Below are 57,671 nucleotides of genomic sequence, written 5' to 3'. Positions count from 1 at the left end.
TGTTGATTAAGGTTGGCCTGGCTATTCATTATATAGATAACAGGGATAAATATAGTCTATAATAATTAAGGTTAAAGCGCCAATTTTATGCATAATAGCTTTTCAATTAAATGATCATGGCCGATAGTTGCATCGTTGATAAAAACGAGCCTCAGCAGCATGAACCTGTTTCTCTCAAACAGCCAACTTGTATAAATGTTTAAATCTGTTTTTAGAGAATTTGGTTGTAGTAGTTTTAATGATTTATAGTAATTGGGATTTATTTATTCGTATTATTAGCGAGGTAAGTTCGTGATGATTTTTCGACTTTTTACTGTCACAAAATCAAATATCCCAAAACAATTTTACAAGTATTTTTATTACCATACCAATAAAACAAAATCCTGGATGCTTGATGGTTATAGTAAACAGGTAGCTTAACACAGATTGGAGTTATATGACCAAACTACATAAAAAACAACAGCTTACAACATTTGATCAATTGCCTAAAACACCTACAGGCATCGCCGGTTTAGATGAAATAACAGGTGGCGGTTTACCTAAAGGCAGGCCCACGTTAATATGTGGTGAAGCCGGTTGCGGCAAAACGCTGATGTCGCTTGAATTTATAGTGAGGGGCGCTACCGAGTTTAATGAGCCCGGTGTATTTATGGCTTTTGAAGAAAAAGCAGATGAACTGGCCGCGAACGTGGCATCGCTTGGCTTTGATCTGCGTAAACTTCAGGATGATAAAAAATTAAGGCTTGACCATGTGCATATCGACCGGAGCGAGATCGAGGAAACAGGCGAGTATGACCTGGAAGGCTTATTTATTCGCTTAGGTTATGCGATTGATAGTATTGGCGCTAAAAGGGTAGTTTTAGATACGCTGGAGAACCTTTTTTCAGGCCTGTCAAACCAGGTTATACTGCGTGCCGAGTTAAGAAGGCTTTTTAATTTTTTGAAAGATAAAGGCGTTACCGCTGTTATAACCGGCGAGAAGGGAGAAGGAGCATCACTGACTCGACAGGGACTTGAAGAGTATGTTTCAGATTGCGTGATCCTGCTTGACCACAGGGTTATCAACCAGATCTCCACCCGCCGTTTGCGCGTGGTAAAATACCGCGGCTCGCAGCATGGTACCAATGAATATCCTTTTCTGATTGATGAAGAGGGCATTTCGGTCCTTCCTGTAACTTCGTTACGGCTTGAAAAGGAAGTGTCATCAAAACGGATTTCGTCGGGTATCCCGTCGCTTGATAGCATGTTTGGTGGCAAGGGCTTTTTTGAGGGCAGCAGCATTTTGGTTTCGGGCACCGCAGGTACCGGTAAAACAAGTATCGCGGCCAGCTTTGCCAATGAGGTTTGTCGCAATAAAAAGAAATGCCTCTATTTCGCCTTTGAGGAATCGCCAAAACAGATCCTTCGTAATATGAAATCAATCAACATCGATTTGCAAAAACATGTTGATAATGGTTTACTTGAGTTTCATGCCTCGCGCCCTACACTGTATGGGCTTGAGATGCACCTTGTGGCTATTTATAAGATCATTAAAAGATTTAAACCCGCGGCCGTAATTCTTGACCCTATTACAAACCTGATTACTGTGGGCTCGGTGAGTGAGGTGAAATCCATGCTTATCAGGCTGATAGATTTTTTACAGGACGAGCAGATCACGGTTATGTTCACTGCGCTTAGTTTAAATACAGTGGTTAGCGAGCAAACTGATGAGGGCGTGTCATCATTAGTTGATGCATGGCTGCTTGTACGGGATATTGAATCAAACGGTGAACGCAACAGGGGACTGTATATCATGAAATCGCGCGGTATGAGCCATTCAAACCAGGTACGGGAGTTTACCATAACTGATCAGGGGTTAAACCTGGTTGATGTATATCTTGGCCCTGAAGGGGTACTTACCGGTTCGGCCCGTGAAGCGCAAAAATTAAAGGAAAGGACCGGTGTGGCACTCAGGGATTTTGCCGTTTCCCGTAAGGATAAAGAGATCCTGCGCAAGCGTATGATGCTTGAATCGAAAATAGCAAGCCTGCAGGCCGAGTTTGAATCGGCGGAAGAAGAGCTTAACAAAATGTACCTCGAGGATGAATTAAAACAGGACATCATTGAAAAGAACCGGCAGGAGATAACCAATATCCGCCGTGGGAATGTGAATGTTCCTAAAAGTAAATCAAAAAATAAAAAGTAATGGAACTGGAAGAAGCTATAAAATATGAATTAAGGTTGTACGTGGCAGGCAGAACTGCTAAATCCGTTACCGCACTAACCAATCTTAAAAAATATTGTGAAGAACATTTGAAAGGCCAGTATGTTATTGAAGTGATTGACTTACTGCAGCAGCCGCAACTGGCTGAGGGCGACCAGATTTTTGCTGTACCCACGCTGGTAAGGAAAGTGCCTGAACCGATTCGCAAAATAATAGGCGATTTAAGTAATGAAGAAAAGGTGTTGGTGGGATTGAACATCAGGCCTGTAAATAATAAATAAATGACGGAGCAAAACCAATCGCCTTTAAATGCCGATGATAATTTAAGTGATAGCGAAAGCCAACTTTTTCGATTGCGTTTATTTGTGATTGGAGCATCCCCCAATTCCATCCGGGCTATTACTAATCTTAAAAATATTTGTGAACAATATATAAAAGCTAATTACGAGCTGGAAATAATTGATGTTTACCAGCAACCACTTATAGCCGAAGCCGAACAGATTGTAGCATTACCCTTACTTGTCAAAAAATCACCGGGTGCTGAACGGAAATTGATAGGGGATATGTCAAACACCACTAAGGTTTTGAAGGGGCTTGGTATATATTCAGAAAGTTGATCATGGAATCATTCAAATATACATATGAGCAGTTAATGGCCGAAAACAATGAACTTCGTTTTCAGTTAGAAGAAGCTAATGATACTATTGACGCTATTCGCAGCGGCCAGGTTGATGCACTTGTAGTCAAGGGCAACGAGGGGCACCAGCTTTATACCCTGAAAACGGCCGATCAAACCTATCGTGTATTTATTGAAAAAATGAACGAGGGGGCCGTTACCCTAAACAGGGAAGGCATTATTTTATATAGCAATTCGCGCTTTGCGACAATGGTTAGTGAACCGCTTGAAAAAGTGATCGGTATTTATTTTGACACTTTTATTGCAGAAGTTTCGTCAGGAAAATATAGGGAAGTAATAAAGGATGGATGGAATAACGACTGTAAGGGTGAGGTATTGTTGTCAAGCCAGGATGGTAAGCTGACGCCCTGCTTATTGTCCTGCACCACGCTCGACCTTGACGAGGGGACGGCTTTAAGCCTGATCTTAACAGATTTAACCGATCAAAAGGAAACAGAATGGGAACTGAAAATTAAAAATGATCAGCTGGAAGAAGCCCAGAATATTGCCGAGCGGTTAAACAATGAGCTCGAGGATACCGTGAAGGAGCGTACCGCCGATTTGCTGATCAGTAGGGAACACTTTAAGCTGCTGGCAAACAACATTCCCCAAATGACCTGGACAAACCTGCCGGGTGGCGAAGTTAACTTTTACAACCAGCGCTGGTTTGATTATACAGGCAGGAGGTATGGCGAAACGGCTGGATGGGGCTGGCAACAGATCGTGCACCCCGATGACCTGCAAAAAACGATGGATGTTTACCTGGCATCGTTGAATAGCGGGAAAGTTTTTGAACTGGAAAACAGGTATCTGCGCTGGGACAATACTTACCGCTGGCACCTTAACCGGGCCGAACCATTAAGAGATGATAAAGGGGAGATCCTTTTTTGGGTAGGTACCGCTACCGATATTGAAGAGCAAAAAAAACAACTGGATTTAAAAGATGAGTTTATTGGGATTGCCAGTCATGAACTAAGAACGCCTTTAACCAGTTTGAAAGGTTATTTGCAGCTTATCGCCATTTATAAAAAAGAGGAAGTACCAATGATGGTAAAGCAATATGTTGAAAAGGCAAATGTTGCTTTAAATAAGCTTCAGCGTTTGGTAAACGATTTGCTTGATGTAAGTAAGATCCATGCCGGGCGGCTTGAATATGCCATGAATGAAGTAAACCTCCGCGACCTTGTAGCTTCGACTATCGAAAACGCTGTTCACCTTTACCCCGAATTTGATTTTATTAACAGATCAGAGAAAGATCTTTTTGTAGCCGGTAATGCCGGACGACTTGAACAGGTGCTGGTAAATTTCATCAACAACTCTGTGAAATATTCAGCAGATAATAAAAAGATCATTGTTGAGACCAGGAGCGTAGATGGAAAAGTACGTGTATCCGTGACAGATTTTGGCATCGGTTTATCGGCCGGGCAAATCGAGCATATCTTCGAACGGTTTTATCGTGTTGAGGATAAAAAGTTTATGGCCAGCGGACTCGGCATGGGCCTTTACATCTCGGCCGACATCATTAACAATCATAATGGCGATATCGGTGTTCAAAGTGAGCTTGGTCAAGGTGCAACTTTTTATTTTGAGCTGCCTTTGCTTCAAAAGTAAGTGCCTGATTATTTCGGCTCAAAATTGCAGTTGACATAAATACTTCTGATATTGGCCTAAAACCTGATATAAAGCATAAAATATGTCTGCCGAAAACGGAAATATATCAATTGCAAATGACGCTAATGGTGTAACAACTATTAGTTTTTATCACCCGGCACAAAATTCCCTGCCATCAGAACTGTTAAAACAACTTGCTGACGCGATATCCAACGCCGGCAATGATCCGGAAACAAAGGTCATTGTTTTAAAAAGCGGGGGAGACCGTACTTTTTGCGCAGGTGCAAGTTTTGACGAGCTGTTGCAGATTAAAGATAAGGAGGCCGGTGCGCAGTTTTTTGAAGGCTTTTCTAACGTCATCAGCGCCTGCCGTAAATGTCCTAAAATAATTATTGGAAGGGTACAGGGAAAAGCAGTTGGAGGAGGCGTGGGCCTCGCCGCCGCTGCCGACTACTGCCTGGCCAGCGAGGCTGCATCAATAAAGCTAAGTGAGCTTACTATTGGTATCGGCCCCTTTGTAATAGCCCCGGCGGTGATTCGTAAAATAGGCTTATCCGCATTTTCTCAACTCAGTATTAAGGCAACTGATTTTCAAACTGCTCAATGGGCAAAACAAAATGGTTTGTATAATGAGGTTTACGAAGATCTTCCGGCGCTTGATGCCGCTGTATATGAGCTTGCTGAAAAGCTGGCCTCCTATAATCCGGCAGCGCTTACCTCTTTAAAGCAGGTGCTTTGGGAAGGTACTGCCGATTGGGACGATTTGCTTAAACAACGTGCCGCAATAAGCGGTGAGCTGGTGCTGTCGGAATTTACACAGCAGGCATTGCATTCCTTTTTTAATAATAAGTCAAAGTAATGGAGATAGGTTATGGGGGGCGATTGTTTTATATAGTTTCACGGATGCTTCTCATTTTTAATAGATTAGTTGTAATTTAACATTTGTACGCCTAAATCAGTTTTTTAACCAATCAGATAGTCGTTTTACACGGGCATCGTTGCTCATCACTTTATTTGAATGAACTATCCGCAGAAAAACAAGTTCGTTATTATAATAAGCATGCTTATCATGCTTGTTTCTTGTTTGCTGATAACAAGCTGGCTGCTCAATACAATAGCTTGTATAATTATAACCATCACCGCCCTCATACTGCTTAATTACGTTGAAAATAATAGGCTTAAAAGCGAAAATAGGATCATTAAGCTTAATAATGCCCTTACCGAACAGATGCAGCACCACGCTGCTGAACTTGTTGAAACCGTTGTTAAACTGGAGGTTAGTGAAGAAAAATATCGCTCACTTATTGAACACGCTTCTGACGCTATTTATGTAATTGACTTTGAAGGGCGTTTTACCGAAGTAAATGCCAGTCTGTGTAAAATGACCGGTTATCATCGGGAAGAATTGCTGCAGCTTAAAGTTGAGCAGATCATCGACCCCGAAAATCTGAAATCCGAACCGGTGCTGCTGGGCCCGGATGATCTGCATACCGCGGTAATGAAGGAGCGGCGTTTTGTGAAAAAAAGCGGGCAGGTGTTTGATGTAGAGATCAATGTAAAAAGATTTACCAAAGATAGTGTACTGGTGATAGCCCGTGATATTACCAATCGTAAAGTAATGCAGGCGGGCCTTGAGGAAGCTGAACTTAAATTCCGCACGCTTGCCGAAAAATCAATGGTAGGTGTTTATATTGTTCAAAAGGGCACATTTATATATGTTAATCCCCGGTTTGCCCACGTTTTTGGTTATGAGCCTGATGAACTGATCGGCGTTTCGTCGGTTGATGTTATCATTAGTGAACAGCATAAAGCGCTTACACTGGAACATGTCCGGGCGAGGCTTTCGGGAGAGGTGGAAAGTGTAAATTACGAGGTTATGGGCCGCTGTAAAGACGGCTCAACTAACTGGGTTGAGTTTTATGGTACGGCGACACAGATTGATGATGAGCCCGCTATCATCGGCTCAATGATAGACGTAACCGAACGGAAAAAGATTGAAGAAGAGCTACGGTTATCCGAACAAAAATACAAACTCCTTTTTGACAGCAATCCCATGCCCATGTGGATGATAGCAAAAAGCGACCTCTCGATCATTGCCGTAAATCATGCTGCTACAAAACACTATGGTTATACCGCCGAGGAGTTTTTAAGCATGACCATAAAGGATGTAAGACCTCCTGAAGAATGGGATGCAATGTACAAGGGTTACGCTGAGGAAGCGCCCGTGTGGGGCAATACCATAACCACCCGTCACCGCAAAAAGGATGGATCGATGATCAATGTGCAGATCTTCGGGCAGGATATCATGTACGAGGGGCGTTTGGTGCGGCTTTCAGTTGCCAATGATATTACTGAAAAACTCCTTTCGGAAGAGTTGCTTCAAAAATCGGAAGCCAACCTGCAAACTATTCTCAACACAACCGATACTGCTTATGCGGTGTTTGATAAAAGCCTGAAGGTTTTGGCATTCAATCATAAAGCTATTGAGTTTGTAAGAATCCAGTTTAATCATGATCCTCAAAATGATGACAGGCTTGCCGATTTCTTTCCGCCTGAAAGGTTTCCGCAATTTGTTGAATTTACGGAACAGGTTTTAAACGGCCATAATGTAAGCTACGAGGTGGATTATCTCCAGGCTGATGGTTCAAAATGCTGGTTTTATGTACGCCTGTTCCCAATAAAGGATAGCCAGGAAAATATATTAGGCCTGATGATGGCCCTTTATGATATTACCGAAAGAAAGAATATCGAAAATAACCTGAAGGTAGCTTACGAAAGGATCCATAACCATATAAACCGTATAAAAAATATGGCCTGGAAACAATCGCACTATATGCGCAGCCCGGTAGCCAATTTAAAAGGCCTTGCAGGATTATTGAAAGACAACCCTGCCGATACCAAAACACTTGACTATATGATAACTGAACTTGAGCGCCTTGACGCTGTAATTGTTGAAATGGCCAGTGATGCTGCCAGCCATGATTAAATAAAAAGCCACCGGTAATGCGGTGGCTTCCTGTTGTTTTACCAGTGCCTGCAGTAGTGATGAACACGGTAATACCTGTTATAATATACAGGTGCATCGTAGTATCTTGTTGAATAATACCGGGGACGACCGTAATAAACAGGACGGTTATAATAAACATCACGTCCATAGTAGGCAGGCCTTCCGTAATAGCCCCTTGTATATACCACCCTATGATAAGGACGGCCAAAATGTGCATTGATACTTATACTTTGAGCTTTTGCAAATTGAAATGAAAACATCATTACAAAAGCTATTATTGAAAAACGGATAAATTTCATGGCGTTAAATTTTAGTTAATACCTAAGTTGTAATACATAATTATGACTATGGATTGATGGCTGGGTTTAATTAAAATTTTATATTTTTAGACATGTATTACTTTGTCTTTTCTGCAATAGTTATCCTTATCATAATTGGAGTGCTTTATATTAAGGCGTATTATGATAAGTTAAGTTGGGCAAAAAAGAGGTTGGTGAAAATTCAGGGCAAGTGGGGCAAGCCTATTGGTAGCCGCCGAAACCTTGATCTGATCAGGACTTATTTAGATTCATCAGGAGATAAAAATAAGCTTTCGGCCCAAACAGCGCATGACCTTGACCTGGTAAGCGTATTCAATTACATCGACAGAACAAACAGCAAGCCCGGTAAGCAATACCTGTTTAATTTACTGCATAACCCCTCAACTGATATCGATGCGCTGCATGATCTTGACAACGATGTTGAGGACCTTAATATGGATATCCCCGGCCGTGAACGGCTCGAAGTGGAATTGTCAAAGCTTAATAGCCCGGATGCTTACTTCATAGCCGATCTTTTTCTTAAAGAGCATAAACCGGTGTTTTCATCGGTTGTAAACTTTTACGCAAAGGTTTCTCCATTCCTGATTATTGCGGCTTTAGTATCGCTCATCGTTATTCCCAATATCTACATCTTTATCTTTTTGATGTTGTTGTTTGCTTACAACATTGCTATACTTCTTACCAACCGGAAGACTATCTCGGGATATGCCAGATCCTTACCGCAATTACTGATCATGTATAAGGTAGCAGTGGCGTTAGTAAAAAGCGGGAAATTTGGTACGGCAACAGCGGTAAAACAAAGTCTTACCAATTTAACAGGTTTAAAACGTGCGCTTAAGTTTGTGAATTTAGAAAGCCGCTTCGTGAGCAGTACGAGCGATATCGGTTATGCGGCTTTTAAGTTGTTTAAATTGCTTTTTGTAATTGAACCCAATACCTACACATCATCGTTAAAACAGGTTAGTAAATACAGCACCGATATAAAAGAAGTATACAAATTTATTGGCCGGGCAGATACGCTGATAGCTATACAATCTATTCGTGATGGCTTGCCGCTTTATTCAAAGCCTGAATTTACGGGTGTTGATGGCAACAAAATAGAGGTCACTGAACTATTTCACCCGTTGGTAGCTAACTGTGTAACCAATTCGCTGTTTACCACAGAGGCCGACAGGGGAGCGTTGATCACCGGATCGAACATGGCGGGTAAAACTACATTCATTAAAGCGCTGGCATTAAATACGCTACTATCGCAAACCATATTTACAAGCTGTACAAAAGCCTATAAAGCTCCTTTACTGAAGATCCAAACCAGTATCAAAACCAGCGACAATATTGATGAACAGAAGAGTTACTTCCAGGCGCAGGCTTCTGCCATTTTAAATATCATAGATAACAGTTCTCAAAAAGAAGAAATAAAAAGCCTGGTGATCATCGATGAGATTTTCAGGGGTACCAATACCATTGAGCGTATAGCTGCGGCAAAATCAGTGCTTTCGTACATCACCGCTAACCAGAATTTTGTGTTTGTTTCAACCCATGACCTTGAACTGGCCGAACTGCTGGATGAGGACTTTGTTGTTTATTCTTTCTCAGAATCAAAAGACGGGCGGGTACTGGTATTTGACTATATCCTGAAACAAGGCCTGCTTAAAAATACCAACGGCATCGCCATCCTCAAATCAATGGGATACCCCGAACCGGTTATTGATGAAGCTAATATCATAAGCGAACGGATGATGAATAAGTATTTGGTGTAGTGGCGGCGGCGATTCTGCAATTAATTAAGATAGCGTCATTGCGAGGTACGAAGCAATCCCCGACAGGCAGAGCAACCTTGTAAGTCGCCCTGTAGAGTTCGCGATTGCTTCGTGCCTCGCAATGACGCGTTATATATTCTTTCTTTTAAAGACGGTAAAAGCTAATCCTCATACAACCTCAGCTTGTTTTTCAAGTACCTCATATCTTCCTGTAGTTTTTCAACCCGCTCAAGCAGGTGGGAGATAGCTTCGATACCTGCTATATTGATATCCAGCTCGTGCAGGCTGATCAGTTTTTCCAGTTTTTGAAGTTCGGTTTGGGGGATGAAGGTGGTTTCATTGATAATGGTAATTTCAACCAACCCCGCTTCATGTAATGAAGTAATAAAAGTGTACTCAACATTATGATATACACAAAAATCGTTTGCGGCTATTAATTCTGCTGTTTTCATAATGTGTTTAATTTAGGTTGATGATTTTGCCAGTTCTTCAAACAGTTGTTTTTGTTTTTCGGTAAGGTTGGTTGGGGTTTGGATATCGTATGTCAGGTACAGATCGCCAAATTCATTTTCTTTTTTGTAAACAGGCATACCCTTGCCCTTCAGCTTTACTTTGGCACCGTTTTGTGTTTCGGGGCTTACTTTCACTTTAACTTTGCCGTTTAATGTATCCGCCGTTACTTCACCGCCCAAAACTGCCGTGTACAGGTCAAGTTTTAATGTAGTATATAAGTTATTGCCATCGCGTTTAAAACTTGGATCAGGGGCAACGTTAAACTGAATATAGAGGTCACCGGCAGGGCCGCCGTTTACACCCGGAGCGCCATGTCCGGCTATTTTAATGGTTTGTCCGTTCTCGATACCTGCTGGTATACTGATGCGGATATTTTTGCCATTAACGGTGAGCGTTTGCTTATGTGTTTCAAGTACGTCGCGAAGATTTAAGCTCAACGAGGCATTATAGTCCTGCCCGCGGAATTTTGCCTGCCTGCCTCCGCGTGCGCTTCCTGCACCGCCAAACATCGACTGGAAAAAATCTGAAAAATCTTCACTTCCAAAACCTTCAGCGCCGCCAAATCCCTCTGCACCGCCGAAACCGCCATAACCACCACCTTGCCCTCCGGCTTGTTGCCGTGCCTGTTGTTCGTATGCTTCGCCATGCTGCCAGTTCTCACCGTATTTATCGTATTTCTTTCGCTTTTCCGGGTCGCTTAATACCTCATTTGCCTCGTTTAACTGCTGAAACTTTTTGTTGGCCTCTTCGTCGTTAGGGTTAAGGTCGGGGTGATATTTGCGGGCCAGTTTGCGGTATGCATTTTTGATATCCTTTTCGGATGCATTTTTATCAAGCTCTAATACTTTGTAATAATCTATAAAAGCCATGGCGGGGTTTAATATAAACAGATGTGTTATTAACTACTAAATATACAGCTTGGTTTTAAAACGAATTGCTTTTTTAATGTCATTTGATATAACTACACTGGCTTTAAAATTATGACTTGTTCTTTTATTTAAAGTTTGCAAATACTACATTTGGCGTCCTTAAATTAAAGCATATGCCTGTAATAACCCAAGCCACCCTTGTTGATGTTCCTGAACTTAACGTTTTAGTGAATAGTGCTTACCGTGGCGAAAGCTCCAAGAAGGGATGGACAACCGAGGCCAACTTAATTGATGGCATCCGCATTGATGAAGAAACACTTACCACTTATATGAATGATGAAAATATCATCATTTTAAAACATACCGACGAAGATGGCTATATTAACGGTACAGTTTATCTTGAAATCAGGTATCCGAAGCTGTATGTAGGGATGTTTAGTGTATCGCCATTGCTGCAAAATAAAGGGGTAGGGCGTGCCTTAATTGAAGAAGCCGAAGTTTACGCACGTAAACACAATTGCCATACGCTAACCATGACGGTGATCAGCACACGTTTTGAACTGATAAGCTGGTACGAGCGCCGTGGCTACAAACCAACCGGCGAAATCCAGCCATTTCATGCACATGGCCGTTTCGGCGATGCCAAACAGCACATAGAACTGATAGTGATGGAGAAAAGTATTTAAAGTCGGAAAGTCCGGAAGTCGGATGTCCGAAAGAGAAATAGGTTTCTGGAATGGTCAGAAGTTAATAGGTGTGTCTGTAAAGCTAACTTTCGGACTTTTTGACTTTCGGACTTCCGGACTCTAACACAAACGCCAACACTTCACTGATCTTATCAGCCTGTTTAAAGTTTTCGTGGGTTAAAACGGTCTCCACATGTTCGTGCGCCCAGGTAGTGTGAAAGGGTACGTGAATAGCATGGCCGCCAATATTAATCACTGGCATCACATCTGATTTTAGGGAATTACCAATCATCATAAATTCTTCGGGATTGATGTCAAGATGTTTGATCAGCTTGATATAATCATCTTCCTTTTTATCGCTCATAATCTCGATGTGGTGAAAGTAATGAGCCAGTCCCGATTTTTTGAGCTTGCGCTCCTGGTCAAGCAGATCACCTTTGGTAGCAACTACCAGTCTGTAATGGTCTTTTAGTGATGATAATACATGCTCTACGTCATTTAGGATCTCTATCGGTTGGTTAAGCATATCCTTTCCATATTGCAGTATCGTTTCTACTACCTCAACACTGATGTTTTTTTCGGAAATGCTCAATGCCGCCTCTATCATGCTCAGGATGTAGCCTTTTATCCCGTAGCCATAAAGCGGGAGGTTATCAACCTCAACCTTAAAAAGCTCTTTAGAAATGGTATGCTGGGGCGAAAAATTTTCAAGCAGACTGCAAAACCTTTCTTCGGTAGCTTGAAAGTAAGGTTCATTTACCCAAAGGGTATCATCGGCATCAAAGGCAATTACTTTTAAGTTCATTTGAAGTATCTGGTTTACCTGGTGCAATAATAACACATCAGGTTGATTTTAGTAGTAAAAGGGCCGTTAAGCCGCAATAAAAATTTAACATTTATTAACTATGGAGCTCAATTTAAGCCATTTAAAAATAAAGTAAATTTGTATGCAACCTTATTTCAAAAGCTACGTCTCATAACTTAAATGGTCAAATTAATATTCGTTTAAATGGAAGAGATACTGCCACCCTTAAAAGAATTTATTGTTGATTATTGCAACAGGTATAAGATTCACAATATTGATCCACATAGTCTTAGCCTCGACACCAGTATCGATCTTGATTTGGATATTTTTGATATTGAGATAGACCTTTTTCTTGCCGATTTTGCCGAAGAGTTTAATGTGGATCCCTCCAAATTCAGCTGGTATAAATACGGCTATCCCAAAGGCTCAACCCGGGTAAAAATGATAAAATTGATGTTTGGCTACAACACCACTTGGGTTAAACAACTGGCCCAATACTGCTACACTCCCAAATTTAAAGTGCGTAACCTGCAGGATGCCGTTAAAACAGGTAAACTGGTTTAAGGATGAGATAGGTTTCACTAATCCGGAATCGGTGAAATCAAAAAGCAATCAGGGAAATCCCCAAAATAACAATCAGCGAAATCAACGTAATCAGAAATGATCAGCGGTTAAAGATCTGTAACCCCGGTATGTTTACGTTTGATGAAATTTCTGATATCCAATACAATACCAGCAAAGAAATAGAATATAAGCGGAAAGCCTACCGCCAGGAACGAAGAATAGATAAAGAATAGTCGGATCTTGGAGATAGAAATATTAAAACGCTCGCCAAGATAGGTGCATACGCCAAAAGAGTACCGTTCAAAAAAAGTGAGTATTCGCTGTAGCATGGTGTCAGGCCAGTTTTAGTATCTTATTACCAACGCCGCATTGCAGGCATTTCTTATAGTTACAGTAATTATTTTTTAACTCAAGCAATGCCTGTGATTCAAACGCAGTATCAATTTTCACTCCTAAGTTAACAAAATCGGCGATAATATTGTTTTTTTCGGCCGGTAAATTTTCTAATAATTTAAGACTACGACTAATATAATATTGTTGCTGATGCTGTTTGCCATAACTAAAGAGGAACAAGGCCACAGTATTAAGCAACAAAATATCAACAGATCCATCGCCCATACTTTTTGACGATGGCTTGGATTGTACGTCAAACCGATAGTGATCTTCCCAGTAATCGTTCACTTTTATCTCTGTAAACAAACCACGCAGGGCTTTCACCTCTTTAATTTCCAGTATTTTGGATAGCAGATGGTTTGACTGTACTATAAGCGCTGCAAATTGCGCCAGTCTGATGGTCGGAAAGTTTTGAGGCCTTAACCGCATAAACTTCCACAGGTGGTTCTCAATCGGTTTAAGGTTATATTTTTTACTGAGATACCTGTATTCCTTTTGGAGTTTCAAAGGGTATTCATCTTTAAACTCACCCTCTAAAAAGCCGGCCTGTCCAAATATCAGCGCCTCTATTTGCATAGCGTTGTTTTTGTTTTTGGCGAGGATTAGCTGCTGCAGCGATTTAGCCATTAGTTCAAATGGCAAGGCATTAACTTTAAAGCCAAAATTTGCTGCCAGATATTGGTAAAAAGTTTCCTCCCAGTCGCCTTTGTTAAGTGCTAAAACTGCCGCTACATTGGCCGATCGCTTTTCCATCCGCTCAACAAGTACCCGGGTAAGCCAGTTTTGCATGGTGAGGCCGTCAACGGTTGCTATACCAGCTTCGCAGGGAATAAAAGTCTGATTGCCGAATACCAGTTTATGGTATTTGTTATAAAGCTCTTCACTGATGCGGTTTTGAAGTTCAAGCGTTGGGACTTTGCGCCCGTTTGGCAGAAACAACGGCACATCATTGCGATAAACTACATGCAGTATCACAGTATCATACGCCCCATCGTGTGTATGTCCATGCTTTTGCCAGTCGGAGGCAGAAAGGTGTACTTCCACATTTCCGGCCCAAACCGTTTCGCCGATGCGGATCCTGGCATTATGAAAATCAGGACCCGAATCAGAATTATGCAACCCTGCCGAAAAGATCTCCAGTTCTTCGCCATCTACGGTTTGCAGGTTTTCGCGTTCAAAAAGCCTGAACTTCCAGATGTAATGCAAAAAATCTTCGGTGAAAAGCATGGTTGTAGTTTAGTGAATGGTTGATAGGGTTAGATTAGGTTGATTAAGTTTTATTAAAGTTAAATATGCCGGTTATTATATTGGTATTGTACCTCTATTTTAAAATCCCTAATATTACGGAAACCAACAATATCTGCCAAGCCTATGAATGAAATAAAATCACCATTACCCCAAACCACGGGTGGGCGCATTAAATCCATCATTGGGGGATCGCTGGGTAATTTGGTTGAATGGTACGACTGGTATGCTTATACAGCCTTTTCCCTTTATTTTTCAGATGCTTTTTTTCCTTCAGATAATCAAACTGTACAGCTTTTAAACACGGCGGGTATTTTTGCCATAGGCTTTTTAATGCGGCCAATAGGCGGCTGGGTAATGGGGACCTTTGCCGACAAACGCGGTCGTAAAACCGCGCTCACATTTTCTGTGTTGCTCATGAGTGTCGGCTCGCTCATTATTGCCATAACGCCGGGCTATAAATCGATTGGTGTTGCTGCACCTATACTGTTGGTTTTAGCCCGTATTATCCAGGGCCTGAGTGTTGGTGGCGAGTACGGTACCAGTGCCACATACTTAAGCGAAATGGCCACGAAAAAACATCGCGGTTTTTACTCAAGTTTTCAATATGTAACGCTCATTATGGGGCAGTTGATGGCGTTGGGGGTGTTGGTTTTGCTGCAAAGAGCATTTTTATCTGAAAAACAATTACACGACTGGGGCTGGCGCATACCCTTTGGCATAGGGGCAATACTGGCCGTTACCACCATGTATTTACGGCGGAGCTTACAGGAGTCGGCATCATTTGAAAAGGAGGGAAGCAAATCCAATGCTCTGAACGGTACTATAAAAGCTTTAACGCAGCACCCTAAAGCGGTTTTTACGGTAATAGGATTAACCATTGGCGGAACGCTGGCTTTTTATACGTTCACTACCTATATGCAGAAGTTTTTGGTTAACACCTCAGGCTTTAGCAAAAGCGCAGCTACGCTCATTTCAACCTTAACATTGGCTGTTTTTATGGTGATACAGCCTCTATTTGGCTTACTATCAGATAAAATTGGCCGTAAACCATTGCTTATAGGTTTTGGGATACTGGGTACACTTTGCACTGTCCCTATTATGACCTTGCTAAGTCATACCAAAAATGTTTGGGTTGCATTTGCGCTTATTCTTTGCGCGCTAATCATTGTAAGCGGCTATACCTCCATCAACGCGGTTGTAAAGGCCGAACTTTTTCCGGCTAATGTACGCGCACTGGGTGTAGGCTTCCCTTATGCCATAGCCGTATCGTTATTTGGCGGCACTGCCGAGTATATTGCCTTATGGTTCAAAAATGAGCATCATGCGCAATGGTTTTACTGGTATGTGACTGTTTGCATCGCGCTGTCATTGATCCTGTACATCACTATGAACGATACGCGTAAACACTCAAAAATGGAAGATGAGTAGTCTGAATCAGAATTTACAGAATTTTTAAATTCACAGAATGAAAAAGCAACAATGTAAACTAATTGTTATTTAATCGTTAATTAGGTATTAGGCGGATTGGCCTTTCTAATACTAATCCTGCTAATTCTTGAATTCTGAAAATTCTGATCAATAAAAAGTATTAATTTTGCCCGTTCATTACAAGGGATAACCCTTAAATTTATGACTGAAACAAGCAATTTATTTCAACTGGCAGTAACATTACTGCAACAACTGATATCCATCCCGTCGTTTAGTAAAGAGGAAGACCGCACAGCCGATCTGATCAACGAATTTCTTGAATCACATGGTGTAACCACCCATCGCAAACTAAATAACATATGGGCCTGGAATAAACATTTCGATCCGGCAAAAGAAACCATCCTGCTTAATTCACATCACGATACCGTTAAACCCAATTCGGGCTATACACGTGACCCGTACGATGCAAAAATTGAAGATGGTAAATTATATGGTCTTGGCAGTAATGATGCCGGAGGCTGTCTTGTTTCGCTTATAGCGGTGTTCCTGTACTTTCATGATAAGGAAAACCTGAAATATAATTTTTGCTTAGCTACTACTGCCGAAGAGGAGATCTCAGGTGTGAATGGCCTTGAATTAATTATTCCCGAACTTGGTCAGTTATCTTTTGGTATCGTAGGTGAGCCAACCCTGATGCAGCTGGCTATTGCCGAACGTGGCTTAATGGTGTTGGATTGTACTGCCCACGGCCGTGCCGGGCATGCTGCCCGCGAAGAAGGGGAGAACGCTATTTACAAGGCCCTTACTGATATCGAGTGGTTCCGCTCGTTTAAATTCCCGAAAGAATCAGAAGTTTTTGGGCCGATAAAAATGTCGGTTACCATTATTAATGCTGGTTCACAACATAACGTGGTACCTGCCAGCTGTGTTTACACTGTTGATGTGCGTGTTACCGATGCTTACCGTAATGAGGAAGTATTGGAGATCATCCGGGAGCATGTGGTAAGCGAGTTAAAACCGCGTTCTATCAGGTTAAAACCATCATCTATCCCAAAAGAACACCCCATAGTTCAGGCCGGTATTGCGCTTGGCCGTATTACCTATGGTTCACCGACAACGTCCGATCAATCATTGCTTGATATTCCATCCATAAAAGTTGGCCCCGGCGATTCCGCACGTTCTCATACTGCTGATGAGTTTGTTTATGTGGATGAGATCAGGGAGGGTATCGAGCTGTATATTAAAATGCTGGAGAGTATTAATTAAACCGGATTTATAATAAACGTCATTGCGAGGCACGAAGCAATCCCCGACAGGCAGAGACTCTTTGCAAGTTGCTCTGTATAGTTTGGGATTGCTTCGTGCCTCGCAATGACGTGGTGGAGATGCGATTATTTTGCATCTCGAAGAAGATCCTTCGTTCCTCAGGATGACAAAGAAGTTTATTTAATAAAACAATAACCCCTTTAACCAAACGGCTAAAGGGGTTTATATTAATAAGGGGAAAGCTTTAAAAGCTATTTAACCGGCGTAGGTCTTACAGGCGTTAACGGAATTAGCCCCTTAAACATCTTTGCACCGTCACCGGTAAGCCTCAGGTAGTAATCGGCAGAGCAAGCTGTACCGTCTTCATCAAGGGTTACAAATGATGAGCCTGCCGGTACAAAATCCTGACTTTCGGCAGTTTTGGCTATCTGATTACCTTCGTTGTATTCATCAAACATGGAAATATAAAGGCCATTAGCGCCTACGCTTTGCATATTGAAGAACTGGCGCCACATAAAATCTCCGTGAGCACGCTGATGCCCCTGTAAATCGCCGGGTAGAATACATGGCTGATAATCAATGCCGTGAGCCTTGCAATACGCAACATCGGGACGGTTAACCGAGCTGTAAAAATTATCCGATTCGCTTTTATTACCAATCCTGCCAACCATCCATGGTGATATCATATCCAGAGCGCTATAAGCCGAAAGAAATGCCGGTTTTGAGTCGCTATCCTCGGTGCGCCAGTGGGTAGGTACGCCACCAATAACATAACATCCTTTACTTTTAAACCATTTGATAACATCCAAACACTGGGCGGCCGTAAAAGGATGGTTGTCATCGCTGAAACCAAAGCCCCAGATACATACTACAGGCATACCATTTTGCTTTGCATAAGCAGGAGAGGAGGTATAAACGGACATTTTGTTAGTCCAGTCGGTTTTTATTTCCGATTGCATGTTTTTCCAGCCACTTACATCGTACATGATGTAAAACTTAACGCCGTTTGCTTCGGCCGCTGTTTTGGTTTTAGCTGCCATAGCATCGCGTACAGGGCCTTCCAGTCCGCTTGGGTTAAAGCGCTGCAGGGCAGCGCCGTCAATGCCGTATTGCTTCATCCATTTAAACTGTATATCAATAGTTTGGTCGGAAAAGGATGAAAATACATTTGCCGGCTGGCCATTGTTCAGGTTTGCATATTTAGTAGGGAAAGTTTTGGTGTAATCGCGCACGTCGGGCCATGATACAATAGCCTTGTTGGTTGGCGATGGTTGCTCTTCCCAGGTTTGTGACCAATGCCAGTACCTATCAATCGGCGAGCCATCGCCAATGGCGGCAAACCATCCCTGGTAACCAACAATTACTTTGCCTACCACATCGCCAACGGGCGAAGGGGTAAGGTCTATCGTGTCTTTTGGTTTATCATCGGGTTTAATGTCACCGCCTCCGCCATTACTTTTCTTTGAGCAGCTTAATGCCAAAGCCACCATCGCAACAAGGCAGATGGTTATTGGATATTTACTTCTGGTACTTTTCATAGATTGTTGATTAATAGGCTTGTGTGGTCGATTATCTACTTTGAAGCTGTAGGCTCAATCATTTTGATAGAACCATCGGCATTGTAATAAAGCTTGTCTACGCAGATGGATCTTAACCAGTCTTCGTGTGATAATGCGCTGGTATGATAAAATGAATACCATTGCCCTTTAAACTGCACAATAGAACCGTGATTGGTATAGCTATCGGTTGGGTCCATGTAAATGCCGCCATACGTCCAGGGGCCAAGCGGGCTTTTGCTGGTGGCGTAATTCATGCGGTTATGTTTGCCGTTAACATCATGATTATCTGAATATGACAGGTAGTAGATCCCGTTGCGTTTATGTACCCAGCTTGCCTCGTGGAAATCTTTAAGGCCTTCCATCGGCTTCATTTCACCGTCAATTTCCATCATATTATCCTTTAGCTTGCCGCCTTTGCAGGTGCCGCCACCACCGTAATAAAAGTAAACCTGGCCATCGTCATCAACAAAAACGCAGGGATCAATCATTGATTCCAGCCCTTTGATATAGCCTTGTGAGGTAAAGCCGCTTGCAGGGCTTTTGCTGGTTGCTACGCCAATTTTCCAACTTTCGTTCCACTTGGTATCGCTTGGATGCGGAAAGTAAAAGTAATAGGTTCCGTTTTTGTACGCGCAGTCAGGGGCCCACATAAAACCACCTTCTTTGCGTCCCCAGGATACCTGGGCGGCGCGTAGGATTTCCCCATGGTCTTTCCAATGCACCATATCATCTGTCGAGAAAACGTGATACTGGTCCATCAAATCGCAGCCGCGTGCCGGATAAATATCATGCGACGCATAAACATACAAGCGGCCATCGGCCCAAACGTGTGCAGATGGATCGGCCGTGTACATACTCCTGATAAATGGGTTGCCACTGGTGGTATCGGTTTTAGTTTTTTTCTGCTGATTGGCTTTTTCCTGGGCTTTGGTGCAGCTGCTTCCTGCAAATACAAACGTTATTGCCAGCGCGGCAGGCAAAGCTTTTACAGCAAAGGGTTTAAGTAAAGTGGTTAAATTCATTATAATATCTCTGTTGTTAAAGCCGGTCGCAGGTCATAGATCCTGCAGCCGGCTTATTATTAATTTTGATTGGGGAATAATTATTTTGAGATAAACCTCAGGTCGTCAATACCGGTAGTCAGTTCGCTATGATCTTTACTATTTGTAAAGAAGAAGATGCGGAAGTGGTTTATAGCTGTGTAATCGGCACCGCCGTCACCTGTTTTGATGGATTTGTCAAAATCGAGCGTTATCTGGTTCCAACCGTTTTTAAGCGTTGGTATTAACGGTGCCACATCCCAGGCTGATTCATGATCATCTGATTTTCCAGAGCTGGTGATCTCGATAGACCCATCAGCTTTAAGTAAGGATACATCAGATACATACCACCAAAACCTGAACCTGCCATCCGCCTCACCGAATGAGGTATTAACCGGTGGAGTAGCATCTTTAATGAACTGCATGAAGTCGCTGCCACTGGCAATGGAATTCTTTAAGTAGCCGGTGCCTTCTTTTTGGCCGGCAGTTTCTATGTTGGGCGTACCAACGGTTTGCCAGCCATCGGCTTTATCAACATTATCAAAAATTACAGGAGGCGGCGCAGGAGCAGCCCTGAACACCAGGTCGTCGATACCGGTAACCAAAGGGGCATGATCTTTACTTGTTGTAAAAAAGAAGATGCGGAAGTGGTTTATGGCCGAATAATCGGCACCGCCATCGCCGGTTTTGATTGCCTTGCTGAAATTAAGTGCAATTTCATTCCATCCGTTTTTTAGGCTTGGGATCAAAGGTGCAACATCCCAGGCCGATTCGTGATCATCAGATTTTCCGGAACTTGTGATCTCAATAGAACCGTCGGCCTTAAGCAAAGTTACGTCTGAGATGTACAGCCAGAATTTAAACTGGCCGTTATCAGCGTTAAGTTTGGTATTAAAAGGCGTGGCTACGTCTTTTATAAACTGCATAAAATCGCCACCGCTTGCAATGGTATTTTTTAGATAACCGGCGCCTTCTTTTTGGCCGGCGGTTTCTATGTTAGGCGCACCTACGGTTTGCCAGCCATCCGCTTTATCCACATTGTCGAACGTGATCAACGTAGGGTCGGCCGGAGGCGGGGCTGTAGTATCGGGCGGCGGTGGTTTCAGGAATGAAGTATCGCGCGAGGTGTATTTTTCTTTTTTACAGCCTGCAACTACCAGGCCTATCATCAGGATGGAGCATACCATCGTTGTTTTAATGAATTTCATTTCCTTTTGGTTTTTGATTAACTTATTTAGGAATATCTATCTGTACTATTTCCGAAAAATTTGAGCTGTTGAAGCTGTCATTCAGACGAGCTCCAACACGTACAAAAAAGGTACGGCCCGGAATAAGGTTGGGCACAGTAAGAGTTATTGATTTTTCAGCGGCGCTCATATCAATAAATGCCTTGTTGATACTTTTGGCGTTCACATCCGAAAAATCACGGATAGAGGCCCCGGCACCTACCAGGCTTGTAGTATTTACATAAGGTTGTACATCTTTAATAGTTGGCAAACCGGCAATAATGGGTGCGTCTATATCAAATGTGAGCGTAAGTGTGGTACCTGTTAGCGTGTGGGTGAAGTTTTTGATCAAAAGGTATGGCGTAACCGTAAAATCATGCTTTGTGCCTTTATCAATATTAACGGTCACCGTATCGGTAACGGGCCAGAAAGCGCCCCCGGTAGGTACAATTTTATACCCGCCTTTAAAAAGTTTTGAATTTTCAAACGTGCCGTCAAATTTACATGGGATGGTTTGCGGGGTGGTCCAGCCTATTTGCTGAAGCCTTATCTGGCTGCTGCCCCCCGATGTAAGTAAGTTGCCGCCGGTAGATGCAATGATATTGCCCTGGAGCGACGCGTTAGGGCCATCGTAATTATCTGTTTTTGTGCAGGCTGAACTTGCCAGCATAGCCACGCCTATCCACAATATATTAATCAGTTTTTTCATATCTCAAATTTTTTATTTCTTAATAATTAGGATTATTAGGAAGCAGATTGGGGTTCTGGTTTATTTGACCACCCGGAATTGGCTCGTAATAAAACTGCTTCTGGAAAGTATATTCACGGTTGAAGAGTTCGGTCTCGGCCAGGAATATGTATTTACTTTCATTAAATACATAATAAGGCATCAGGCCTTTAAAATGTGCGCGGTCAAGCACTACATCGGCAGTCCTCCACCTTTTCAGGTCCCAGTAATACTGGTTTTCAAAGGCCAGCTCCATACGCCTTTCCTTACGCACTTTATCAAGATCAATAGAAGCATAAGGTGTTGCACCTGCCCGTTCCCTTATCTGCCTGATGTCTTCAAAGGCATCTGCTGTGTTGCCTAATTCTATGGCTGCTTCGGCACGGTTCAGTAACACCTCTGCATAACGAAGGTCAATCCATGGCTGGATACTCTTATACAGGTCAACGTTGGTTTTAGCAGCGTTATAGTTAATATATTTACGCACGTAAAAACCGGTACGGGTTAACTGGTCATCACCCAGGTTGTTTGAAATACCGGTAAAGCCAATGATCTGTTTGGCGTTAGGATCACCAGCACTGGGGTATAACACGTTTGGATCGGTTTGCAATACCCATGAACGTGAATTTGGGGCCTTAGCCACTTCGGCCGCGGCTGTACCGCTAAATGATGGATAAATACCTCTTTGCGTATCAAAAGCAAGTCCTCTCAGCGTTTCGCCGGGAAAGTAAACGGTTGCCCGGAGCCGTGGTTCCAGTCCCTGAGCCAATTCTGCAAGGCTGCTGAAACGTTTAGGTGTGCCGTCACTATTGGTTAAAGGCAAATTGCCCCAAAGCTGCACAAAATCCAACGTAGGGTAGGAGCGCGAAAGCCCACCGGCAGTCATACGACCCGGCGACATGGTAGCATCCCAGCTGTGCGCGCCTGCAGGGGTATTAATGTTAAGGGTAAGGGAATACTGCCTGACAAAAATATTTTCCTTACTGCCGGCATCCAAAAACAGGTCAGTGTAGTTCTTAACCTTGTCTGACGAATTCGCATTGTACAGCGAATAGTGGCCGTCTAATAATTTAGCAGCGTCATAAGCAGCCTGGAAATATTTAGTTGCCTGATCTGCCGGGATTCCTACCAAACCTTGAGATCGTGCAGCACCGTCAACAAAGTTAACTGAGCCGTATTTGGCAATGCAGGCGGCATACAGCATCGTTCTTGATTTTAATGCGGCGGCAGCATATTTGTTGGCCCTGCCGGCATCATTGGTTTCGGGCAGCATTTGGTATCCTAAATCAAGCTCTGCGCCTATGAAATCCCAGGTGGCCTGTTCCTTATCACGATGTACCTGCAAGGTTGCCAACGGTGCACCGGGATCCTGCGGAACGGTTATTATCGGAACGCCGCCATAACGCTTTACCAGGCCGAAGTAATAATATGCCCGTAAAAAATGCGCCTCGCCCAAAAGTGAGTTTACAGTTGCCTGTGTAAGGGCAGCCGCGTGTTTAGGCAGTTCAGCTATCAGGATATTCACATTCCGGATATCGCCGTATGGCCAGTAACCGAAACCGCCGCCAATATCCATGCCGCCATAGGGACCTACCTCTTCGCCTGTAACTGAGGCCGTATTGTAAAAATTCATCCACGGGTTTCCTGGATTAAAGCCAGGGACATGAAGGCCGGCATTATCATCGCCGCCATCCGGCCGGTATTTAAAATCCTCAATGGGTAACTTTGCATATATAGTAGCCAGGAGCGATTTAACGCCGGCCTCGCTGTTGTATATAATATCCGTAGTAACGATATTGGTTGGCGGGATATTCAGCTTCTGGCAGGAAGTCACCACTGCGCCCATTCCTACAGTTATTGTTATAATTAATTTCTTAATACTTTTCATGTTTCAATAAATTTAAAAGGAAACGTTTGCACCAAAATTGAAGGTCCTGTTCATGGGATAGGTATATCCAAGTTGTGCTCTGTCAAAACCAGTATCGCTTGGGCTGGGGCCCTGGTGTTCTGGATCGTAATTTTTAAGCCCGGTAAAGGTTAACAGGTTGTAGCTGTTTACATAAACCCTTAGTTTTTTTACCCCTATGGTTTTTAATACACTTGGTGATAATGAATAACCAAACTCCAATGATTTTACACGCAGGTAGCTTGCATTTTGTATGGCTTTAGTACCAACTGCATCCGGCGATCCCATTGCCGGGTAATATCCCGGAATCCATTGTGTATTAGGATCAAAAACGTTTGCAGAAGGGTCTGCTGTGTGCCAGCTGTCAAGAAAGCGGGTAAGAGCGCTCCTGTTATACATCAGCGGAGATGCAAATTGCTCGCCGTATTGTACATATACACCCGCGGCACCCTGCAAAACCATGTTCATATCAAAGCCTTTGTAGCTTAAACCAAGGTTGAAGCCGTAATTATATAAAGGGATACCGGTAGTGGCAATAGGGTGTTTGTCATCGTCGTTTATTACCCCGTCGTTGTTCCAGTCTTTATAGTAATAGTCGCCGGGAATAACATTATTATTACCGCCGCCAGTGTTTACACCGTAATTGTAGATTTGGTTGTAGTTGGTGAACTGACCGGCATATTCCTGGTCCCACCAAACATTCTGGTACCTGTTGGTTTGATTTTCTTTCCAGTTTAAATATTCATTGCCCGATTGCGAACGAAGCACCTTTCTTTTTTCTAAACGGGTTGTGCCTATATTACCGGCAACATTTAAACCAACCGCGCCAAATGTAGTGTGGTAAGCCAGGTTAAAGTCAATCCCCTGCACACGGTCACTTTCGTAGTTGATCTGCGGTACAGCAGCACCTACAGTGCCTGGTATGCTTACTGAAGGCGTTGCTGGTAATCCTGTTCTGTCGTTCCTGAAAACCTCTATGGTACCACTCACCTTGTTGCCAAAAAGACCAAAGTCAAGGCCGATGTTTTTGATGGTATTTACAGACCAGGTTAAACCGGGGTTGCCCAGTTTGGGTACCGAGCCATTAACAGCGCTTTGACCAAAGATATAAGAGTTGGTGGAAGGGTAAGTGTATCCGTTAACATAACTAAATGCAGCCGCGTTGCCTTCATCGCCGGTTTGACCGTATGAGGCCCTTAACTTTAAGCTGGAAAGAATGTTTTCAGGAACCAGCTTGCGGAAAAAGCCCTCTTTAGTTAAAACCCAGCCTATTGATCCACCAGGGAAAAAGCCCCATTGATCTGGCCCGGGCTGATACAGGTTATTACCGTCCCGCCTAAAACTGAACTCAAACAGGTACTTTCCCTTATAGTCATAATTAAACCTGCCGATGAGACTCTTGTGCGCGCGGTCTGTAAGGGCGCCACCATCCATGTAGCCTTGCATATTAGAATTTGAAAGGCCGCCGAACAAATAATCTATAGGTATCTCAACATCACGGTAGGCGGCAAAGTTATCGCCTGTTTCGTGGCTCTGCTCATAGGTGAACATCGCCGCTACGTGATGGTCATTAAAAAAGGTATGATTATAATTTAATGTTAACTGGCTTAGGGTGTTTAAATGGTTATAATATTGTCGGGTGATACCTGCCGGCGAATTTATCACGCTTGGGATATAAATATCATTTGCTGCATCATAAGTGTACAGGTTGGATGTCCTTCTTACCAGGTTGTTATCGGCAACGCCATAATCAATATTAAATAGAGCTTTGGCAGTTAAGCCGGTAATGCCGGGTATGTCATAAGTTAAATTTAACTGGCTTGTGATTGCCTTGTTCCGGAACCGTTTAAAGCCCACTTTGTCTGAATTGGTGATAAGGGCCGGGTTCATATTATCTCCGCCGGGTATTTTGTAAGGATACAGCGGGTTATCATTGGCATAAACCGGCTCGGTAGGCTTCATGTTCCAGGTATACTTATAAATGGTCCATTCATCGGTAAATGGTTGGTTTTTTTCGTCCATCCAGGCCGATGTAAGCACCTGTGCTTTTAAGCCTTTAATTATGTTAGCGGTAACGTTTGACCTGAAATTATACTTGTTGTAATTTAAATCACCTGATTTAAAGACACCATCCTGGCGTTGGTAACCAAAGTTGAAAAAGTAGCTTAGCTTTTCGGTTCCGCCATCAATGTTTAAGTTATGCTGTGCCTGATTGGCCGTTTTCCTGAAAGCCAGGTCTACCCAGTCTGCCGATTTGCGGGTTCCTTTAAGATATGGTTCAAAATTGGCATATGTATAAGTGGGCGCTGCATTGTGCTCAAAGTTGTTGGTGAAATCGCGTTTGGTCTTTTCGTTTGTAAGCAACATAAAATCCACAGCGCTTACGCCTTCGGGCATTCCCAAAAATGTTTGTATTGCGTTATTGTATGAATAATTAATGTTGATCGTCCCGTTTTTAGATCCCTTTTTGGTAGTAATTAAAATGGCTCCCCCGGCAGCGCGCATACCGTATATAGATGCAGCTGCGTCTTTTAATACTGATATGCTTTCAATCTCATTGGGATCCATGCGGCCAATGGTTGATTGGTCGCCGCCGATAACACCGTCAATTACCACAAGTGGTGCGCCCTGATAGCCCCTGATGTTAAAGTCATTGGCGTAAGATCCTGGTTCGGCCGTTCTTTGAACAATTCTTAAGCCTGGTATCTTACCGCTCAGCGAGTTTATAACACTCTCATTTTTGGTTGTAGTGATATCTTTGCTTTGAAGGGTAGCGATAGACCCTGTAATAGTTGCCCTTTTTTGAGTACCATAACCTACAACTACCACTTCATCAAGGGTTTTATTTGCCTGGGTTAACGCAATAGTGCCGCCTTTTACATCTTTTACGGCAATTTCCCTGGTAGCGTAGCCTATGAATGACACCTGTAAAATAGCATTGGCATTGGCTATTTTTAGGCTGAACGCTCCGTTAAGGTTGGTTATAGCACCGATAGTAGTGCCTTTAACTGTTACACTTACCCCCGGAAGTGTGGACCCATCGGTTAAGTCTATTACTTTACTGCTGAAGGTAGTTTGCTGGGCTAACAAACTAAGCGGGAAAAGGAAGAAAAGTATAAGTAAGTATTTATATTTTTTCATATCGTCTCTCTTTGTTGATTGTTTAAGTTTATTGGTTGGTTACCATTTCGGGTAGTGAATAGCGCATGCAGCAGCAAGCCTTATGGCGGGTTGGGGGCATAGTAATACATGGTTTAAAGAGTTTGGTTAAAGCTGTGCTTCTTTGCTGTTAAGCGTTGAAAGTGCTGTAACTGGTTTATAATTTCAAGTACAAAACAACAGGCCGGCATTAATAAAAAATAAATAATACATTAATAAAGGCCGTATTAGTGCTCAAAAACGCGGTTTTATGATTTTTTTTGCAATCGATTGCGGGAAAATGGGCTTTGCCAGAAAAAAAAATAATTCTTAATGATACAGGTTATAGGTTGATGCATTTTTAACAAAATGTGATACAGATTAGCAGGTATATAATTATTTGCACGAAGAAACGAAGCGAAGCAGTAAATAATGTGATACAAGTCATTGATTTTTGCTTAAAAAATGTAGTTTTAAAATTCGTGAACCAATAAACTTATATACCCTTATCTTAATGCCCCTTAAACGTGCCTGTCAGCTTCCTGTAAAACTGCTATTGCTTATTATATTGTGTTGCGTAAACTGCTTTTATGCATCCGCACAAAAAAAGAACGCCGGGTATAAGTACCATATCCGCAGGGCTACATCGGCTATTACTATTGATGGGGTGATGAACGAGCAAGCCTGGATGCAAGCCGATTCGGCGGGTGACTTTTTTATGGTGTTGCCGATGGATACCAGTAAGGCCACAGTTAAAACCGAGGTTAGGATGACCTATGATGATAAAAACCTGTACATCATAGCCATCAATTATAACTCGGTACCGGGGCCGTATATGGTTGAGTCATTGAAGCGCGATTTCAATTTTGTGAAAAATGATAACTTCCTGATTTTCATGGATCCGTTTGATGCCCGTACCGATGGATTCAGCTTTGGTGCCAATGCAGCCGGCGGGCAATGGGACGGGAGTATGTATGAAGGCGGAAAGGTTGACCTGAGCTGGGATAACCGCTGGTACTCGGCAGTGAAAAATTATCCCGACAAGTGGATCTGGGAAGCATCTATCCCGTTCAAAAGTATCCGTTATAAAAAAGGCATCAAGGAGTGGGGTATCAATTTTAGTCGCAATGATCTTAAAACCGCTGAGAAATCAAGCTGGACGCCTATTCCACGACAATTTCCTACCGCTTCACTTGCATATACCGGTACACTGGTATGGGATGAGGCACCGCCAACTGCCAGTAGTAATGTTTCGATCATTCCGTACGCACTTACAGGCTTATCCAAAGATTATCAGCATAATACCAAAACTGAATATAAACACGAAATAGGAGGTGACGCCAAAATCTCCGTTACCCCATCGCTAAATCTTGATTTAACGGTTAATCCCGATTTTTCGCAGGTGGATGTTGATCAGCAGGTGATTAACCTTAACCGCTATGAATTGTTCTTTCCTGAAAAACGGCAATTCTTTTTAGAGAACGGCGACCTGTTTGCCAATTTTGGCTATTCGGATATCCGCCCTTTTTTTTCGAGGCGGATAGGATTGAACGTGCCGATTGACTTTGGTGCAAGGTTAACAGGCAAGCTGGACAAGGACTGGCGTATCGGCGCTATGGATATCCAAACCGGCGGCTCGGGCAGCGTGCCGCAAGCACCGGAGAACTATGGCATCATTACCCTGCAACGGCGGATCCTTGATCGTTCAAACATTGCCTTCCTGTTTGTGAATAAAGATGCAACTGCCAATATCCCCGGCACCAATACAGGTTCAACGGCTTATAACCGTAACATAGGTGCTGAATTTAACCTTGCATCGCGCAGCAATATCTGGACTGGCAAAGTGCTCGCCCTGAAATCTTTTACACCCGGTGTAAGCGGACATGATTATGTAGTATCCGATCATTTTCAATACCTGAGCAAATATTGGACACTGTATCTTCAGGAAGAATATGTTGGCAAAAACTATAACGCCGAAGTAGGTTATGTGCCCCGTGTTGGTTATGTAAAGCTGAGTCCGCTTTTGTTACGTAATTTTTTCCCTAAACAGGGCAGTATCCTGAGCCACGGCGTTCAACTTACATCCAATTACTTTTTTGATGAGTCGTTTCATCGTACCGACAATGAAAGTATTCTGTCATACCTTATTACGTTCCGTAATCGTGCAACATTGTCGGTGTCGGGTATCAATGATTATGTACGGCTGCTAAAGCCTTATGATCCTACCAATATTGGTAAAGGTTTATTGCCAACCGGTTCTGAACATAACTGGAACACTATTGATGTACAGTTTGCATCCAAGCCGCAAAATGTGTTTACCTATTTGCTGGAGGCGTCGCACGGGGGCTATTATGATAACGGCGTTCGTAACAGCGTTACAAGCTTAATAGGCTACCGTTTTCAGCCTTATGTAAATATCGCCATCAATACCTCATTCAATGATCTGAGGCTCCCTCAGCCTTTTGGTCATAATACCTTCTGGCTTGTAGGGCCTAAAATTGATGTTACATTCACCAATACATTGTACTTTACTACTTATATACAATACAACCAACAAATAGATAATATCAACATTAATACCCGCCTGCAATGGCGCTATAAACCGGCATCCGACTTGTTTATTGTTTATGGCGATAATACCACGCCATCGCCCTATACCGTAAAAAACAGGCAATTAACTTTAAAGTGGACTTACTGGTGTAACTTATAACAGTATTGTTATAAACAAGCGCAGTTGATTACTGTTGGACTATTAATCTGATATCTGCCTATAATGAAAAAACTGATCATATTTGATTTGGATGGCACCCTCGCCGAAAGCAAGGCTGCCCTTGACAAAGAAATGGCTTCGCTCTTAACTGATTTGCTGAAAGTTGCAAAAGTGGCCATCATATCCGGAGGTGACTGGCCGCAGTTTGAAAAGCAGGTGTTATCAAATTTGCCTAACAAACAATCGCTCAAAAACTTATCGATATTGCCAACCTGCGGCACCAAATACTATCAGTATAAAAAGTCGGGCTGGAAAAAATTGTATTCTGAAGATTTTACTGATACCGAAAAACAGGAAATCATTGCCAAACTAAATGAAGCTGTTGAAACATCGGGTGTTAAAGCAAAGAAAACCTGGGGCGATCAAATAGAAGACAGAGGCAGCCAGATTACCTTTTCGGCCTTGGGCCAGCATGCACCGCTTGATGAAAAGAAAAAGTGGGACCCTAAATACACCAAGCGCAAAAAGATCAAGGCGCTGCTTGATAAATCACTTACCGGTTTTTCGGCACAAATAGGAGGGATCACTTCTATTGATATAACCAAGCTGGGCATTGATAAAGCTTATGGGATCCATAAACTGCAGCATACTTTGGAGATCCGAATCAAACAAATGATATTTATTGGCGATGCCCTTTTTGAAGGAGGCAATGACCACCCTGCCCGCAAAACTGGGGCCGATTGTATCCAGGTACGCGACCCGGAAGAAACCAAGCGGGTAGTTGAAGGAATAATTGTTTGCTTAAAATAAAATCCGCCTGCTTTTTTTCGTTTACATCATCTTGAAATGTTGATTAAAAGTAAAGTGTACAATTTACACTTAAGTGGGTGCCGAAACTGTCTATCTTTGCGGCATGGAAGCAGGTTCAAGTATAAAAAGCACATCCCCGAGTGTAGTTTTAACCATAGCCGGGTTTGTAAAATTTACCTTTATGGGGTATTTTACTATCGGGTTGAGCCTCGGGGTGCTTCCGGTATTTATTCATAACCAATTAGGTTACAGTGCTATGGTTGCAGGTGTTGTGATCAGTCTGCAATATTTGAGCACCTTTTTATTCAGAGGTTACGCCGGAAATATCATCGATAAAAAAGGGCCAAAACCTGCCGTGATCACAGGTATGATAGGTTTCGCCCTTAGCGGATTATTTTTATTTGCTGCCTTTTTGCTTAGAGAACACCGGGAGATTTGTTTGCTGCTACTGGCATTAACACGGCTTGTAGCCGGCTTTGGCGAAGGCTTAATTGGTGCAAGCCCCATTAATTGGGCTATCAACGCGGTTGGAGAAGAAAACACGGCAAAGGCCATATCGTACAATGGTGTCGCAAGTTATGGCGCCCTTGCTGTTGGTGCGCCAATTGGGATATTGCTTGACAATAGTTACAGTCTTGCCGGTATGGGCGTTGTCGTATTTGTAATCGGGCTTATCGGATACTTATATGCCAAAAGAAAAGAGGGGCTGCGAAATGAAAGCAGCGAACCCGGAAAATCTTTTTTATCTGTGCTAAAAACTGTAGCGCCATATGGGCTTTGTCTTATGCTCGGAGGCTTAGGTTTTGGAGCCATCTCTACCTTCATTACATTGTATTATGCTTACCTGAACTGGACGAACGCAGTATTGTGCCTATCGGTATTTAGTGTGTTTTTTATCCTGGGCAGGCTTATTTTTGCCGGGGCCATTGACAATTACGGAGGGCTTAAAACTGGCATAGCATGCCTGGCTGTAGAATCGGTAGGGTTGATGATCCTTTGGTTTGCCCACATGCCCGAAATCGCACTTATTGGTGCGGGCATAACCGGCCTTGGATTTTCACTTGTATTCCCTGCACTTGGGGTAGAAGCAGTTAAGTTAGTACCCGGCTCAAACAAAGGAGCTGCATTGGGGGCTTACGGCTTATTTATGGATATTTCACTCGGCCTTACCGGGCCATTGGTAGGCGGGGTAGCAAGCCATTTTGGAATGTTATATCTCTTTCCGTTTAGCATGGGCATGGTATTTTTAGGCTTTATTTTATGCCTGCTTATTGGCTGGAGGATAAAAAGTTTTAGGCCTTTGAGCAGTCCGCTCAATTAATCTAATTCATCCCTTTCGTAAGGGATCTTGAAGCTAAACGTGCTGCCTTTGCCCGCATCGCTTTTTACACTGATACTTCCTTTTTGCAGTTCGATTAATTGCTTGCAGATGTATAAACCAAGGCCAGTGCCGGTATTGCCTTTTGCCGAATTGGTTTGATAATATTTGGAGAAAAGACTAACCTGCTGTTCCTGGCTAATACCAGCTCCTGTGTCAATAACATCAACCGTCAATCCTCCTTTACCATCGGTTAACTTCAATGTTGCTTTGACCTTTACATTACCAGTATCAGTATATTTAATTGCATTACTAACAAGATTTACGATGATCTGCTTAAGCCTGAAACTGTCGCCTAAAACTTCAGCTTCCGGGTCTCCGTCAAAGTGGTAAGTCAATTCAAGCTGATTTTTATCAGCACTGAATTTCATGCTTTCAATTACTTCTTTCATTGTATTATCCGGGTTAAACGGATCATGATGGATCTTCAGTTCACTGCTTTCCATTTTAGCTGCGTCAAGGGTATCATTGAGGGTTTGCAGCAAAAGATCGGATGATGCCCGTACCGTGCCCAACATTTCTGATTGTTTTGGCGTGAGCGTTGTTCTGCTGAAAATATACAGGAAACCATTTATGGATGTAAGCGGATTGCGGATTTCATGGCTCATATGCAACAGCAGGTCCATTTTTTGCCTTGCTATCATTACTGCCCGCTCATTCTCCTTAAGTAAAAGCTCTTCAGATTGCCCCAGCTTAATAACAAACACAATCAGCAATACTGCAAAAGCCAAAAGCAATAAAAGCGCGATAAGGTAAAGTCTGTTTAGTAAGCTGGTTGTTTCAAGGTAGCTGTTAAAAGCCAAACCCTTAAAGGCATCGGTCATACTGTAGTTGATGTCTTTAATCGTAGTAATTAACTGCTCCATTTTATGGGTAATGCGCATGTTAAGCGCAATGAGCTGTCGCTGCGTTTCCTGTAATTTTAAGTTGCTCTGTTGTAATTGCTTAAGCTTATTAAGATAGGTGACCTTATCTTTATTCCGTAGCTTTTGAGTGACAGAATCGACGTAAACCCGTGTCCGGTGATTAATGACAACGTTACCGGGACCGGTGGCATAGGCATTTTTATTTTTTATAGCTTCTTTGATCCTTGCAAAAAAACCTTTCTTTTTCAGTTTACCAGGTTGAGTTAAGGTATCGCTACTGTTTTGGGTTTTTTGACTGCTTTTAACAGTAAGCTTGTTTTGAGCTGTCACTGTGATAAGCTCCGAATAACTGGATAGCAATGAATCAAAGTCATGCCGGGCGGAAAGAAGGTCGGCAGATAGTTTTATTTTTTGATTATGCCATGTGTGAAGCTGTGCACGTTGTTCTGCATTAAGTTTGGTAGTATCATGCTGCATGTTGAGCAGCGTATCAATTTCTGTAAAAGCCAGCGCAAGTTTATTTTGATAGGCCCTGGCTTTATCCGCGTCCTCGTCTACAAGTGATGATTGAAACAGATCTTCGGCTTGATGGAGCAATAGCAGGGCCTGTTGGGGCCTTGAATTATTAATATCCATAAGATGTGATACCTGGGCGGTGTGGGCCAGCCTTTCGGTGATCATATCCCTCACAAAAAGGGCGGCAATAATTAAAATTATGGTAAAGGCTAAAAAAGCAAGCAGGATCTTCCTTGATAAAACGTTCATATAGTTGTTTTCATTAGCTATGGTGATATCAATTATAAAACAGATATCGCCGGCTCTAATGGTTTTAAGGAACAATGATAATGATAAAAATAATACAAATAATCAATGACCACCATGATTGAACGTCAGTGCCTTTCATGCACAGGTTTAATATTTAACCAATACTTTATAGAATGATTTTCGTATATATTAAATGCTTTGGATGTTACGAAGAAAAAGGAGAGTTACTTTAACCCCAGGTTACAAAGCAGATAAGTCCGGTGATTTTAACGAGGATGCTGAAAATTAACCAGCGTTTTTTTTAAGAAATTTATAAAAACTGTGTGTAGGTGTTATCTACACTATATATTCGTAAACTGATATATACTATGAGATACTTCTTCGCAAAATACCTGTTGCTTTCGGGCCTGTTAATGATATGCAGTTTGTTAAAAGCTCAAAATAAGCCGGTTGAATATTTAGCGCTGTCAGCCCGGCACATTTCTCCCGGCAATCGCACATATTACATCGATCCTGCTAAGGGTAATGATAGCAACAGCGGAACGACCCCTGCCAAATCATGGAAAACATTTACCGGGATTAACAGGCTTATCTTATCGGCGGGTGATAATGTGATGGTTTTATCACCGGGGAAATTTCACGAAACAATGGCTGTTGTAGCCCGTGGAACAAAAGAGAAACCCGTTACCATCAAATTTGCACCGGGTAAGTATGACTTTTTTCCGGATGGGGCCTTTAAAACGCAGTTACAGATCTCTAATACCAATGATGTTCCATATGGTTTAAAAGCAATCGCCCTGATGGTTGACAGCAGCCGGTTTGTAAATGTAACCGGCAGCAGCTCCCTGGTCAATTTAAGGGGAAAGATGATCGAAACCTATATTAATCATAGCAGCAACATCAAGTTAAACGGTTTAAGTTTCGACTATCACCGGCCAACGGTTTCGGAATTTAAGATCACCGAGTTAACGGAGAATCACGCAGATGCTGTGGTTAATAACGATTCGGAGTTTAGTGTTAGGGATAGTATATTGAATTGGATTGGTGAAGGCTGGCATTATCAGCCTGATTCATACTGGCAACAATATGACCCGGCAACGCGCATGCTTGAGCGGCTGGATATCCCGCAGCAAAATCTGAAATATGCAGCTCTGACTCCGCACCAGGTCCGCATATTTTTCAAGCAAAACCCCGGCTTTCAAAAAGGCATGATTTATCAAAACCGGGATGTTACCCGCGATTGTGCCGGAGTATTTATACAGAAAAGCAGCAACATCAGTTTAGATCATATCCGCATTTACTTTATGCACGGAATGGGAGTGGTAAGCCAGTTTAGTAAAAACCTTCGCTTTACTAATGTTAGCGTTAAAGCCCAAACAGGGCGCACCTGCGCCGCATGGGCAGATATACTGCATTTTTCGGGCTGTAGCGGTAAGATAGAAGTTGCCGGTTCATACCTGTCTGGTGCAAATGATGACGCCATTAACGTGCATGGTACGTTTTTAAAGATAACAGAAAAGCTTTCCCCAACACAGGTTAAGGTTAAATTTATGCATGATCAAACTTATGGGTTTGATGCTTTTTCGGCTGGTGACAGTATCGGCCTTGTGCACCCGGCAAGTTTGCTTACTTACCAAAACAATAAGGTGTTAAAGGTTCAGAAATTGAATAACAAAGAGTTTCTGCTGAACCTGGGCAACCCACTGCCTGAAGATATACAAACCGGTGATGTAGTAGAAAACATCACCGCCACACCCCAGGTATGGATCCATCACAATACTATTGAAAAGATCCCGACAAGGGGCATCCTGGTTACTACACGAAGAAAAGTACTTATCGAAAATAATGTGATTAACCGCACGCACAACAGCGCCATCATGATCAACGATGATGCTTCGAGCTGGTATGAATCGGGCGCTGTAAAGGACGTTACTATTCAAAACAATACGTTTTATAAATGTGGCGGCCCTGTTATAGGTGTGTTGCCGGAAAATAAAGTAATGTTAGCAGGTCCAGTTCACACCGGGATCAAAATAACAGGTAATAAAGTTATTTTGAAAGATGCACAATTTTTCGACGCCTCAAGTACCTCGGAAATAAGGATCAGCGGTAACCGGATAACCCCGGTTGGCGATGTTAAAAATATTGATAAGCTGATCAGCCTAAAGAACTGTAAGGATATCAAGATCCATACTAACCAGGTAAAGTAACAGCGCCTTATGGTACGGAAATAAGGGAGGGAGTTTTACTTGAAGACAAGCGCCGAATACATTATGCCAACAAACCTTGATGGACTTTCTGCCAGTTTAAGAGTTTGGTAACCCAGGCCGGTAAACTCATTATCTAATTTCTGAAAGGAGATAGGGTATGGCACCCATGGGTTGGATCTGGTGGTGTCATATTCAACGATCAGAAATTTGGGTCTGTTTGTAAAAACGTTTTCTAACTGCCTGATCAGTTTGGGTTTGTTAACTACAAAATGTAATGAATTAGCCATAAGTACTCCATCTAACGGGCTTACGGTTATTGGTTCATTTACAAAATCAGTTTTTCTGAAACCTATTTTGATTCCATTACTAATGGCTGGTAAGTGTTGATGGCTTTTATCAATAGCTGTAATATAACTTTCCGGAGGAAGGAGACTTGCAAGTGCCAAAGTAAAGGTTCCGGTGCCACAACCGAGATCGGCCCAGTGTTGAGGATCTTCACCTGTTATCCCTTTTTCTATCAGCGCTATAGCTTCAGATTGCCGCATGATTTAGATGTGTAACTAAAATTCGTCGGCCGTAGAGCGGCTATCAATATAGGGCGAACCATAAAAGCTGATAATTAAAAGCTGATGATCAACAAGGAAAGTCCATTCTGATGTTTGATCTTTTTTAAAGGTAACAACATCTTCACAGCCAAATGAATAATTAATATCCAATACTATGCGGAAACTTCCGTGGCCCGTAGCCGGATCAAACTTAATCCGGTCGAAATTCAAACGAAGCACTTCCGGCGAGCCTTCTGGGCGGAATTCGCGCTCAAGCGCATATTTAAGCTGCTCATAGTTTGCTGAAAAAGGCTCAAATAAAATGTTCAGAAGCTTCAATAAGCTTGCAGGTTCAACCTTTAGCTTATCAAGCTGTCCGTTTTGAAGTTTAATTTGCAAGCTGTTAATCATCGGTACAAAATTAAAAACAATAACCGGAATAAATGAAATGCGAAATACAGCCGATCTCTTCTGTCTATTACAGATCAAAAACTATAAATTAAATATCAAATAAGTGCTGTTAAATGAAGAAGAATTAAAATAGCTTTGATTTACCAGTTGTTTTCACTTTACAAATGTATAAACCTTTCATAATATCGCTCATAGTTTCTATCTGTATTCAATTTACCGCCCAGGCGCAATTAACTAAATTGAAAGCCGGTTTCATTAATCCGCCTGATAGCGCGAAGCCGGGTGTGTACTGGTATTTTATGGATGGAAATATGTCGGCCAGCTCAATCACTGCGGATTTGGAGTCGATGAAAAAAGCAGGTATTGGAAACCTCATTTTTTTAGAAGTGAATGTGGGTATCCCGCGCGGCTCAGTTGATTTTTTGAGCGAAGAGTGGCAAAATATGTTTGCCCATGCTGTAAAGGAAGCAAAACGCTTAGGCATTGAAATAACCCTCGGCATAGGGCCGGGATGGACTGGCAGCGGCGGTCCATGGGTGCCAGTTTCGCAATCCATGCAGCATTTGGTAAGCAGCACCGTTAATATGGCAGGAGGCACAGGTGAGCAGATCATATTACCCGTCCCACAGCCAAAGGCTCCTTATTTTGGCGAAGGTGCATTTACACCGGAATTAAAAAAACAATGGAGCGATTTTTACGAAGATGTGGCTGTAATTGCCTATCCAACACCTGCGATAGCATCGGCCAAAATAGCCGATATAGATGAAAAAGCACTGTATTATCGGGCTCCATATTCATCGGTAGCGGGCGTCAAGCAATATCTTCCTTATACAACAACGTACCAGGAACCGGCTAAAGATGCTGTTATAGATAAAAGCAAGATCATCGACCTAACCGGCAAACTACATGCAGATGGCACGCTGAATTGGATTGCCCCAAAAGGAAACTGGACAATTATGCGATTGGGCAAACGGAATAATGGCGCTATCACCCGCCCGGCGCCTGTGCCTGGGTTGGGTTTTGAAGCAGACAAGTTTGATACCGTTGCACTAAGGGAGCATTTGGACAATTATGTTGGCAAGCTGCTCCATAAAACCGGTAAGCCTGATGTGGTTGCGCAGGGTGGTTTAAAGAGATTGCATATAGACAGCTGGGAAATGGGTGCACAAAACTGGACCAGTAATTTTCGGGCGGAGTTTATTAAAAGAAGAGGTTATGATCCATTGCCTTATTATCCTGTTTATGCAGGTAATATAGTTGAAAGTAATGAAATAAGTGAGCGCTTTTTGTGGGACCTGCGGCAAACCGCGCAGGAATTGATTTTAGAAAACCATGCTGGTTATGTGAAACAGTATGCACATAAGCTTGGGCTGAAATTATCAATTGAGCCTTACGACATGAACCCAACGGCCGATCTTGAACTGGGTAATATTGCCGATGTGCCGATGTGCGAATTCTGGAGCAAAGGATACGGCTTTAACTCATCTTTTAGCTGTATGGAAGCAACTTCCATCGGGCATATAAATGGTAAATCATTAATCCCTGCAGAGGCCTTTACAGCCGATAATGATATGTGGAAACAATACCCGGGATCGATGAAAAACCAGGGTGACTGGGCATTTGCCACAGGTATTAACCGTTTTGTTTATCATACCTTTCAAAACCAGTTCCTGGCCGACTCTTTAAGACCCGGTGCGACAATGGGGCCTTATGGTGTACATTGGGATAGGAATCAAACCTGGTGGCCCATGGTGAGCGGTTATCATGATTACGTGTCGCGATGCCAGTACATACTACAGCAGGGCAGGTCTGTGGCCGATGTGTTGTATCTTACTCCTGAAGGCTCCCCGCATGTTTTCAGGCCGCCATCATCAGCCATGGATGGTGATGTAGTGATCCCCGACAGAAAAGGTTATAATTTTGATGGATGTTCGCCAGGGCAGTTATATAAGGCCCAGGTTCATAATGGACAGATTGTATTCCCAGGTGGCGCAAGCTACAAACTGCTGGTGTTGCCCGCTGTTAAAACGATGACAGCGGCACTATTACAAAAGATCGCTCAATTGGTAAATGAAGGTGCTATAGTACTTGGTTCACCGCCGGTAAAATCTCCGGGGTTATCAAATTACCCAATGTGTGATATGCTGCTTAGCACCATGGCAAAAAAACTTTGGGGCACTTTGCAGGAGCCAGACCAACAAACCGAACATCGATATGGGAAAGGGAAATTGATATGGGGCGGCGAGTTGAATAAAAACATTGACGATCTCTATCCGGCATATGACCTTACTGCCACGATCCTGAAGAAAATGAACATTCAACAGGATTTTGCCTCAAATGGTCAATTGCGATATACCCACCGTAAGGTTGGCGATGATGACATTTACTTTGTATCCAATAGAGCAGATCAAGAGGTTGAGGCTACTGCATTATTCAGGAGCGTTAATGGTACCGTACAGTTATGGGATCCAATAACAGCAAAGATTAGGGTGCTGCCCGAGCACTCCAGGAACGGCGAGGTTATTTCAGCGCCGTTAAAGTTTGAGCCTTACCAAAGTTATTTTGTAGTATTTACTAAAGAGGCCTCCGCTGCAACAAACCGAAAAAACTTTGCCGGGTATAAGATTATAAAAACATTGCAAGGCCCATGGCAGGTAAGTTTTGATCCTAAATGGGGAGGGCCAAAATACGTTCAATTTGATGAACTAAAGGACTGGACCCAACGGCCGGAAGACGGAATCAAACACTACTCAGGCATTGCGGTTTATCATAAAACATTTGATCTGCCTATCTCTTTGTTGCGGCAACAAAGCAAAAAAATCAGCCTTGACCTTGGCGAAGTAAATAGTATGACCAGGATTAAAGTGAATGGTAAAAATGCAGGTATACTATGGACTGCCCCCTGGCGGATTGATATTACCAACGCTGATTTGAAAAAGCACAACCAATTGGAGATTGAAGTGGTAAACCTTTGGCCAAACAGGTTAATTGGTGATGAAAGATTACCGGAAGACGGGATTCAAAACGATGGAATGTGGCCCGAATGGTTAACAAAGGGTACACCCCATAAAAGCAAAAGGTTCACTTTTTCAACCCATAAATTCTTTACAGAAAACTCGCCTCTATTAAAATCAGGGTTAATTGGCCCGGTTACACTTCAAAAAAGTGATTTTTGATAGCTTGATAAAACGAGGCATAAGTAAGTTCTAAACTTCAGCCTTTAAGGTTCCTGTATCTTTTAGTTTAATTGTTATAAGAACATTAATTTTGTTGCGATATCGATTGCTTTGATGCTTTGTTTTCAATATCGCCGATTATTTGCTGCAATAAGTTCTTGCATCTGTTTTATCTATAAATTTTACCTTTCATTATGGTTGATAAGTTCAAAGGCTTATATTTTGACCTCAGGTTTTGAATAATTCATGTATTTTCAATATTTTTTTAATAATTGTTGTTTTGACAATAAAAGTTTTTACATTTAGCTTTCTATAAATAGCCCAACCTATTTAATTATAAACCAGTTAAGACCAATTCATGGAGATTTTGAACGATTCTCATATTCTTGAGCAATTAAAATTGGGGAACAAGGAGGCCTTTGAGGCAGTATTTAAAAAATACTACAGGCTGCTTAATGTATCTGCTTTTTATATTTTACGTGATGAAATGGAAGCCGAGGATACCGTTCAGGGTTTTTTTGTTGATCTTTGGGAAAGACAATTGTACACCAACATTAATTCGTCATTAAAAGCCTATTTAACTACATCCATCCGCAACAGGTGCCTGAAGAAAGTTGAAACCGAAACACGAACACAAAAAAAATTAGTTGATTATAAATACACGCTTACCGAAATAGAGGAGGAGGAAGTACCTGTACCAGAAATTTACCCGGAAAAAATACTGGCTGATTTGTCCATGCAACGGATGCAGGCCTTTACCCTGGTACATTATGAGCAAAAAAAGTATAAAGATGCGGCCCTTGAAATGGGTATCAGCATAAATTCTTTAAAAACTCATTTAAAGCTGGCAATAAAAACTTTAAAAGAAGGGTTAAAAAGTGCCAAATAAGTTCACCCTTTTATCCATAATGAGGTCTTATTAATAATGACATACGATAAAGAGTATATTCAGGAGCTAATAATTGAACAAATAGCGGGCACGATAAGTAAGGAGGAAAGCCATTTGCTTGATGAAGCTATACAAAATGATCCCCGGCTAAAACAGCTGTGGGATGAAATGCAACAGACATTAAATTCACATAAAGCCCAAACTTTCTTTAATAATATTGATGAAAACAAAGCATGGGATAAAATAGAGCCCGAAATAACGCCGGTACGATCAATTAACCCTCGTCGTAAAGAGGTTTTGAAATGGCTCTCAGTAGCGGCTTTACTGTGTATTGCCTTCACCGCAGGTTATTACTGGCGGCAAATTCCAGTTAATGAATCTGTTGTTGCCAAAAAAGATCTTAAAGCTCCGGCCATCGAACTAAGGATGGCAAACGGGCAGCAGATCAACCTGTCTGATACAAGCAAAAAGGTAATAAATATGCCCTTTGCCCATTTAAAGAAAGGCGCTAATGGGTTAAGCTATCAGGTTGATAATAACAAAAGTGAAGAGTGGAGCACACTTGTTATCCCTTCAAAATTAAATTACCGGATAGTACTTTCAGATGGTACCCAGGTTTGGTTAAATTCGGTATCAAGTCTGCGCTTTCCGTTTTCCTTTTTAGGCAAAACCAGGGAAGTTTATTTAACGGGTGAGGCCTTTTTTAAAGTTGCAAAAAATGCTGGTCATCCGTTTATAGTACATACCGGCCAAACCAATATAAAAGTTTTAGGTACGGAGTTTAATGTGAATACTTACCAGGCCAATGAAACAGTAACTTCTTTGGTTGAAGGCTCGGTATCAACAAGTGGCCAGGATAAACAAAGTATACATTTACAGCCGGGTTACCAGGCTGTTTACACTTCTGGCGCAGGCTTCCAGGCTCAGCCATTTGATCCCGCCATTGAACTGGCCTGGATGAATGATATTTATTATTTCCATAACACCAAACTCCACGAAATAAGTGATGTGCTGTTACGCTGGTTTGATGTTAAAGTAGTTTTTGACAATCCGGCGAAAGCTGATGAAGCATTTAGCGGGGCTATTCAAAAAAATAAACCAATTGACGTTTTTATTCAGAATATTAAAGCGTCGGCCGGTGTTAATGCTATTTTGAAGGAGGGGGTTCTGCATATCAGGTAATACAGCTACGAGAACTCTCAATTAAACTCACACTTGTTTTTCCGGATCATTTTATATCTCGCTTTTAAGCTTGCAGGAACCGTTTGCTTTCATTAGTCGAATAGCTGTTCAAGATAACATGTTGAAATATTGGTAATTAACGCTGCTGCTCTGCATTGTCATAAAAAAAATACATTTTTTTTTATTTCCGTTCACCCGTTTCATCTGGATCGGGTCTTAGAGAAAACCAAATCATAAACCCAATAATATGGATAGAATTTTATTCAGCCGGCGGCTCATACTGCCCTTTATTTTTCTTTTATTGGTAACCCGGTATAGTGCCGTGCAGGCGCAGAATACGGGGCCAGTAACACTTAAAAAGGCTAACATTAGCTTAGCCGAAGTGTTTAAATCAATTAAAAAGCAAACAGGCCTGACTGTTTTTTACAGTAACAATCTTTTAAATGATAAAGAGCTTGTTACCGTGGATTTTAAAAACGCCGAATTAAAAGAAGTGTTCGGTGTTCTTTTAAAAGGAAAAAACCTCAACTACGTATTGCGCGACCAGCTCATTGTTATCGAAAAAAGTGAACTTGCGCCCGTTGTAACCCCAATTAAAAAAGAGCCTGCGGGGTCTGTTGTCCCCAAAAGGGTACAAGGTATTATTACTGATGATAAGGGCCTTACTTTACCGGGTGTAAGTGTTAAGGTTAAGGGAACCGTGAATGGTGCGCAATCAGATGTAGACGGAAAGTACACCCTTAATTTAAAAGAGGGGGGAAATTCGGTTATTGTATTTTCATTTGTGGGGTCAAAATCGCAGGAGTTTGAACTTTCAAATTATCCCTTATCTGCCGCGGGCACTTACAAAATTGACGTACAAATGGGAGCAGATAAAAACGCCCTTGAAGAAGTCACCGTTGTTGCCTACGGTACGCAAAAAAAGACAAGCCTTGTTAGCTCGATTACTTCTATAAACCCAAAACAGCTCAAAGGGCCGTCAAGCAACCTTACTACTATGCTTGCGGGTGTTGTACCGGGGATGATCTCCTACCAAAGAAGTGGTGAGCCGGGTGCTGATAATGCCCAGTTCTTCATAAGGGGCGTAGGCACGTTTGGTGCGGGCAAGGTTGATCCATTGATATTGATCGACGGTATTGAATCAGCTACTACCGATTTGGCGAGGCTTCAGCCAGATGATATATCGGGTTTCTCGGTATTGAAAGACGCTACAGCTTCGTCATTATATGGTGCAAGGGGAGCAAACGGCGTAATATTGGTAACCACTAAACGCGGTGATGTTGGTGCCGTAAAATTCAATATCCGTGGTGAAAATTCAACATCTTCAAACATCAGAAATATTGACCTGGCCGATAATATTAGTTATATGACACTGGCCAATGAAGCCGTGCTCACCCGCAACCCGCTGGGCATTTTGCCTTATTCGCAAAACAAAATAGATCATACTGCAAAAGGCGATGACCCGCTGCTATATCCCAGTAATAACTGGATCAAGCAGCTTATCAAAACCAAAACCAATAACCAAAGGTTTAACATGAACGCCAGCGGTGGGTCAGAAAAAGCTAAGTACTACCTGGCCATGACCTACAATATTGATAATGGCAACCTGGCCGAGAATAGTCTTAACAATTTCAGCAATAACATTAAGCTGCAATCATACTCTATTTTATCAAATACCACCTTAAATCTTACTAAAACCACCGAGGTGGTGGTGAGTTTAAAAGGTCAGTTTGATAGTTATCATGGCCCTATCGGTGGTGGTGGTTACACCTTTTTAAATGCTTTATGGAGTAACCCCGTGGCTTTTCCAGCTATTTACCCCGGCAACTTATTGCCGTATGTAAACCATCCGCTTTTTGGTAACGCCATTATACCCGGTGGCGGCTTGTATATGAACCCATACGCGCAATCCCTCTCTGGTTTTCAAAGCTCCAATACCAGTACACTAACAGCGCAATTAAACTTAAGTCAAAAGCTTGATTTTATTACGCAGGGTTTAGCCGCAAGGGCAATGGCATATACAACCCGCTATTCATACTTCACTGTTTCACGCCAGTACAGCCCTTATTATTACCAATCAGATGTAGTTAACGGAACGTTTAACGGCTTATCACTGCTTAATAACGGATTGGTAGGCAGCAGCGTTGGTAATACCCCAACCGAGTATCTGACGTATAATCAGGATCCCGCTGCAAATATTTCAAACTCTATAACTTACATTGAAACAGCCGTAACCTATAACCGCACCTTTGCTCAAAAACATGCCGTTAGCGGGTTATTGATCGGTACTATGCGTAATTACCTTACCGGCAATGCCAAAACATTACAATTATCACTGCCTTCACGCAACCAGGGGGTATCGGGCAGGTTTACTTACGGTTATGATAACCGCTATCTGTTTGAGTTTAATTTTGGCTACAATGGCTCTGAGCGTTTTGCAAGTAATCACCGCTTTGGCTTTTTTCCTTCTGTAGGTGCCGGCTGGGTAGTATCAAACGAGAAGTTTTTTGAACCACTGCTGTCAACTATTGACAACCTTAAATTCAGGTTTACCTATGGTTTAGTGGGTAATGATCAGATCGGAAAGCCGGAAGACCGTTTCTTCTATCTGTCTGATGTTAATTTAAATAATTTAAATAGTAACTACTCTAGTCAGTTTGGAACCAACTACCTGTATAGCAGGCCTGGTGTAGTAACCAATCGTTATGAAAATCAAAATATTACATGGGAGCAATCAAGGCAAACCAATTTGGGTATGGATTTAACTGTAGCCAAAAACTTTACCTTGACTGTTGATGCCTATCAACAAAAACGTGATAATATTTTGATGGTACGCAGCACCATCCCTACCTCTATGGGTTTACAGGCTGATATATCCTCAAACGCGGGCAAGTCATCCAGTACAGGGGTGGATATTGCTATGGATTATAAGAAAAGCTTTAACAACTCTTTCTGGATCCAATCGCGCGGCACACTTACCTATGCTAAAAGCAAGCTGTTGAAAAATGAAGAACCTGTTTATCCAAGTAATCTGCAGTACCTGAGCAAGGTAGGTAACTCCTTAAGCCAAATATATGGTCTTGTTGCCGAGCGGTTATTTATTGACAATGTTGACGTAGCCAACTCGCCTGTACAAAGTTTTGGCGATTACAAAGCAGGCGATATTAAATACCGTGATATGAATGGTGATGGAAAAATAACCAGCTCGGATATTGTACCGATTGGTTACCCACAGGTTCCGGAAATTATATACGGCTTTGGTTTTTCTGTTGGATATAAAAACTTTGATATCAGTGCATTCTTCCAGGGATCGGCAAGGTCTTCTTTTGTGATCAATTCGGCAGATATTTCTCCTTTTTATTTAGTGAGCGGTCGGCAGGATAATGGTCTTAACACAGGTAACCAAAGCGGCTTGTTAAAATCAATTGCCGATGATCACTGGTCGGAAGATAACCGTAACCCTTACGCGTTTTGGCCACGCTTAAGCAATACCATACAAGCAAACAACAGCGCAACACCAAATTCTCCAACATCAACATGGTGGTTAAGAAATGGCTCGTTCCTACGCCTGAAGTCTGCAGAACTTGGGTACAATTTCACTAAAAATCAGCTCAAATTTATCCATTTGAATAGCGCACGTATCTATTTAAACGGTTTAAACCTATTAACCCTAAGCAGCTTTAAGCTTTGGGATCCCGAAATGGGCACGTCTGGCCTGGGGTATCCAATTCAAAAAGTATTTAACGTAGGTCTGAGGGTAGAATTTTAAAAGCTTTCAAATTAATTATATGAAAAGTAATTTTATACAAAAAATTAAGCATTCAGTATTAAGTCACGCGCCTAAAGGAAATATTTCCCTGGCAATAATGATCTTAGTAATGATTGTGCCGGTATCATCCTGTAAAAAATCATTTCTGGATGTTGTTCCTGATAACGTTTCAACGGTAGCTAATGCTTTTGTTTCACAAACCGAGGCCGAAAAGTATTTATTCACCTGCTACTCATACCTGCCTACGGAAACAGATCCTACTTACAACGTTGGGCTTACCGCCGGTGATGAAGTTTGGGTAGAAGACCCTGCAAATCACATACGGTCAACAAATGTACTGCAGTTGCCAAGAGGCTTCCAAACCTCTTCAGATCCTATTGCCAATTATATGAATGGCACCAGGGATGCAGCTGCAAATTATAAAGCCATACGTGATTGTAATGTTTTTATTGAAAATGTAAGCGACCAAACCAAAGTACGCGACCTTAATATCGATACACGTGAACGCTGGATAGCCGAAGCGCAGTTTTTAAAGGCTTTTTATCATTTCCAGCTATTTAGGGCTTATGGGCCGATACCTATTATTGATAAAAATCTGCCTATTGACGCATCTATTGATGATATACGGGTAAAACGTCGTCCGGTTGATGAAGTAGTTAATTATATAGCTGGCTTATATGATCAGGCGGCTGCAAAACTACCTTTAACAATCCGGAATGAGGGAAGTGAGCTTGGACGTGTTACCAAAGCCGCAGCTTTGAGTATGAAAGCCAAATTGTTGGTAACGGCTGCCAGCCCTTTATTTAATGGTAACCCAGATTATAATTCATTTAAGAATAAGGATGGGGAGCAATTGTTTAACCCTGCCTTTAGCGTCGAAAAATGGCAGCGGGCGGCTGATGCCTGTAAAGCGGCCATAGATTTCTGTGAGTCGCAAAATATACGCTTGTATACTTTTCCTACGCCAACTAATCCGCTTAGCCAAACTACCATGACGCAAATGGGCATCAGGAATGCGATGAGCGAAAAATGGAATGAGGAATTGATTTGGGGTTTAACCGCTAATAATAATATCAACTTTAATTCATTTTTCCAGTCGATGTGTGCGGGCCAGTATGATTTTAACAATGCGGATGCTGCTAAATCGGCAAACCGCCCATTGCTTGGCCCTACTTTAAAAATGGCTAAAATGTTTTATACTAAAAACGGGGTGCCTATTAATGAAGATAAAACACTTGATTTTAGCGATATAGCCCAGTTAAGGGTTGGTACCCATGATGAGCGTTTTAACATCAAAGAAGGCGAAACAACTGCCAGGCTCAACTTTGACAGGGAACCACGTTATTATGCCGACCTTGGATTTGACCGCGGTGTGTGGTATATGGCCAACAGCCCAACTAAAACCGATGAAGATACCTGGTGGATGAAGGCCCGCGGTGCTGAGGTAGGTCAGTCGTCACCTATTCCAATTGCAGGTTTTTACATGAAAAAAGCCCTTAACTGGCATTATGAATGGGCAACAGTTACCTATATCAATTACCCTTGGCCCGAAATGCGCTTGTCCGATCTGTATTTACTTTATTCTGAAGCATTAAATGAAGCGCAGGGGCCTGTGGCTGATGTGTATACCTACATAAACCGTGTAAGGGCAAGGGCGGGACTTCCCACTGTTCAGGACGCCTGGACTAATTACAGCATTAATCCAACCAAATACACTACAAAGGATGGTATGCGCTCAATCATTCAGCGCGAGCGCAGCCTTGAGCTTTGTTTTGAAGGTCACAGGTTTTGGGATCTTTTACGCTGGAAGACAGCCGGTATTGAACTCAATGGAAACGTAACGGGGTGGACAATAAGTGAAAATTCGCCTGGCCTGTATTACCGGGAAAGGTTGATTTTTTCGAGGCACTTTGTGATTCCACGCGATTATTTATGGCCAATAAAAGAAAGCGATTTACTGGTTAACCAAAACCTGGTTCAAAACCCTAACTGGTAGATGTATAGCGATAATATGTTTAACAATAAAAGCATTCACATGGAAACAATGAAATTACGAGCTGCTTTCTGTATCTGGTTGTTAGCAATAATAATAACAGGCTGTAAGCAGGAAACACTTAATAAACCAACTATAACCAATAATAATGCACCGGGGGTTGTTACCAATGTGCAGGTGCAAAACCAAAACGGCAAGGCCAGTTTAACATATACACTGCCTGGTGATAATGATCTGTTTTACGTAAAAGCCGTTTACGAAACCTCTCCCGGTAAAACACGCGAGGTAATAGCATCGCGCTATACAAATACTTTAACTGTTGACGGCTTTGGCGATACACTGGCACACGTCATAAAGCTTTACGCGGTAAATTCAAGCGAAAAAGTCTCGGCACCTGCTAATGTTACAGCCAATCCTTTAACCCCACCGTATCTTCTTGCTTATCGGTCACTTAAAATAACTGCTACTTTCGGTGGTTTCAATATCGCTTGTGATAACATCAGTCAGGATAACCTGGTTATTGTGCCAATGGTTGATACCGCTAACAATGGCTTATATGTGCAGACAAAAGGGATGGACAATGTGTACAGTAACAGCATTTCAATAAAGGCTGCTGTAAGAGGTCAGCCGGCTATTGAACGTAAGTACGCTTTTGTTGTAAGGGATAGGTTTTTAAATAAATCAGACACCTTGTTTTTAAAGCTTACTCCGTTTTATGAGGAGCAGTTTTCCAAATCGGATTGGTCGGCTTATGTTCTGCCTGGTGATGCCACCAACCTGTATTCATATACCGATGTAACTAAAATTTTTGACGGAAACTTTACTGGTGGCTGGCCAAACTGTCTCTTTACCGTTGAAAGTGCCGGAAGCCCACAAATGGTAACGATTGATCTTGGTAAGCAGCGGGTACTCAGTCGCTTTATCCTCAATCCTTTCATTGAGATAGGTAATGTGTACTATGTAAGGGGCAACCTGCGTGATTTTGAAATATGGGGCTCTAACTCGCCAAACGTGAATGGCGCACTTGATGCTTCATGGACAAAATTGTTGACTTGTAATATAGTGAAACCATCTGGCTCTCCATCGGGTACAGAAACGGCGGCTGATTACAAATATGCACATGACGGGTGGGGCTTTGATTTTCCGGCCGGATTAGGTGCTTACAGGTATATCAGGATCAGAAGTCTTCGGAACTGGACAGGCTCGTACTTTATGAGTATCAGTGAATTTACCATGTTTGGAAAGTAATAAGGCTGAGGTATTTATCAATTTAATTACAATCATGAAAATATATAAAATAACATCATACTATCTGTTAGTGCTGGCCGCTTTCATCATGAGTGCCTGTACTAAAATGGATGATTATAAAAAGAAATATGAGCCCAACGGGGCAATTATATATCCGGGCAAACTGGATTCCGTACAGGTATTTTCGGGCAGGAACCGGGTCTTACTAACCGGCCTGTTTACATCCGATCCTAAAATTGTGAAATACCGGGTATACTGGAATAGCAAACAGGATTCGATAGAAACGCCGGTTACGCGTACATCAGGGGTTGATACAGCAAAATTGTTCATACCTAATTTACCTGAAGGTACAATGACCTTCGAGGTTCGCACTTTCGATAATGGAGGGCATATTTCCGTTCCGGTTACATTGGCTGCCAATGTATATGGTAGCCTTTATCAAAGTTCACTTATTAACCGGGGTATAATTGCGGTCAAATTACAAACAGATGGCTCGGCGCTAATTAACTGGGCGGATGTGAATGCTGATGACGGATTGGTTTCAATGGAACTTAAATACACTGACGCTGCCAACAAACAGCGCGATACAATAATCGTGTCGCAGCCAACTGGTTTAAGCACATCCCTGCCTAACTTTAATGCTGGAAAAGCGCTTAGCTACCGTACAGGTTTTAAGCCCAATAAAACAGCTATTGATACCTTTTATGTTGATTACATAGATCAGAAAGTGATCGATGTAACCAATGCTTACCTTTCAAACACAGGCCCTTTTCAAAGAAATACTTTTGATGGTCGTTGGGGAACACTTGCCGCTCCATGGATAACCAACGCGGCAGCCAAAAATAAAGATGGTGGTACCAATGGTGGCTATAGCTCTGATGGTGGGGGCACTCTTAATTGGGAAACGTGGAATAATACACCTGTTGTAAATGGCATAGTATACCAGCCTACATCTTCGCCACTCTCGGCAGGTAGTTATACTGTGTCGTTCGACGCTTATTCGGAGGTACAATCAAATTCGTCTGTTTATTGTGTAACAGCTGCCGGCGGGAACGGCATTCCTGTACTTGCAAATCTTTCAACCGCGTTGGGATCTGTAAGTCTGTATAACGGTGCAAAGGTAGGTACAGCCAGCCCAAGTTCAAGGGATGTAAAAACTTTTACTTTCTCACTGAGTTCTCCGCAGGTGGTATCAATTGGCTTTTTAGGTAACATTGTCGGGAATGGCAATCCGGGTAGCTATTTCACTGTGTTTAACATTAAATTGTACAAGAACTAAGAATCAGTAAAAAAGATAAAAAGATTGTTATGGTTGTTTAAATTGGATTGGTACCGACGTTTCATCAGGGTTTCTCGCAGAGGACCCTGATGTATACGTTATACAGATTCTCTGTTTTGAATATTCTTGTGGATGTTTAAAGCGCGTTGAATTATGCGAGATGTCTTGAGGAGAGAGGAAAAGAATGAAAAACGTCATTGTTATAAGCAATGACGTTTTTTCTATAATGTTTTTGAAATACTGCTTTTAAACAGCTTTCAAAACTTGTAACAAAACTGGATCTCTGAACAATCAGAAAGGTTTAATTATTCATAAACGGCTACCTGTACCGGCTCGGGTTCAGGCTCAGCTATTTCTTCAAAAATTGGCGATGTAGCTTTTTGCTCAGCATTTGAGGTGATAAAACTCATTCCAAACGCAAGTAAAAGCAACGGCACTGTCATCCAGATCACTTCATGAATGCCGTAATGAGCAATTACAAAACCACCCAATAAAGTACCTAAAGTAATACCGGCATTAAAAAAGGAGGGGAGAAGACTGTTCACAAAGTCAAGCGCGGGTTCCTGGATTCCGTGAGTAAGCTGTATGTTGGCGGCCAGAAATCCCCCGGTATGTATAAATCCCCAAACCGAAAGAATAATAACCATAGGAATAAAGTTCCCGCCAAATTGGTAGGCCAATATATGGGTTGCAACCAATGAAAGTAAAAACAGGCGAACGGTAAGCGTTACATTTTTACTCAATGCTATACCCATAAGCCAGTTTCCGGCTATACCTGTACCGCCAAACACCAGCAGCATGATACTAATTTGTGCCCCGCTCATGCGCGATACTTTGTCCAGGTATTCGGCAAGGTAACCGTAAGTAGCAAACATCCCCGCCAGGATAATAGTTGAAGCCAATAGCTTAACCCATAAATGAACGTTGCGCAGTAGCTTTAACTGGCTTTTAGGACTTGCCTGTTCTTCATTAACCGGCATTGATGGTGCAAAGAGTGCCAATGCGCCAAACGCCAGCAAGTTAACAATAGCTGATACAACAAAAGATGCTCTCCAGCTGAACAGATCGGCCATGTAAGTGGTTAACGGGACACCAAGCACGGTAGCAACGCTAAGCCCTGCCATAACTATAGAAATAGCCTTTGGTGCATCTTTTGGCCCTGCCTGCTTTGCGGCGGCTGTCATAGATACCGCCCAAAATACAGGGTGTAGAAATGCCGGTAATATCCTGGCTATCATAAGCACGGTAAAGTTGGGCGCTATTGCGGATAACAAGTTGGAAATAACAAAGATCCCCAATACCAAACACATAATAAACTTGCGGTTAAGGCGTGCTGTAAGCATATTAGTAAATGGACCTGCAAGCGCAACAGTTAATGCAAAAGCACTCAGTAACCAGCCTGCTGTATCAATGGAAATATGAAATTCCTTTACCAGGTCGGGAAGGATGCCAATGACGCCAAACTCGGTAGTTATGATGCCGAAGGCACCAAGGGCCATAATGTATATTGATTTATTCATGAGTTGATGTATTTAAATATTTGAATGTTTCGATGTTTTTAATCAAAAGCTCAGATTTGATTTTGAAAATTAATACTTAGCCTTTCAATTCGTTCAGGCAGGCAATGTACTCGTCAAGCACTTCCTGGTTCAGTACATACTTAAGGTTGCGGCCTTCTTTTTGCGATAAAAGTAAATCGGCATCAACCAATTGTTTAAGGTGGTGGGATACAGATGGCTGGGTAAGGTCAAGCAAATCATTTACCTCTGCACAGTAAAGGCAGTCCTTCTTTTTTTTAAACTGCTGTAAAATAGCTATCCGGTTTGCGTCACTCAATGCCCTGGATATTTTCTCTATTTTTTTGTTGTCCATTATTCTTTGCTGCGATGTTGTTGATCGCATTGATAATACAAAGGTAGAATAATATTAATATATAGAAATGTTTCTATGTATATAAAACACAGAAATGACAATTATAACGTGCAAATAAAATAGTTTATGGAAAGTTGGTGTTAAGTAGTGTTTCTGATTTTTGGCGCAAATGCCCCTGTTGGTTGGCACGTTTACCTGTTTTGCACCAGGGTATTAACCTTAATTTTACGATATGAAAGTAGTAAGAGTACAATACACCACCAGGCCCCAATTTGCAGCCATCAATCAACGGAACATAGCTGCCATTGTTGAAGAATTAAAACAACTAAATCATCCCGGTATCAAATATACCGCATGGCTATTGCCCGATGGTAAAACATTCATGCACTTTGATCAGCTTGAAAATGAAGAAGCCCACCTGGTTTTACAGGGGTTGGCTTCGTTCCATAAATTTGCTGAAGAACTTGAGGCCAGTGATTTAGAAGTTGAACCTAAACTTGAACTGCTTACGCTCGTAGCTTCTACAGAAGCTTATTTTTAACAACCTGAAATTACTGTTTACCTATTGGTAGTGCAGTTTCTGTTTTAGCAGCCTTCATCACCAGTTTGGTTTCTACCTTACCAATGGCTACGACCGCGAAAAGCCGGTTCATCAAAAAATCGTAGTACTCTTTACGGTCTTTTACGGTTACCTTAAGGATAAAGTCAAAATCGCCGGTAAGGTGATAGCATTCCAGCACCTCTGGGAGTTTGATGATCTCGCTTTCAAAATGGCTTAAGCTGTGCTGACTGTGGTCTTTCAGTTGCACATGGGTAAAGGTCATGAAATCAAGTTCCAGTTTTTCATGATCAAGCACTGCAACATATTTTTTAATATAGCCGCGTTCCTGCAATGAACGGATACGGTTATTGATCGGAGTAGTGGTTTTGTTAAGCTTAAGGCCTATCTCCTGGCCTGTAAGCCGTGCATTTTCCTGCAACAGCTGGAGTATGCGGATATCTGTTTCGTCGAGTTGATTAAGCATAAAAGTTATAAAAACTAAAATATAAGCTTTAAATATTTACCTGAAGTTTTAAAACCTGTTTTTAAATGTGTTTTTAGCCTTAAAAACCAAATTTTAAGTACTCTATGGATTATGAGGTTGTGAATATACAATTTTACATCATAATTCTATGGAACACAACAAAAATCAACCATCACCGGTAATCCTTGTTACCGGCGCCCGCGGGCAGATCGGTACGGAACTGGTTGCCGCTTTAAGGAACGTTTATGGCAGGAAACAGGTAATTGCTACCGACCTGCATGATGCTGCAAAAATACCCGATCAGGAACGGCCGTACCACCAGTTAAACGTGCTGGATAAGGATGAACTGGAAAACCTGGTTGTTACCTATGGTGTAACGCAAATATATCACCTGGCAGCTACTTTATCGGCCAAAGGAGAGGAAGCTCCGCTAAAAGCATGGCACCTGAATATGCAAAGCCTGTTGAATATATTGGAAGTGGCCAAAGATCATAAATTAGATAAGGTGTTTTGGCCAAGCAGTATTGCGGTATTCGGGCCGTCAACAGCCCGCAAGATCAGTCCGCAGGATGCTTTGCTCGATCCGCAAACGGTTTATGGCATAAGCAAGGAAGCGGGCGAGCAATGGTGCGCCTACTACAGGGAACAATATGGGCTTGATGTGCGCAGTATTCGTTATCCCGGCCTGATCAGTTATAGCGCCCCTGCCGGTGGGGGTACTACTGACTATGCAGTGGCTATATTTCATGAAGCCTTGCAAAAAGGATCATACGAATGCTATCTGAACCCCGACACTGCTTTGCCGATGATGTACATGGAGGACGCAGTGAGGGCAACCATTGAACTGATGAGTGCCCCTGCTAAGGCCCTTAAAGAACGTGGCGCATATAATATCGGTGCATTAAGCTTTACACCTGCCGAATTGGTAACAGAATTGCAAAATCACCTGCCTGGTTTTACTATCAGCTACAACACAGATAAACGCCAGTCAATCGCAAACTCGTGGCCGGCCGGGGTTGATGACAATGAAGCAAAGCAAGACTGGAACTGGCAACCCGAATATGATCTTGCTGCCATGACCGCTGATATGCTTCATCACCTGGCACCTGTTTATAAAAATGATAGCAATACTGCAACCGTGAGCTAAACGTCGGTAGTAATGAAAGAGCTGAATATTACCCAATCTATCACTGCCCGGGATGCCGCTTCACTGGAGAAGTATTTTAGCGATATAACCCGTGAACCAACCATCAGTGCCGAAGAAGAAGTGCTGTTAGCCGGAAAGATCCGGCAGGGCGACCTGTCGGCTTTGCATAAGCTTGTAAGGGCAAATCTGCGTTTTGTGGTTTCGGTGGCGAAAAAGTATCAGCACCAGGGAATGCCCATGGGCGATTTGATAAGCGAGGGTAATTTAGGTTTACTTGAGGCCGCGAAACGTTTTGATGAAACCCGCGGCTTCAAGTTTATATCTTATGCTGTTTGGTGGATCAGGCAGCGCATCATGGAAGCGCTCCTTGATAAAACAAGGATGATCCGCCTGCCTGCCAACCAGGTTGATATGATAGTTCATGTTAACAGGGCAACGGGCGTTTTGGAGCAACAACTGGAGCGACTGCCCGTTCAGGATGAGATTGCCGCATTTTTGGAAACTGCTGAGTGGAAAGTAAAAGAGGCATTGTATGTTGCTCCCTTTACACATTCATATGATAAATCGGACACACCTGGCGATGGTGGGTACAGTCTGCTCGATCGTTTACATATTGACGAACCCGGAGCTGAAGGCCTTTTGGAGGCATCCCAGCTTAAACAACAGCTTGATGATTTACTCAACAAGCTGAACGGTGCCGAGCGGTCCGTTATATTTTACCATTATGGGCTCGATGGGCACAGCGAGCTGTCGGCTCCCGAAATAGGCAACCGGCTTGGGGTTAGCGCAGAACGGGTGAGGCAACTACGAAACCGGGCTATCAATAAGCTTAAGGAAAGCGCCGGCTTGCAAAAACTTGAAGTTTAGGTTATCCCTCTTTATCCTATCTGCTTCGAATTTCATTGGTTCAGCAAACGTTTGAAGTAAGTTAATCTAACCCAAGGCGGCAGGATAATTTCCAGCCGTTTTTTTATTAATAACATTATTCGTTCTTATCGACATAACATTAACTATTACTACTTAAATTGAATGCCAATTTAACCCATTGTTTATATTGGTAAATGAGCCACAATAAATAGTTCACAATATTCGTATGGGTTGCTATATTCACACTTTATTATAAAGACCCCTGAGCTTAATAATGATAAATAAACCCTATTCCGCACCCCGGAAGGAAACAAATTGATGAGCTTTCGATTTTTATAGTAACTGCCGTAAATCAATGAAAGCCAGCAAGCTTATATATATAGCATTTATTTTATTAACAGGCACCATTGCAAAGGTATCTGCACAAACAAACTATGTAGCTGCGGTACACGGTGTATTAGATCTTCGCAATAAATCCATTAATGATAAAATTGAACTAACCGGTAATTGGTTGTTTTATTGGAATCAGCTGGTAAACCCAAATGATACAGCTGTTATTAAAGACAGGCTGCTGGTTGAATTTCCCTTTAAATGGAATGGATATACGTGGCGGGGAAAAAAACTACCTGCATTTGGTTATGGTACTTACCGGCTTAAAATTTTACTTCCCTCAAAGCATAGCGCATTGAAGCTGGGAATGCCCGATGTTTACAGTGCATACAGGCTTTATATCAACAGTAAATTAGCATCATCAAACGGCACGGTAACCACTTCTCCCAAAGGTTTTGAAGCACATTGGGAGTACCACGCTATTGATCTGCCCAATAGTGATACGATCAATATCACATTACAAATTTCCAACTTTATACACAGTAAGGGAGGTATTGGTAAGCCCATATTTATAGGCCCTGCAGAAAGAATAGACCTTGCCCGTCATCAAGCCGAAGGTATCGATCTGATGTTGACGGGTTGTTTACTCATGGGCGGGCTATTTTTCCTTGGCTTATACTTGTTGGGTAGCCGTGATAAAGCCATTTTACTTTTTGCCCTGTTCTCTATAGTTTATAGTTACCGCATCATTGGTACAGACAACTATGTGCTGCACACCTTATTACCCGATATTAACTGGTACATCACAGCAAGGCTGGAGTATATGAGTCTGTTTTTAGGAATAGGCTTGTTTGGCTTATATACCAGTTATTTATACCCGATAGATGTCAATAACCGGGTTGTAAATACTATCAATGGCGTGTCCTTTTCGTTTACTTTGATGACGCTGTTTAGTCCTGCCTGGATTTTTACCCAATTGGTGAACCCTTTTTTAGTGGTAATGTTATTTTGCCTGGTTTATATTCCGTATGTATACTCAAAGGCCTGGCGTAATGATAGGCCGGGATCTGTTTATGCATTGATGAGTGCATTTGCTTTAATGTCGGTTTTTGGGATTTCTCTTTTTCACTATTGGGCATTAATACCTCCATTGCAGTTGGTTAGTTTTTTAGGGTATATCGCTTTTTTCTTTCTGCAATCGCTTGTTTTGGCACACCGGGTATCATTTGTATTGAAAAAGGCAAGGGCCGAAGCTGAGCAGGGATTAAAGGTTAAAAGTGAGTTTTTGAGCACGATGAGCCATGAGATCCGGACACCGCTTAATTCGGTAATAGGTATGAGCCATCTGCTGCTTAAGAACGAGCCGCGCGAAGATCAGATAGAACATTTGGATGTAATGCTTTTTTCGGCTAATAACTTGTTGGCCATAGTGAATGATGTGCTTGATTATAACAAAATAGAAGCCGGGAGAATAACTTTTGAACATATTGAAATGGACCTGGCGGCAATTGCCCGCAATGTAGTAGGCGGTTTGCAAACAACAGCTCATGATAAAGACATAACCCTGAGGCTCGATTTTGATAAGAAATTGCAGCATAAATTGCTTGGCGATCCAACCCGGCTATCGCAGGTGATCACTAACCTTGTTCATAATGCCATCAAGTTTACGCCAAGCGGCGAAGTTGTGTTAGGCATGGAAGTGAAGGAACAAAGCGAAACTAATGCTACATTGATGGTGTTTGTTAAAGATACGGGTATTGGCATTCCCCGCGGCAAACAGAAGCTCATATTTGAGCGCTTTACCCAAGCCGATTCGTCAATATCACGCAGCTTTGGTGGCACAGGTTTAGGGCTTGCCATCAGTAAAAAAATATTGGAGTTACAGGACTCCTCCTTGCAATTGATCAGTGAAGAAGGAGTGGGGTCGATATTCTATTTCATCAAAACCTTTGAAAAAGCCGGTAAGATACCCGAAGTGGTTAATGTTAACGTTAAACCCGATGCAACGGATAAGCTGCTGAGCGGGATTTCTATCTTACTGGTTGACGATAACCCGATGAACGTACTGGTAGCACAAACTTATTTAAAACGCTGGGGTGCGGCTACCGATGTGGCAACCAACGGCCAGGAAGCTCTTGACAAACTGGATACATCAAAACATCGTCTGGTGCTGATGGATTTACAAATGCCGGTGATGGACGGGTACGAGTCTACCAGGAAAATGAGATTGAATGGGGTAAGTATCCCCATTATA

Annotated in this window: 45 protein-coding genes (2 of these 45 only partly in view); 26 read left to right on the top strand and 19 right to left on the bottom strand. The window is 42.3% G+C overall.

Annotated features, from left to right (window positions below; translation table 11 throughout):
- Positions 1 to 29 carry the beginning of a PAS domain-containing sensor histidine kinase gene (locus AC1DUD_RS20000; protein WP_477377577.1) on the bottom strand. 2,974 nt of this gene lie to the left of the window's left edge, so only the first 29 of its 3,003 coding nucleotides appear in the window; the start codon lies at positions 27 to 29; its stop codon lies beyond the left edge, outside the window.
- 407 nt (positions 30 to 436) lie between these two features.
- On the opposite strand from AC1DUD_RS20000, the gene kaiC reads away from it, so the two are divergent.
- The 6 genes from kaiC to AC1DUD_RS19970 all read left to right on the top strand — a co-directional run bounded on the left by kaiC (position 437) and on the right by AC1DUD_RS19970 (position 7,476).
- Entirely contained in the window at positions 437 to 2,185 is a 1,749-nt protein-coding gene (kaiC, locus tag AC1DUD_RS19995) for a circadian clock protein KaiC (protein WP_477377575.1), read from the top strand.
- The gene (locus tag AC1DUD_RS19990) at positions 2,185 to 2,484 is read left to right on the top strand and encodes a circadian clock KaiB family protein (RefSeq protein WP_121224739.1); all 300 of its coding nucleotides are present in this window, start codon (positions 2,185 to 2,187) and stop codon (positions 2,482 to 2,484) included. Before kaiC ends, AC1DUD_RS19990 begins: the two co-directional genes overlap by 1 nt.
- Entirely contained in the window at positions 2,485 to 2,820 is a 336-nt protein-coding gene (locus tag AC1DUD_RS19985; RefSeq protein ID WP_477377573.1) for a circadian clock KaiB family protein, read from the top strand. It begins immediately after the preceding gene.
- 2 nt (positions 2,821 to 2,822) lie between these two features.
- The gene (locus AC1DUD_RS19980) at positions 2,823 to 4,490 is read left to right on the top strand and encodes a PAS domain-containing sensor histidine kinase (RefSeq protein ID WP_477377571.1); all 1,668 of its coding nucleotides are present in this window, start codon (positions 2,823 to 2,825) and stop codon (positions 4,488 to 4,490) included.
- An 82-nt stretch (positions 4,491 to 4,572) separates the two neighbouring features.
- Positions 4,573 to 5,349: an enoyl-CoA hydratase/isomerase family protein gene (locus AC1DUD_RS19975; protein WP_477377569.1), complete on the top strand. Its 777-nt coding sequence runs from the start codon at positions 4,573 to 4,575 to the stop codon at positions 5,347 to 5,349.
- A 210-nt stretch (positions 5,350 to 5,559) separates the two neighbouring features.
- Positions 5,560 to 7,476 carry a PAS domain-containing protein gene (locus AC1DUD_RS19970; protein WP_477377567.1) on the top strand — a complete coding sequence of 639 codons (1,917 nt, stop codon included), beginning with the start codon at positions 5,560 to 5,562 and terminating at the stop codon, positions 7,474 to 7,476.
- 38 nt (positions 7,477 to 7,514) lie between these two features.
- On the opposite strand, the gene AC1DUD_RS19965 is transcribed toward AC1DUD_RS19970, so the two are convergent.
- Positions 7,515 to 7,796, bottom strand: coding sequence for a hypothetical protein (locus AC1DUD_RS19965; RefSeq protein ID WP_477377565.1), 282 nt, complete (start codon positions 7,794 to 7,796; stop codon positions 7,515 to 7,517).
- 194 nt (positions 7,797 to 7,990) lie between these two features.
- Here AC1DUD_RS19965 and AC1DUD_RS19960 point away from each other — a divergent pair, with 194 nt between their 5' ends.
- Positions 7,991 to 9,577: a MutS-related protein gene (locus tag AC1DUD_RS19960; protein WP_477377563.1), complete on the top strand. Its 1,587-nt coding sequence runs from the start codon at positions 7,991 to 7,993 to the stop codon at positions 9,575 to 9,577.
- 161 nt (positions 9,578 to 9,738) lie between these two features.
- Here the strand turns inward: AC1DUD_RS19960 and AC1DUD_RS19955 are convergent, their stop codons facing one another.
- Complete coding sequence (locus tag AC1DUD_RS19955; RefSeq protein WP_477377561.1) at positions 9,739 to 10,029, bottom strand: chaperone modulator CbpM; 291 nt, start codon at positions 10,027 to 10,029, stop codon at positions 9,739 to 9,741.
- Between the two features lie 12 nt (positions 10,030 to 10,041).
- On the bottom strand, positions 10,042 to 10,959 hold the full coding sequence (locus AC1DUD_RS19950) for a DnaJ C-terminal domain-containing protein (RefSeq protein WP_477377559.1): 918 nt from the start codon (positions 10,957 to 10,959) through the stop codon (positions 10,042 to 10,044).
- Positions 10,960 to 11,132: 173 nt separating this feature from the next.
- Between AC1DUD_RS19950 and AC1DUD_RS19945 the strand changes: the two genes are divergently transcribed.
- Entirely contained in the window at positions 11,133 to 11,645 is a 513-nt protein-coding gene (locus AC1DUD_RS19945) for a GNAT family N-acetyltransferase (protein WP_477377557.1), read from the top strand.
- A gap of 82 nt (positions 11,646 to 11,727) precedes the next feature.
- On the opposite strand, the gene AC1DUD_RS19940 is transcribed toward AC1DUD_RS19945, so the two are convergent.
- Entirely contained in the window at positions 11,728 to 12,486 is a 759-nt protein-coding gene (locus tag AC1DUD_RS19940; RefSeq protein WP_477377555.1) for an HAD family hydrolase, read from the bottom strand.
- A 168-nt stretch (positions 12,487 to 12,654) separates the two neighbouring features.
- On the opposite strand from AC1DUD_RS19940, the gene AC1DUD_RS19935 reads away from it, so the two are divergent.
- Positions 12,655 to 13,014: a DUF1493 family protein gene (locus AC1DUD_RS19935; protein WP_121224761.1), complete on the top strand. Its 360-nt coding sequence runs from the start codon at positions 12,655 to 12,657 to the stop codon at positions 13,012 to 13,014.
- A gap of 107 nt (positions 13,015 to 13,121) precedes the next feature.
- On the opposite strand, the gene AC1DUD_RS19930 is transcribed toward AC1DUD_RS19935, so the two are convergent.
- Both AC1DUD_RS19930 and AC1DUD_RS19925 read right to left on the bottom strand, forming a co-directional pair.
- Positions 13,122 to 13,343, bottom strand: coding sequence for a PspC domain-containing protein (locus AC1DUD_RS19930; protein WP_022830549.1), 222 nt, complete (start codon positions 13,341 to 13,343; stop codon positions 13,122 to 13,124).
- A gap of 4 nt (positions 13,344 to 13,347) precedes the next feature.
- Entirely contained in the window at positions 13,348 to 14,634 is a 1,287-nt protein-coding gene (locus AC1DUD_RS19925) for a DUF2851 family protein (RefSeq protein ID WP_477377553.1), read from the bottom strand.
- 144 nt (positions 14,635 to 14,778) lie between these two features.
- Between AC1DUD_RS19925 and AC1DUD_RS19920 the strand changes: the two genes are divergently transcribed.
- Together AC1DUD_RS19920 and AC1DUD_RS19915 are read left to right on the top strand one after the other, a co-directional pair.
- Positions 14,779 to 16,083 (top strand): MFS transporter, encoded by a 1,305-nt coding sequence (locus AC1DUD_RS19920; protein WP_477377551.1) that lies wholly within the window; start codon positions 14,779 to 14,781, stop codon positions 16,081 to 16,083.
- A gap of 201 nt (positions 16,084 to 16,284) precedes the next feature.
- Positions 16,285 to 17,349 (top strand): M20 family metallo-hydrolase, encoded by a 1,065-nt coding sequence (locus AC1DUD_RS19915; RefSeq protein WP_477377549.1) that lies wholly within the window; start codon positions 16,285 to 16,287, stop codon positions 17,347 to 17,349.
- A gap of 251 nt (positions 17,350 to 17,600) precedes the next feature.
- Here the strand turns inward: AC1DUD_RS19915 and AC1DUD_RS19910 are convergent, their stop codons facing one another.
- The 6 genes from AC1DUD_RS19910 to AC1DUD_RS19885 form a co-directional block, all read right to left on the bottom strand.
- Positions 17,601 to 18,887 carry a glycoside hydrolase family 99 protein gene (locus AC1DUD_RS19910; protein ID WP_477377547.1) on the bottom strand — a complete coding sequence of 429 codons (1,287 nt, stop codon included), beginning with the start codon at positions 18,885 to 18,887 and terminating at the stop codon, positions 17,601 to 17,603.
- Positions 18,888 to 18,922: 35 nt separating this feature from the next.
- Positions 18,923 to 19,930 carry a family 43 glycosylhydrolase gene (locus tag AC1DUD_RS19905; protein WP_477377545.1) on the bottom strand — a complete coding sequence of 336 codons (1,008 nt, stop codon included), beginning with the start codon at positions 19,928 to 19,930 and terminating at the stop codon, positions 18,923 to 18,925.
- Between the two features lie 80 nt (positions 19,931 to 20,010).
- The gene (locus tag AC1DUD_RS19900) at positions 20,011 to 21,156 is read right to left on the bottom strand and encodes a hypothetical protein (RefSeq protein WP_477377543.1); all 1,146 of its coding nucleotides are present in this window, start codon (positions 21,154 to 21,156) and stop codon (positions 20,011 to 20,013) included.
- A gap of 22 nt (positions 21,157 to 21,178) precedes the next feature.
- Positions 21,179 to 21,883 (bottom strand): DUF3823 domain-containing protein, encoded by a 705-nt coding sequence (locus tag AC1DUD_RS19895; protein ID WP_477377541.1) that lies wholly within the window; start codon positions 21,881 to 21,883, stop codon positions 21,179 to 21,181.
- Positions 21,884 to 21,902: 19 nt separating this feature from the next.
- Positions 21,903 to 23,789 (bottom strand): RagB/SusD family nutrient uptake outer membrane protein, encoded by a 1,887-nt coding sequence (locus AC1DUD_RS19890; RefSeq protein WP_477377539.1) that lies wholly within the window; start codon positions 23,787 to 23,789, stop codon positions 21,903 to 21,905.
- A gap of 12 nt (positions 23,790 to 23,801) precedes the next feature.
- Positions 23,802 to 26,948 (bottom strand): SusC/RagA family TonB-linked outer membrane protein, encoded by a 3,147-nt coding sequence (locus AC1DUD_RS19885; protein WP_477377537.1) that lies wholly within the window; start codon positions 26,946 to 26,948, stop codon positions 23,802 to 23,804.
- Between the two features lie 511 nt (positions 26,949 to 27,459).
- Between AC1DUD_RS19885 and AC1DUD_RS19880 the strand changes: the two genes are divergently transcribed.
- The 3 genes from AC1DUD_RS19880 to AC1DUD_RS19870 all read left to right on the top strand — a co-directional run bounded on the left by AC1DUD_RS19880 (position 27,460) and on the right by AC1DUD_RS19870 (position 31,786).
- Positions 27,460 to 29,655 (top strand): carbohydrate binding family 9 domain-containing protein, encoded by a 2,196-nt coding sequence (locus tag AC1DUD_RS19880; protein ID WP_477377535.1) that lies wholly within the window; start codon positions 27,460 to 27,462, stop codon positions 29,653 to 29,655.
- Between the two features lie 63 nt (positions 29,656 to 29,718).
- Complete coding sequence (locus tag AC1DUD_RS19875) at positions 29,719 to 30,465, top strand: HAD-IIB family hydrolase (protein ID WP_477377533.1); 747 nt, start codon at positions 29,719 to 29,721, stop codon at positions 30,463 to 30,465.
- Positions 30,466 to 30,568: 103 nt separating this feature from the next.
- Positions 30,569 to 31,786 (top strand): MFS transporter, encoded by a 1,218-nt coding sequence (locus AC1DUD_RS19870; protein ID WP_477377531.1) that lies wholly within the window; start codon positions 30,569 to 30,571, stop codon positions 31,784 to 31,786.
- On the opposite strand, the gene AC1DUD_RS19865 is transcribed toward AC1DUD_RS19870, so the two are convergent.
- A complete protein-coding gene (locus AC1DUD_RS19865) occupies positions 31,783 to 33,549 on the bottom strand; it encodes a sensor histidine kinase (protein ID WP_477377529.1) in 1,767 nt (588 codons plus the stop codon). The two genes, AC1DUD_RS19870 and AC1DUD_RS19865, sit on opposite strands and share 4 nt — an antisense overlap.
- Before the next feature lie 293 nt (positions 33,550 to 33,842).
- Between AC1DUD_RS19865 and AC1DUD_RS19860 the strand changes: the two genes are divergently transcribed.
- Positions 33,843 to 35,684, top strand: a complete 1,842-nt coding sequence (locus AC1DUD_RS19860; protein ID WP_477377527.1) for a right-handed parallel beta-helix repeat-containing protein — start codon at positions 33,843 to 33,845, stop codon at positions 35,682 to 35,684.
- A 35-nt stretch (positions 35,685 to 35,719) separates the two neighbouring features.
- On the opposite strand, the gene AC1DUD_RS19855 is transcribed toward AC1DUD_RS19860, so the two are convergent.
- Both AC1DUD_RS19855 and AC1DUD_RS19850 read right to left on the bottom strand, forming a co-directional pair.
- Positions 35,720 to 36,229 (bottom strand): class I SAM-dependent methyltransferase, encoded by a 510-nt coding sequence (locus tag AC1DUD_RS19855; RefSeq protein ID WP_477377525.1) that lies wholly within the window; start codon positions 36,227 to 36,229, stop codon positions 35,720 to 35,722.
- A gap of 15 nt (positions 36,230 to 36,244) precedes the next feature.
- Positions 36,245 to 36,640 carry a hypothetical protein gene (locus AC1DUD_RS19850; protein WP_477377523.1) on the bottom strand — a complete coding sequence of 132 codons (396 nt, stop codon included), beginning with the start codon at positions 36,638 to 36,640 and terminating at the stop codon, positions 36,245 to 36,247.
- Positions 36,641 to 36,804: 164 nt separating this feature from the next.
- On the opposite strand from AC1DUD_RS19850, the gene AC1DUD_RS19845 reads away from it, so the two are divergent.
- The 7 genes from AC1DUD_RS19845 (at position 36,805) to AC1DUD_RS19815 (ending at position 50,176) form a co-directional block, all read left to right on the top strand.
- A complete protein-coding gene (locus AC1DUD_RS19845) occupies positions 36,805 to 39,816 on the top strand; it encodes a glycosyl hydrolase (protein ID WP_477377521.1) in 3,012 nt (1,003 codons plus the stop codon).
- Between the two features lie 358 nt (positions 39,817 to 40,174).
- Entirely contained in the window at positions 40,175 to 40,705 is a 531-nt protein-coding gene (locus AC1DUD_RS19840) for an RNA polymerase sigma factor (RefSeq protein ID WP_477377519.1), read from the top strand.
- A gap of 36 nt (positions 40,706 to 40,741) precedes the next feature.
- Positions 40,742 to 41,887: a FecR family protein gene (locus tag AC1DUD_RS19835; RefSeq protein ID WP_477377517.1), complete on the top strand. Its 1,146-nt coding sequence runs from the start codon at positions 40,742 to 40,744 to the stop codon at positions 41,885 to 41,887.
- Positions 41,888 to 42,134: 247 nt separating this feature from the next.
- Positions 42,135 to 45,656: a TonB-dependent receptor gene (locus AC1DUD_RS19830; RefSeq protein WP_477377515.1), complete on the top strand. Its 3,522-nt coding sequence runs from the start codon at positions 42,135 to 42,137 to the stop codon at positions 45,654 to 45,656.
- 19 nt (positions 45,657 to 45,675) lie between these two features.
- A complete protein-coding gene (locus tag AC1DUD_RS19825) occupies positions 45,676 to 47,652 on the top strand; it encodes a RagB/SusD family nutrient uptake outer membrane protein (protein ID WP_477377513.1) in 1,977 nt (658 codons plus the stop codon).
- 48 nt (positions 47,653 to 47,700) lie between these two features.
- Positions 47,701 to 48,897 carry a DUF5000 domain-containing lipoprotein gene (locus AC1DUD_RS19820; RefSeq protein WP_477377511.1) on the top strand — a complete coding sequence of 399 codons (1,197 nt, stop codon included), beginning with the start codon at positions 47,701 to 47,703 and terminating at the stop codon, positions 48,895 to 48,897.
- 34 nt (positions 48,898 to 48,931) lie between these two features.
- On the top strand, positions 48,932 to 50,176 hold the full coding sequence (locus AC1DUD_RS19815) for a DUF4998 domain-containing protein (protein WP_477377509.1): 1,245 nt from the start codon (positions 48,932 to 48,934) through the stop codon (positions 50,174 to 50,176).
- A gap of 305 nt (positions 50,177 to 50,481) precedes the next feature.
- On the opposite strand, the gene AC1DUD_RS19810 is transcribed toward AC1DUD_RS19815, so the two are convergent.
- Positions 50,482 to 51,696: an MFS transporter gene (locus tag AC1DUD_RS19810; RefSeq protein ID WP_477377507.1), complete on the bottom strand. Its 1,215-nt coding sequence runs from the start codon at positions 51,694 to 51,696 to the stop codon at positions 50,482 to 50,484.
- A gap of 76 nt (positions 51,697 to 51,772) precedes the next feature.
- Complete coding sequence (locus AC1DUD_RS19805; RefSeq protein ID WP_477377505.1) at positions 51,773 to 52,048, bottom strand: ArsR/SmtB family transcription factor; 276 nt, start codon at positions 52,046 to 52,048, stop codon at positions 51,773 to 51,775.
- Between the two features lie 232 nt (positions 52,049 to 52,280).
- On the opposite strand from AC1DUD_RS19805, the gene AC1DUD_RS19800 reads away from it, so the two are divergent.
- The gene (locus tag AC1DUD_RS19800) at positions 52,281 to 52,589 is read left to right on the top strand and encodes a hypothetical protein (RefSeq protein ID WP_477377503.1); all 309 of its coding nucleotides are present in this window, start codon (positions 52,281 to 52,283) and stop codon (positions 52,587 to 52,589) included.
- A gap of 10 nt (positions 52,590 to 52,599) precedes the next feature.
- Here AC1DUD_RS19800 and AC1DUD_RS19795 read toward each other — a convergent pair whose 3' ends face one another.
- Positions 52,600 to 53,073, bottom strand: coding sequence for an Lrp/AsnC family transcriptional regulator (locus AC1DUD_RS19795; RefSeq protein ID WP_090525447.1), 474 nt, complete (start codon positions 53,071 to 53,073; stop codon positions 52,600 to 52,602).
- A gap of 148 nt (positions 53,074 to 53,221) precedes the next feature.
- Between AC1DUD_RS19795 and AC1DUD_RS19790 the strand changes: the two genes are divergently transcribed.
- The 3 genes from AC1DUD_RS19790 to AC1DUD_RS19780 all read left to right on the top strand — a co-directional run.
- Positions 53,222 to 54,220 carry an NAD-dependent epimerase/dehydratase family protein gene (locus AC1DUD_RS19790; RefSeq protein WP_477377500.1) on the top strand — a complete coding sequence of 333 codons (999 nt, stop codon included), beginning with the start codon at positions 53,222 to 53,224 and terminating at the stop codon, positions 54,218 to 54,220.
- A 12-nt stretch (positions 54,221 to 54,232) separates the two neighbouring features.
- Positions 54,233 to 55,087, top strand: a complete 855-nt coding sequence (locus tag AC1DUD_RS19785) for a sigma-70 family RNA polymerase sigma factor (protein ID WP_477377498.1) — start codon at positions 54,233 to 54,235, stop codon at positions 55,085 to 55,087.
- A 355-nt stretch (positions 55,088 to 55,442) separates the two neighbouring features.
- On the top strand, positions 55,443 to 57,671 hold the 5' portion of the coding sequence (locus AC1DUD_RS19780; protein ID WP_477377496.1) for a response regulator. 141 nt of this gene lie beyond the right edge of the window; only the first 2,229 of its 2,370 coding nucleotides appear in the window; its start codon is at positions 55,443 to 55,445; its stop codon lies off the right edge, out of view.

The sequence above is a fragment of the Mucilaginibacter sp. P4_A11 genome (genome assembly GCF_056402535.1).
Note: the sequence above shows the minus strand (reverse complement) of the source record. Positions and strands in the feature narration are given on the sequence as shown.

Bases quoted from the DNA above. Each gene is read 5' to 3' on its own strand.
- AC1DUD_RS19785 (WP_477377498.1), top strand. From the start codon at position 54,233: ATGAAAGAGCTGAATATTACCCAATCTATCACTGCCCGGGATGCCGCT.
- AC1DUD_RS19855 (WP_477377525.1), bottom strand. From the start codon at position 36,229: ATGCGGCAATCTGAAGCTATAGCGCTGATAGAAAAAGGGATAACAGGT.
- AC1DUD_RS19860 (WP_477377527.1), top strand. From the start codon at position 33,843: ATGAGATACTTCTTCGCAAAATACCTGTTGCTTTCGGGCCTGTTAATG.
- AC1DUD_RS19950 (WP_477377559.1), bottom strand. From the start codon at position 10,959: ATGGCTTTTATAGATTATTACAAAGTATTAGAGCTTGATAAAAATGCA.
- AC1DUD_RS19970 (WP_477377567.1), top strand. From the start codon at position 5,560: ATGCTTGTTTCTTGTTTGCTGATAACAAGCTGGCTGCTCAATACAATA.
- AC1DUD_RS19905 (WP_477377545.1), bottom strand. From the start codon at position 19,930: ATGAATTTAACCACTTTACTTAAACCCTTTGCTGTAAAAGCTTTGCCT.
- AC1DUD_RS19885 (WP_477377537.1), bottom strand. From the start codon at position 26,948: ATGAAAAAATATAAATACTTACTTATACTTTTCTTCCTTTTCCCGCTT.
- AC1DUD_RS19850 (WP_477377523.1), bottom strand. From the start codon at position 36,640: ATGATTAACAGCTTGCAAATTAAACTTCAAAACGGACAGCTTGATAAG.
- AC1DUD_RS19820 (WP_477377511.1), top strand. From the start codon at position 47,701: ATGAAATTACGAGCTGCTTTCTGTATCTGGTTGTTAGCAATAATAATA.
- AC1DUD_RS19930 (WP_022830549.1), bottom strand. From the start codon at position 13,343: ATGCTACAGCGAATACTCACTTTTTTTGAACGGTACTCTTTTGGCGTA.
- AC1DUD_RS19985 (WP_477377573.1), top strand. From the start codon at position 2,485: ATGACGGAGCAAAACCAATCGCCTTTAAATGCCGATGATAATTTAAGT.
- AC1DUD_RS19815 (WP_477377509.1), top strand. From the start codon at position 48,932: ATGAAAATATATAAAATAACATCATACTATCTGTTAGTGCTGGCCGCT.
- AC1DUD_RS19805 (WP_477377505.1), bottom strand. From the start codon at position 52,048: ATGGACAACAAAAAAATAGAGAAAATATCCAGGGCATTGAGTGACGCA.
- AC1DUD_RS19980 (WP_477377571.1), top strand. From the start codon at position 2,823: ATGGAATCATTCAAATATACATATGAGCAGTTAATGGCCGAAAACAAT.
- AC1DUD_RS19795 (WP_090525447.1), bottom strand. From the start codon at position 53,073: ATGCTTAATCAACTCGACGAAACAGATATCCGCATACTCCAGCTGTTG.
- AC1DUD_RS19935 (WP_121224761.1), top strand. From the start codon at position 12,655: ATGGAAGAGATACTGCCACCCTTAAAAGAATTTATTGTTGATTATTGC.
- AC1DUD_RS19920 (WP_477377551.1), top strand. From the start codon at position 14,779: ATGAATGAAATAAAATCACCATTACCCCAAACCACGGGTGGGCGCATT.
- AC1DUD_RS19845 (WP_477377521.1), top strand. From the start codon at position 36,805: ATGTATAAACCTTTCATAATATCGCTCATAGTTTCTATCTGTATTCAA.
- AC1DUD_RS19875 (WP_477377533.1), top strand. From the start codon at position 29,719: ATGAAAAAACTGATCATATTTGATTTGGATGGCACCCTCGCCGAAAGC.
- AC1DUD_RS19945 (WP_477377557.1), top strand. From the start codon at position 11,133: ATGCCTGTAATAACCCAAGCCACCCTTGTTGATGTTCCTGAACTTAAC.
- AC1DUD_RS19925 (WP_477377553.1), bottom strand. From the start codon at position 14,634: ATGCTTTTCACCGAAGATTTTTTGCATTACATCTGGAAGTTCAGGCTT.
- AC1DUD_RS19910 (WP_477377547.1), bottom strand. From the start codon at position 18,887: ATGAAAAGTACCAGAAGTAAATATCCAATAACCATCTGCCTTGTTGCG.
- AC1DUD_RS19880 (WP_477377535.1), top strand. From the start codon at position 27,460: ATGCCCCTTAAACGTGCCTGTCAGCTTCCTGTAAAACTGCTATTGCTT.
- AC1DUD_RS19900 (WP_477377543.1), bottom strand. From the start codon at position 21,156: ATGAAATTCATTAAAACAACGATGGTATGCTCCATCCTGATGATAGGC.
- AC1DUD_RS19870 (WP_477377531.1), top strand. From the start codon at position 30,569: ATGGAAGCAGGTTCAAGTATAAAAAGCACATCCCCGAGTGTAGTTTTA.
- AC1DUD_RS19965 (WP_477377565.1), bottom strand. From the start codon at position 7,796: ATGAAATTTATCCGTTTTTCAATAATAGCTTTTGTAATGATGTTTTCA.
- AC1DUD_RS19810 (WP_477377507.1), bottom strand. From the start codon at position 51,696: ATGAATAAATCAATATACATTATGGCCCTTGGTGCCTTCGGCATCATA.
- AC1DUD_RS19895 (WP_477377541.1), bottom strand. From the start codon at position 21,883: ATGAAAAAACTGATTAATATATTGTGGATAGGCGTGGCTATGCTGGCA.
- AC1DUD_RS19825 (WP_477377513.1), top strand. From the start codon at position 45,676: ATGAAAAGTAATTTTATACAAAAAATTAAGCATTCAGTATTAAGTCAC.
- AC1DUD_RS19835 (WP_477377517.1), top strand. From the start codon at position 40,742: ATGACATACGATAAAGAGTATATTCAGGAGCTAATAATTGAACAAATA.
- AC1DUD_RS19890 (WP_477377539.1), bottom strand. From the start codon at position 23,789: ATGAAAAGTATTAAGAAATTAATTATAACAATAACTGTAGGAATGGGC.
- AC1DUD_RS19955 (WP_477377561.1), bottom strand. From the start codon at position 10,029: ATGAAAACAGCAGAATTAATAGCCGCAAACGATTTTTGTGTATATCAT.
- AC1DUD_RS19800 (WP_477377503.1), top strand. From the start codon at position 52,281: ATGAAAGTAGTAAGAGTACAATACACCACCAGGCCCCAATTTGCAGCC.
- AC1DUD_RS19840 (WP_477377519.1), top strand. From the start codon at position 40,175: ATGGAGATTTTGAACGATTCTCATATTCTTGAGCAATTAAAATTGGGG.
- AC1DUD_RS19790 (WP_477377500.1), top strand. From the start codon at position 53,222: ATGGAACACAACAAAAATCAACCATCACCGGTAATCCTTGTTACCGGC.
- AC1DUD_RS19975 (WP_477377569.1), top strand. From the start codon at position 4,573: ATGTCTGCCGAAAACGGAAATATATCAATTGCAAATGACGCTAATGGT.
- AC1DUD_RS19915 (WP_477377549.1), top strand. From the start codon at position 16,285: ATGACTGAAACAAGCAATTTATTTCAACTGGCAGTAACATTACTGCAA.
- AC1DUD_RS19830 (WP_477377515.1), top strand. From the start codon at position 42,135: ATGGATAGAATTTTATTCAGCCGGCGGCTCATACTGCCCTTTATTTTT.
- AC1DUD_RS19990 (WP_121224739.1), top strand. From the start codon at position 2,185: ATGGAACTGGAAGAAGCTATAAAATATGAATTAAGGTTGTACGTGGCA.
- kaiC (WP_477377575.1), top strand. From the start codon at position 437: ATGACCAAACTACATAAAAAACAACAGCTTACAACATTTGATCAATTG.